Origin of the sequence: Mesorhizobium sp. ORS 3428 (assembly GCF_001854785.1) — a bacterium.
Taxonomy (GTDB): domain Bacteria; phylum Pseudomonadota; class Alphaproteobacteria; order Rhizobiales; family Rhizobiaceae; genus Mesorhizobium.
Map to the genome: position 1 here is coordinate 284,422 of NZ_MDFL01000115.1, position 56,254 is coordinate 340,675.

Here is a 56,254-nt window from a genome sequence, read left to right on the forward strand (position 1 = left end):
GGTCAGCGCGAATGCCTCGTTGCATGGCTCCGGCGGCAGACTGGAGAGGTGCCCGAGTGGTTAAAGGGGACGGACTGTAAATCCGTTGGCTTAGCCTACGTTGGTTCGAATCCAACCCTCTCCACCACTGCCGGCCTGGAAGCCCTGAAACGAAAAGCATCGGAAGTGTTTAGCTGTTTTCCGGATGCTTCCGCAGGCGGGTATAGCTCAGTGGTAGAGCAGCAGCCTTCCAAGCTGAATATGCGGGTTCGATTCCCGCTACCCGCTCCAGATTTTCCATCCGCATCGTCGTCCGCACGAAAACGGCTGCGCGCCGTAGCGCGCAGCGCATTCCGTTCGATCCGGCCTCTAGCTGTTGAAGGCCGAGGCGACCTGATGATGCTGCGGGATCTGGCCGTTCGGCGTCAGCTTGTCGACGATGCCGGGCAGCGCCGTGGAGAGCTGCTGCAGCAGTTCCTGCTCGTCCATGCCCGTCCGCTGCGCGATCTCGTGGATCACCTGCGGCCCGAGGGCTGAGCCGAGGTCGTTGGCGTTGATGGGTTGGTTCTGGCCGGTGCCGACCCAGGAATCGGCGACATTGCCGTGCCCGGCGTCTCTCAGCCTGTCGAGCAGGCCGCCCAGGCCACCGAGCAGACCGCCATCGGCGGAGGCGGGGGTCGGGGCAGGTGCCTGAGGCTCCGCCGGCTGTTCCTCGCTCCTGCCGCTCAGCATCTTGCCGACCAGCAGCGCGCCGAGCGCGATCATCAGGGGTTTGGTGATGTTGCCGCCGGGGACGGCATTGTCAAAAAGGCCCATCGTGGATCTCCATCTCAACCAGGTCCGCCCGGCGCCAGAATGGCGCAACCGGTCGGAAGATCAAGCTGTCTTGAGCTTTTGACAATCATATGAAAATGATTGGTGCGGCGGGGCATGGAGGGAAAAATGGGCATCATCAGCTGGATCATTCTCGGCGTCATCGCCGGCTTCATCGGCAGCAAGATCGTCAACAAGACCGGCCAGGGCATGATCATGGACATCGTGCTCGGCATCGTCGGCGCCATCGTGGGCGGAGTGATCTTCAGCGCTTTCGGTGCATCGGGCGTCACCGGCCTCAACATCTACAGCCTGATCGTCGCCGTGATCGGCTCGGTGGTCGTGCTCTGGGCTTACCACCAGATTTCCGGCAAGCGCACGCTCTAGAGGCGAGGCGAACGCTTCGGGGCGTTCGGCAGGGTCGGCTTGACGCGGTCGACGATGGCGGAGCGTTGCGTGGTCTGCCAAGGCAAGGCGATGGGCTGACCGGCATTAAAGGGRCGCGGGGCAGATCGGGTATGGCGGTTCGAATAGACGGGCTTGCCGTCACCTACTATCCGATCCCGAAAAGYGGCACCAGCAGCGTCAAATACGCGCTCATGGCGCTCGGCGAAAAGCACGGTGCGGTTTCAGCCGATCCGGACAACGCTGTCCATATCCACCTGTCGACGGACTGGGTCGATCCGTTCGTGCCGGTCTATGATGGATTTGGGGGCAAGTTCACGATTGTGCGCGACCCGCTGGAGCGGCTTCTTTCCGCCTATTCCAGCAGGATATTGGACACCGACGTCCTGCGCACCCGCTCTCCGAACATCGAAAAGCTCAAGAGCTTCGGACTGCCGACGAATCCTGACCTCGATACGTTCATCCTCAACGTCGAAAAATACTGCGCGTGCTCAGGGGAAATCCATTTCCACGTTGCCTCGCCGCGCCATTTCGTCGGCTCGAGCCTTTTCCTGTTCGAGCACGTCTTCAAATTCGAGGAGATGGACAAGGTCGGGGCATTCCTGTCCWCGGTCAGCGGCAGGCAAGTCACCATGCCCCGGCTGCAGGCGGCCAGGGCCAGGGTCAGTCCATCGGACCTTTCGCCGGCGGCGCTGGCCAAGGCGATGCGCTTCTGCCGTTACGATTACGGCTTCCTGGTCGATTACTATGATCCGGAAAGATGGGGAGGTATTCCGAAGGGCAACCCGACGAAACATCGTCGCTGCACGTCGCTTGCGATTTCGCCGTGCCCCGCGACGGCCGCCTGATCTATCCGCGAACGCTGCGCAACCTGCTTGATTTCTTCGCCAAGCGGCCATTGGCAAGAAAGGTAGGGATTTAGGCAGCGTTTCAGGCAACCACAGCCAGGCGCCGCCGCCTTTCGTCGAGCGAGACGATGACGAGGCCGCTGCCGATCACCAGCAGGATGCCGCAGACCGCAAGCGCGTTCGGGAATTGCCCGAACACCAGCAGGCCGGAAATGACCGCCCAGACGGTGAAGCAGTAGTAGAAGGGCGCCACCGCGCTCGTTGGTCCGACGCGATAGGCCATGAAGATGAAGAAATGGCCGAAGATCAGGAACAGGCCGGCACCGGCGATCAAAAGCAGATGGCGGCCCTCCGGCATCACCCATTCTTCCGAGACGAGATGCGCGATGCCTGAGCCGATCAGCACCACCACGACTGCCGAGATGGCGACGATCATGCCTGGCACGTCGGCGCCGACCTGGCGACCGGCGAGGTCACGCGCCGCGGCAAGGGCCGCGTTGCCGAGCGCCAGCAAGGCATAGATGGAGATGCCTTGCATCGTCGGCTGCGCGACCATGAGTGCGCCGACAAAGCCGAGGCCGATCAGCGCCATGCGCGCGGCGCCGATCTTTTCGCTGAACAGGATCGAGGAGCCGACCAGCACGATAAGCGGCGTGATCTGCCCGAGCGCCGTCGAATCGGCGATCTGCATGTTGGCCAAGGCCACGACGTAGCAGAGGATCGCCGAGAGCTCGAACAGGTTCCGGCGCAGCACCTTGCGCTCGAAAAGCAGCGGGATCTGCCGGCCATAACCCAGCATCAGGAGCAGCGGCATGCCCCAGAGCGTCGCCGCCGCGCCGCGCAGCAAGAGCACCTCATAGGGCGGCAGTCCTGCGGTCGCGAGCTTCATCATCGTGTCGTTGACGAGGTAGGAGCCCGTCGAGACGATCATGAACAGCGGACCGCGGATATTTGCCGGAATGAACTGCATTWGCCGAAGAAATCAAAGGCCTGTCGCGGCGGCAATGGGCCAGTTGTACATAACGACTTGCATGCGCACGAAGCTGTTGATGAGGGCATCGAGCCGTGGAGCCGGGCCCTTTTGAATTCCTCTCCGGCAACCCTATATCTGCGCCATATCCCCTGAAATCGGATCATTGGTTCGGGTCGAGTGCGAGACCGCTCAGCCACAAGGTACTTGTGTTTTTCGGCCGTAGTCGCTAATCGCCCCGCATTCGACTGAACTGAAGGTCAAGGCCGCCTAAGGAAAGAGACTATGGCAAAAGGTAAATTCGAGCGCACCAAGCCGCATGTGAACATTGGCACGATCGGTCACGTCGATCATGGCAAGACGTCGCTGACGGCGGCGATCACGAAGTATTTTGGCGAATACAAGCGCTATGACCAGATCGACGCGGCGCCGGAAGAGAAGGCGCGCGGCATCACGATCTCGACGGCGCATGTCGAGTATGAGACGGCCAACCGTCACTATGCCCACGTCGACTGCCCCGGCCACGCCGACTATGTGAAGAACATGATCACCCGGTGCCGCGCAGATGGACGGCGCGATCCTGGTGGTTTCGGCCGCCGACGGCCCGATGCCGCAGACCCGCGAGCACATCCTTTTGGCCCGTCAGGTCGGCGTGCCCTCGATCGTGGTGTTCCTCAACAAGGTCGACCAGGTCGACGACGCCGAGCTTCTGGAGCTGGTCGAGCTCGAGGTTCGCGAGCTGCTGACCAAGAACGAGTTCCCGGGCGACGAGATCCCGATCGTCAAGGGCTCGGCGCTGGCCGCGCTTGAGGACTCCAACAAGACCATCGGCGAGGACGCCATCCGCGATCTGATGGCGCAGGTCGACGCCTACATCCCGACGCCGGTCCGTCCGCTGGACAAGCCGTTCCTGATGCCGATCGAGGATGTGTTCTCGATCTCGGGCCGCGGCACGGTGGTGACCGGCCGCGTCGAGCGCGGCGTGGTCAAGGTCGGCGAGGAGCTGGAGATCGTCGGCATCCGTCCGACCGCCAAGACCACCTGCACGGGCGTGGAGATGTTCCGCAAGCTGCTCGACCAGGGCCAGGCCGGCGACAACATCGGCGCGCTCCTGCGCGGCATCGACCGTGACGGCGTCGAGCGCGGCCAGGTTCTGGCCAAGCCGGGCTCGGTGAAGCCGCACAAGAAGTTCACGGCCGAGGCCTACATCCTGACCAAGGACGAAGGTGGCCGTCACACGCCGTTCTTCACCAACTACCGTCCGCAGTTCTACTTCCGCACCACCGACGTGACGGGCATCGTGACGCTGCCGGCCGGCACCGAGATGGTGATGCCTGGCGACAACATCACCGTCGACGTCGAGCTGATCGTGCCGATCGCGATGGAAGAGAAGCTGCGCTTCGCCATCCGCGAGGGCGGCCGCACCGTCGGCGCCGGCATCGTCGTCACCATCAAGGAATAATCGATCCGGCATTCGCCGGCTTGAAACGAAAGGGCGGTCTTCGGGCCGCCCTTTTTCGTTCCGGTTCGTTCCGGTGCTCCGCTGGCCAAGCATTGCGGCGCATTTTCAAAGCTGTTGCAAGCAGCGTCGCCGCAACTAGTATGGTTTGCACGCAGGGGTTTGCAGGCTTGGTTCCGGAACGGCGTTCAGACGGCATTCGATGGTGGCGCGGGCTGTTCCGTCTCGGACTGCTCGCCGCGATCGGCTTGGCGAGCTTCGCCGCGCTTGCGAAGGACGATGCGCCAGATCTCGGCCCGACCATGACCTTTTCCGTTGTGCGCGGCAGCGCGCCGGATTGCGAGCCCAACTGTCCCGAATGGATTGCGGCGAATGGCACCATCGAGGCCGGCACGCCGGCCTTGTTCAAGCGCCTGCTGAAAACGCTCGGCGGCCGGCCATTGCCGATCATCGTCAATTCGCCGGGCGGCAATGTCGATGCGGCTCTGCAGCTCGGCCGCATGATCCGCAAGAACAAGCTCGACATCGCCGTCGGTGTGACAGAGTTTTCCGGCTGCAGCCCGGGCATGAAGAATTGCCTCGACGATGGCCGTGCGCCTTATCTCGGCATTGCCTATGACAGCGGCGCCATGTGCAACTCGGCCTGTCCGCTGATGTTTGCCGGAGGCATTCGCCGCGTGGTCGGCGAGTGGGCGTTTCTCGGCGTCCACCAGATCACCACGACATATCATCGGGAAAGGCTGCTCTACCGCACCACGTACAAGATCGTGAACGGAAGGAAGAAGGTCGTCAGCACCAGGATCGTCAGCCGCACGAACGCCGGCAGCTACAAGACCTACGAGATGAGCAAGGCGGTCGAGAAGCGGCTTTCGGCCTATCTCAAGGAGATGGGTGTCGAACAGGGCGTTCTGGAAGCGATGAAGGCGACGCCTGCGAGCGGCATCCACCAGATCGAGCCCGACGACATGCTAGAGATGAAGCTCGTCACCAGCCTCGATTCTCTCGACCTGCTGACCGGGAAAACCATCTGCCGCCGCAATCCTGTTCCGGCGAACTGCCGCGATATGCCGAACGCCAAGCCCGCCGTGGTTGCGACCATCGAGGCCAAGCCGACTTCGCCTCGACCGGTTGATGCTGCCCCTCAAACGGCAGAGGCTGCACCGCCGCAAAAGCAGGAACAGGAGATGCGCTTCGTGCTGGTTCGCGGCAGCAATCCGCTCTGCGATCCCGATTGCCCGGAATGGATTTCCGCGGAAGGCACGATTGCCACGGGCACGCCCGACCGGCTGCGCGAACTACTTGACAATATCGGCGGGCGCAGGCTGCCCATCGTGATCAGTTCGCCGGGCGGCGATGTGCAAGGCGCGCTTGCCGCCGGCCGACTCATCCGCGAGCGCAGGCTGGATGTCGCGGTCGCCCGCACGGATTTTCTCGATTGCGACCCCGATGCCGCGGGATGCGCCGCCAAGGATGCACCCCATGCCGGCCTCACGGTCGACGCCGGCGCCGAATGCGCCTCGGCCTGCGCGGTGATGATCGCAGGCGGGGCCAGGCGCCTTGTCGGCGCCGCCGCGCATCTCAGCCTGCACTCCCTGGGAATGGCGGACAAGGTCAAGGCGTATCTCGACGAGATGGCGGTTGGTCCAGCCCTGTTCCCGGCCATGCAGTCGGTGCTCTATGCCAGCCATAGGGAACTCAGCCAGGACGAGATGGAGAAGTTTGGACTGACGACGGGTCGCCAGTCGGCGGATGCACTGACGGGCGCAACCGTCTGCAAATCGTCGCCCCGGCCCGACAATTGCAGGGTTCTGCCGGCTGCCAATGCCGAGGCCGAGACGCCGGCGAAGCTGTAGAGCGTCCCCGAACTGGCCATGGAGGCAGGTTGAGCAGGGTTCGAGCTTGCCTCTATTCTTCTGCGTCAGCCCGCGTGGAGAGAGGATCGGCGATGAGCGAGAATATCCCGACTYTGTTCGAATGGGCCGGCGGCGCCGAGGCGCTCAACCGGCTGACACGGACCTTCTACGACAAGGTGGCTCTGGATCCGATCGTCGGTCCGGTGTTCAGGCACATGTCGCCGGATCACCCGGCGCATGTCGCCGCTTTCATCGGCGAGGTTTTCGGCGGGCCGAAGACATACAGCGAGAAGCATGGCGGGCACCGTGAGATGGTCATGCACCATCTTGGTAAGCACCTGACCGAGGAGCAGCGCCGGCGTTGGATCAATCTTCTCACCGATGCGGCCGACGAGGTCGGCCTGCCCGACGATCCCGAGTTCCGTTCCGCCTTCATGGGCTATGTCGAATGGGGATCGCGGCTGGCGAAGATGAACTCCAATCTCGGAGAGACCTGCGATCCCGAGACCGAGCCGATGCCCGCCTGGGGCTGGGGCGTGCCGGGCGGTCCGTACAAGCCGAAAGCCGGGAAATCGTGAGCGCAATACGCTGAATTTCTGCAAAATTCCGGGAAGATGACGCCACAGAGAAGCGTCACCGTCGTTGCATCAACGTTTGACGGCCGTCCATGCTGGTTGCCCTTCTCCCGTCAGGTTACATTCTGGGAAGGTTCGCGCGAAAGCGGTGGGAGAAGGCGTCGGGCGCTGTGACTGCCGCAATGATCGGCAGCGTCATTCCCGATATCGACATGCTCTATTTTCACCTCGTCGACGCTGGTCGCATCCACCATCATGCATACATTACGCATTGGCCATTGTTCTGGGCGTCGATCGGGGCGGCAGGCCTTATCGTCTGTTCGGTGCTCCGCATACGGCATCTGCCATCGGTTGCCGTCTTCTTTGCCGGAGCCATGCTGCACATGGTGCTCGACACGATAGCGTCGCCGATCATGTGGYTGGCGCCATTCGATCGTCATCCCTTTGAGCTCGTGGCGGTTCCGGCCAGGTATGGAAGCTGGGTTTTGAGCTTCATCCTGCACTGGACGTTTGCGCTTGAACTCCTGATTTGCCTTTGGGCTTTGCGGCTTGCTTGGCTGCGACGGCCGCTTCCGGTCGACACGCCTCAAAAGGGCACTTGAGTTCTCGTCGGCTTTGTGAAATAGCAGCGCCCGTATACGGGCATAGCTCAGTTGGTAGAGCGGCGGTCTCCAAAACCGCAGGTCGTAGGTTCGAGCCCTGCTGCCCGTGCCATTCCTCCAAGCGGCGAACTGAGGAGCAGGATGCTCCGCCGTTGAAAACCGGCGGATGGCTTGCCATATAGCGGAAATTGGGGCATAAGCCCCGTATAGCCGGGACGGAACGACTGGATGGTTCCGATGCGGCGCTCGAACATAAAGCGGAACACTTGCCACTTGCGTGGACCAAGAATCGGTTTTATGTAGACTGAACAGACACGCGACGCGTGGAGCTGGGAAGCCGGCTTTACGCGTCTGATTTGCGTGGGCGAAATGGTGGCGCTGATTCGGCGCCGGCACGAAGCCCAAGCGGCACGTCCCGGCCAGCGGGATCATCCAGGAGACCCGGCCAACGGGTCTCGAAGACAGAGCGGCACATGGCTTCGAAAACCACTAACCCTTTCACCTTTCTCCAGCAGGTTCGTGCGGAGACGGCCAAGGTGACATGGCCCTCGCGCCGCGAGACCATGATCTCGACGGTGATGGTCCTGGTGTTCGCGGTCATCGCGATGATCTTCTTTTTCGCCGCCGACATAGCCATGGGCTATGCCATCGAGTGGATTCTGGGCCTCGGACATTAAGTTCGGCGATTACGGAGACGTCGTGAAATGACTGCGCGGTGGTACATCGTCCACGCTTATTCGAACTTCGAGAAGAAGGTCGCCGAGGATATCGAGAACAAGGCCAAGCAGAAGGGCCTGTCCGGCGAAATCGAGCAGATCGTCGTGCCGACCGAAAAGGTCGTCGAGATCCGCCGCGGCCGCAAGGTCGACGCCGAGCGGAAGTTCTTCCCGGGGTACGTGCTCTTGAAGGCCAACCTGACGGACGCCGTGTTCTCGCTGGTCAAGAATACGCCGAAGGTTACCGGTTTCCTCGGCGACTCCAAGCCGGTGCCGATCACCGAAACCGAGGCGCAGCGCATCCTGAACCAGGTTCAGGAAGGTGTCGAGCGGCCGAAGCCATCGGTCACCTTCGAGGTCGGCGAGGCGATCCGCGTTTCGGACGGTCCGTTCRCCTCCTTCAACGGCTTCGTCCAGGAAGTGGACGAGGAGCGGGCGCGGCTCAAGGTRGAAGTTTCGATCTTCGGGCGCGCGGTGCCCGTCGATCTCGAATTCGGACAGGTCGAAAAAGGCTGATCCGAAGATCCCCCAGCCGACAGGCGTGAGGGGGTCGGCGGCGCGAATGGCTGCGCTGCCATGAACGGGTGGGAGGCGAAAGCGGTTTAGCCGGCCGCTGGAACCGCACCACCAGACTGCAACCGCCGGTGTTGCCCAATAATGGGGCCGGCATGAGAAAAGGCAGGAATAGAGATGGCTAAGAAAGTTGCAGGCCAGCTCAAGCTCCAGGTTGCCGCGGGCTCGGCCACGCCGTCGCCCCCGATCGGCCCGGCGCTTGGTCAGCGCGGCATCAACATCATGGAGTTCTGCAAGGCCTTCAACGCGCAGACCCAGGAGCTGGAGAAGGGTTCGCCGATCCCGGTCGTCATCACCTACTACCAGGACAAGTCGTTCACCTTCGTCATGAAGACGCCGCCGGTGAGCTACTTCCTGAAGAAGGCGGCCAACCTGAAGTCTGGCTCGAAGGAGCCGGRCAAGTCCAAGGTCGGCACGATCTCTCGCGACAAGGTGCGCCAGATCGCCGAGCAGAAGATGAAGGACCTGAACGCAAACGACGTCGAGGCGGCCATGCGCATGGTCGAGGGTTCCGCCCGCTCGATGGGCCTGGAAGTGGTGGGCTAAGATCATGGCAAAGATTGCAAAGCGTGTTGCCAAGAGCCGTGAAGGCATCGATCCGAACAAGGTCTATGCGCTCGCTGAGGCGCTGCAGCTGCTCAAGGACCGGTCTTCGGTGAAGTTCGACGAGACCGTCGAGATCGCGATGAACCTTGGCGTCGATCCGCGCCATGCCGACCAGATGGTCCGCGGCGTGGTCAATCTGCCGAACGGCACCGGCCGCTCGGTGCGTGTGGCCGTGTTCGCGCGCGGCGACAAGGCCGAGGAGGCCAAGGCCGCCGGCGCCGATGTCGTTGGCGCCGAGGACCTGGTCGACATCGTCCAGAAGGGCACGATCGATTTCGATCGTTGCATCGCCACCCCGGACATGATGCCGCTGGTCGGCCGTCTGGGTAAGGTGCTCGGCCCGCGCGGCATGATGCCGAACCCGAAGGTCGGCACCGTGACCGCCGATGTCGCCGCCGCCGTCAAGGCTTCGAAGGGCGGCGCCGTCGAGTTCCGCGTCGAGAAGGCCGGCATCGTCCAGGCCGGCGTCGGCAAGGTGTCTTTCGACGTAAAGGCGCTGGAAGAGAATGTGCGGGCCTTCGCCGATGCGGTGAACAAGGCCAAGCCTGCCGGCGCCAAGGGCAACTACGTCAAGAAGGTGTCGGTCACCTCGACGATGGGCCCTGGCCTCAAGCTCGACATCGCGACGCTCGCCGCGTCGTAAGTGTCGTCTGACCGGCTTGCGCCGGTCGTCAAGAAGAATTCCGGACCGCCGACCCGTCGGCGGCCCGGTAACCCGGAGGCCGAAAGGCTTCCGGATATCCTGTCCGAGATTGCAGGCGGCCCAAAAGCCTTAATTCGCATGGGCCTGCATGAGACGGGTGAAGACCCGACAAAGGAGCGCAAGCTCCAATGAAAGGTTCGAACCGTGTTTGCCTTTTGTCAGCACATCACCCGGCTTGCCGGCAGGTGTGGCGAAAGGGGGCAGGATCCTCGAGCGCCGTTCGGGAGATCCAAAATTGGATGTCCCGGCCGGCAAAAGGCAACCCGACTTCTGACCTCGTGAATGGGGCAGGGGTCAACTGGAGATAGGCAGTGGACAGAGCGGAAAAACGCGAACTCGTCACGGGCCTGAACGAAGCGTTCACGAACGCGGGTTCAGTCGTCGTGGCCCACTACGCCGGTATCACCGTCGCGCAAATGAACGACCTCCGGTCGAAGATGCGCGCCGCCGGTGGCACCGTCAAAGTCGCGAAGAACCGTCTCGCCAAGATCGCTCTTCAGGGCACGGACTCCGCTGCGATCGTCGATCTGTTCAAGGGACAGACGCTGATCGCTTATTCGGAGGATCCGGTTGCGGCGCCGAAGGTCGCGTCCGAATTCGCCAAGGGGAATGACAAGTTGATCATTCTCGGCGGCGCCATGGGCTCGACCTCGCTCAACGCCGACGGTGTGAAGGCACTCGCCACACTGCCGTCGCTCGACGAGCTGCGCGCCAAGCTGGTTGGCATGATCGCCACGCCGGCAACCCGGATCGCCCAGATCGTCAATGCGCCCGCGGCTTCGGTTGCGCGCGTCATCGGCGCTTACGCCCGGAAGGACGAGGCGGCATGAGGCCGTTCCTCGCTGTCAACAACACACGTTCGAACCTAGTGAAGGAATACACAAATGGCTGATCTCGCGAAGATCGTAGACGACCTTTCGAAGCTGACCGTCCTCGAGGCGGCTGAGCTCTCGAAGCTCCTGGAAGAGAAGTGGGGCGTTTCGGCCGCTGCTCCGGTGGCGGTTGCCGCTGCCGCTGGCGGCGCTGCTGGCGGCGCTGCCGCTCCGGCTGAAGAGAAGACGGAATTCGACGTCGTTCTCGCCGATGCCGGCGCCCAGAAGATCAACGTCATCAAGGAAGTCCGCGCCATCACCGGCCTTGGCCTCAAGGAAGCCAAGGACCTGGTCGAGGCGGCTCCGAAGACCGTCAAGGAAGGCGTTTCCAAGGCCGACGCCGACAAGTTCAAGGCTCAGCTGGAAGCAGCTGGCGCCAAGGTCGACCTGAAGTAAGCCTTATGGCTGAGGGCGGGCGGCCTCGCGCCGTCCGCCCCCTCCCTTGGACTGAGGGAGGCTTCGTGAACGCGAGACGTTTGAAAACCTCTTTCCTGAGGGCCGGAAGCGGCCTTCAGGAAACGGGTTTTCTCCCGTTTTAGCCGGGTACCGCCAAGCAATTGGAGGCGGCCGGAGAACAGATTGGGGCAGCCCGCCAAGGCGGCCCGTAGGTGCAAGGCGAGCCGCGGCGAGGTTCGCCCCGAGTTTAGAGCTAAGGAGCGACGATGGCCCAGACCCAGACTTTCAATGGCCRCAGACGCGTACGCAAGTTCTTCGGAAAGATCCCGGAAGTTGCGGAGATGCCGAACCTGATCGAGGTTCAGAAGGCATCCTATGACCAGTTCCTGATGGTGGACGAGCCCAAGGGCGGCCGTCCGGATGAAGGACTGCAGGCCGTTTTCAAGTCGGTCTTCCCGATCTCCGATTTTTCCGGCTCCTCGATGCTGGAATTCGTGAAGTATGAGTTCGAAGGACCGAAATTCGACGTTGACGAATGCCGTCAGCGCGACCTGACCTATGCTGCGCCGCTGAAGGTGACGCTGCGCCTCATCGTGTTCGATATCGACGAGGATACCGGCGCGAAGTCGATCAAGGACATCAAGGAGCAGGACGTCTACATGGGCGACATGCCGCTCATGACGTCGAACGGCACCTTCATCGTCAACGGCACCGAGCGCGTCATCGTTTCGCAGATGCACCGGTCGCCGGGCGTCTTCTTCGACCACGACAAGGGCAAGTCGCACTYGTCGGGCAAGCTTCTGTTCGCCGCGCGCGTCATCCCCTATCGCGGCTCGTGGCTCGACATCGAGTTCGACTCCAAGGACATCGTGCACGCCCGCATCGACCGCCGCCGCAAGATTCCGGTGACGTCGCTGCTGATGGCGCTCGGCATGGATGGCGAGGAGATCCTGTCGACCTTCTACAACAAGATCGCCTACAAGCGCGCCGGCGACCACTGGCGCATCCCGTTCAACGTCGAGCGTTTCCGCGGCCTCAAGGCCGTCAGCGATCTGGTCGATGCTGACACCGGCGAGATCGTCGTCGAGGCCGGCAAGAAGATCACCGCCCGCCAGGCCCGTCAGCTTGCCGAAAAGGGCCTCAAGGCCATCAAGGCGACCGATGAGGAGCTGCTCGGCAACTATCTGGCCGAGGACATTGTCAACTACGCCACCGGCGAGATCTTCCTCGAGGCCGGCGACGAGATCGACGACAAGACACTGAAAGTGCTGCTCGGTACCGGCGAGGAGGAAATCCAGATCCTCGACATCGATCATGTCAATGTCGGCGCCTACATCCGCAATACGCTCGCCGTCGACAAGAACGAGAGCCGCCAGGACGCGCTGTTCGACATCTACCGCGTCATGCGTCCGGGCGAGCCGCCGACGCTCGAGACCGCCGAAGCCATGTTCAACTCGCTGTTCTTCGACAGCGAGCGCTACGACCTGTCGGCCGTCGGCCGCGTCAAGATGAACATGCGCCTCGAGCTCAAGGCCGAGGACACGGTACGCGTGCTGCGCAAGGAAGACATCCTGGCCGTGGTCAAGACGCTGGTGGAGCTGCGTGACGGCAAGGGCGAGATCGACGACATCGACAATCTCGGCAACCGCCGCGTGCGCTCGGTCGGCGAGCTCATGGAGAACCAGTATCGCGTCGGCCTGCTGCGCATGGAGCGCGCGATCAAGGAGCGCATGTCCTCGATCGAGATCGACACGGTCATGCCGCAGGACCTGATCAACGCCAAGCCGGCGGCCGCCGCCGTGCGCGAGTTCTTCGGGTCTTCGCAGCTGTCGCAGTTCATGGACCAGACCAACCCGCTGTCGGAGATCACCCACAAGCGCCGCCTGTCGGCGCTCGGACCGGGCGGTCTGACCCGCGAGCGCGCCGGCTTCGAGGTGCGCGACGTGCACCCGACGCATTACGGCCGCATCTGCCCGATCGAGACGCCGGAAGGCCCGAATATCGGCCTGATCAACTCGCTCGCCACCTTCGCGCGGGTCAACAAGTACGGCTTCATCGAGAGCCCGTACCGCAAGATTGTCAACGGCAAGCTGACCAATGAGGTCGTCTATCTGTCGGCGATGGAAGAGGCCAAGCACCACGTCGCGCAGGCCAACGCCGAGCTCGACAAGAACGGAAGCTTCGTCGACGAGTTCGTCATCTGCCGCAACGCCGGCGAGGTGATGATGGCGCCGCGGGAGAATGTCGACCTGATGGACGTGTCGCCGAAGCAGATGGTTTCGGTGGCGGCGGCGCTCATCCCGTTCCTCGAGAACGACGACGCCAACCGCGCGCTGATGGGCTCGAACATGCAGCGTCAGGCCGTGCCGCTGGTGCGCGCCGAGGCGCCGTTCGTCGGYACCGGCATGGAGCCGATCGTCGCCCGTGACTCCGGCGCCGCCATCGGCGCCCGCCGCGGCGGCGTGGTCGACCAGGTGGACGCCACCCGTATCGTCATCCGCGCCACGGAAGAGCTCGATCCGGCCAAGTCCGGCGTCGACATCTACCGGCTGATGAAGTTCCAGCGTTCGAACCAGAACACCTGCATCAACCAGCGTCCGCTGGTGCGTGTGGGCGACCGGGTGAACAAGGGCGACATCATTGCCGACGGTCCCTCGACCGAGCTCGGCGATCTGGCGCTCGGCCGCAACGTGCTGGTCGCGTTCATGCCGTGGAACGGCTACAACTACGAGGACTCGATCCTGCTCTCCGAGCGCATCGTGGCCGACGACGTCTTCACCTCGATCCATATCGAGGAGTTCGAGGTCATGGCCCGCGACACCAAGCTCGGACCGGAGGAAATCACGCGCGACATTCCGAACGTCTCGGAAGAAGCGCTGAAGAACCTCGACGAGGCCGGTATCGTCTATATCGGCGCGGAAGTGCAGCCGGGCGACATCCTGGTTGGCAAGATCACGCCGAAGGGCGAAAGCCCGATGACGCCGGAAGAAAAGCTGCTGCGCGCCATCTTCGGCGAGAAGGCCTCGGACGTTCGCGACACCTCGATGCGCATGCCTCCGGGCACCTTCGGCACGGTCGTCGAGGTGCGCGTCTTCAACCGCCACGGCGTGGAGAAGGACGAGCGCGCCATGGCGATCGAGCGCGAGGAGATCGAGCGCCTGGCCAAGGACCGCGATGACGAGCAGGCGATCCTTGATCGCAACGTCTATTCGCGCCTTTCCGACGTGCTTGTCRGCAAGGATGCGATCGCCGGACCGAAGGGCTTCAAGAAGGGCTCGAAGCTGACGAAGGACACGCTTGACGAGTATCCGCGCTCGCAGTGGTGGCAGTTCGCGGTGGAGAACGAAAAGCTCCAGAGCGAGCTGGAAGCGCTGCGCGGCCAGTATGACGACTCCAAGAAGGCGCTCGAACAGCGCTTCATGGACAAGGTCGAGAAGGTGCAGCGCGGCGACGAGATGCCTCCGGGCGTCATGAAGATGGTCAAGGTCTTCGTGGCGGTGAAGCGCAAGATGYAGCCGGGCGACAAGATGGCCGGCCGTCACGGCAACAAGGGCGTCGTGTCGCGCATCGTTCCGGTCGAGGACATGCCTTTCCTCGAGGACGGCACGCATGCCGACATCGTGCTCAACCCGCTGGGTGTGCCGAGCCGCATGAATGTCGGCCAGATCCTGGAAACGCATCTGGGCTGGGCCTGCGCCGGCATGGGCAGGAAGATCGGCGAACTGATCGATGCGTATAAGGCCGGCGGCGACATCAAGCCGCTGCGCAAGACGCTGGAAAGCTTCATGCCTTCCAACGACCGCAACGAGCCGATCCGCGACTATGACGACGAAAGCATCATTCGCCTTGGCGAGCAGATGCGCCGCGGCGTCTCCATCGCGACCCCGGTGTTCGACGGCGCGCACGAGGCTGACATCAACACCATGCTGGAGCAGGCTGGCCTGCACACCAGCGGTCAGTCGCAGCTCTATGACGGCCGCACCGGCGAGCCGTTCGATCGCAAGGTGACGATGGGCTACATCTACATGCTGAAGCTGCATCACCTGGTGGACGACAAGATCCACGCGCGCTCGATCGGTCCGTACTCGCTCGTCACCCAGCAGCCGCTGGGCGGCAAGGCGCAGTTCGGCGGCCAGCGCTTCGGCGAAATGGAGGTCTGGGCACTCGAGGCCTATGGCGCCGCCTACACGCTACAGGAAATGCTGACGGTGAAGTCGGACGACGTCGCCGGCCGCACCAAGGTCTACGAGGCGATCGTGCGCGGCGACGACACGTTCGAGGCCGGCATCCCCGAGAGCTTCAATGTTCTCGTCAAGGAAATGCGGTCCCTCGGCCTCAATGTCGAGCTGGAGAACACCAAGTTCGACGAGGGACCTGTTCGGCTGCCGGACGCAGCCGAATAGGCGCGGCCCGAGTAAGGCAATGGCGCGCCGCTGCCAAAGACGCGGCGCGCCTCTCAAATTCTTCGGCCGGCTAGGCCGGCCAGTTTGCGGGCATTTGGCCCGCGCTCGATGCAAGGGTTTTCGAGGACCCCGAAAAGGAGAACGGCATGAACCAAGAGGTCATGAATCTCTTCAACCCCCAGGCGCCAGCGCAGGTGTTCGATTCCATCCGGATCTCGCTTGCCAGCCCTGAGAAGATTCTGTCCTGGTCGTTCGGCGAGATCAAAAAGCCGGAGACCATCAACTACCGCACCTTCAAGCCGGAGCGTGACGGTCTGTTCTGCGCGCGCATTTTCGGCCCGATCAAGGACTACGAGTGCCTGTGCGGCAAGTACAAGCGCATGAAGTACAAGGGCGTCATCTGCGAGAAGTGCGGCGTCGAAGTCACGCTGTCGCGCGTCCGCCGCGAGCGCATGGGCCATATCGAGCTCGCCGCGCCCGTCGCCCACATCTGGTTCTTGAAGTCGCTGCCTTCGCGCATCGGCACGCTGCTCGACATGACGCTGAAGGATATCGAGCGCGTCCTCTACTTCGAAAACTACATCGTCACCGAGCCCGGCCTCACCGCGCTGAAGGAGCACCAGCTGCTCAGCGAGGAAGAGTACATGATGGCCGTCGACGAGTATGGCGAGGATTCCTTCACCGCCATGATCGGCGCCGAGGCCATTCATGACCTGCTCGCCGGCATGGATCTGGAGAAGATCGCTGGCGACCTGCGCTCGGAGCTGGCTTCGACCTCGTCCGAGCTCAAGCAGAAGAAGCTCTTGAAGCGGCTCAAGGTCGTCGAGAACTTCATGGAATCCGGCAACCGTCCGGAATGGATGATCATGAAGGTGATCCCGGTGATCCCGCCGGATCTGCGCCCGCTCGTCCCGCTGGACGGCGGCCGCTTCGCGACGTCCGACCTCAACGACCTCTATCGTCGCGTCATCAACCGCAACAACCGCCTGAAGCGGCTGATCGAGCTGCGCGCGCCGGGCATCATCGTGCGCAACGAAAAGCGCATGCTGCAGGAAGCCGTCGATGCGCTCTTCGACAACGGCCGCCGCGGCCGCGTCATCACCGGCGCCAACAAGCGTCCGCTGAAGTCRCTGTCCGACATGCTGAAGGGTAAGCAGGGCCGGTTCCGCCAGAACCTGCTCGGCAAGCGCGTCGACTATTCCGGCCGCTCGGTCATCGTGACCGGTCCGGAGCTCAAGCTGCACCAGTGCGGCCTGCCGAAGAAGATGGCGCTGGAGCTGTTCAAGCCCTTCATCTACGCCCGCCTCGACGCCAAGGGCTTCTCCTCGACCGTCAAGYAGGCGAAGAAGCTGGTCGAGAAGGAGCGTCCGGAGGTGTGGGACATCCTCGACGAGGTGATCCSCGAGCATCCGGTGCTGTTGAACCGCGCGCCGACGCTGCACCGCCTCGGCATCCAGGCGTTCGAGCCGATCCTCATCGAAGGCAAGGCGATCCAGCTGCATCCGCTGGTCTGCACGGCCTTCAACGCCGACTTCGACGGCGACCAGATGGCGGTCCACGTGCCGCTGTCGCTGGAGGCGCAGCTCGAAGCCCGCGTGCTGATGATGTCGACCAACAACATCCTGCACCCGGCCTCCGGCGCGCCGATCATCGTGCCGTCGCAGGACATGGTTCTCGGTCTCTACTATCTGTCGATCGTCAACCAGAACGAGCCGGGCGAAGGCATGGTGTTCGCCGATATGGGCGAGCTCCAGCATGCGCTGGAGACCAAGGCCGTGACGCTGCACGCCAAGATCAAGGGCCGCTTCCGCACCGTCGATGCCGAAGGCAAGACGGTGTCGAAGATCTACGACACCACGCCTGGCCGCATGATCATCGGCGAGCTTCTGCCGAAGAACGCCAATGTGCCGTACGACATCGCCAACCAGGAGATGACCAAGAAGAACATCTCCAAGATGATCGACACCGTCTACCGCCACTGCGGCCAGAAGGAGACGGTCATCTTCTGCGACCGCATCATGGCTCTCGGCTTCGCGCACGCCTGCCGCGCCGGCATTTCGTTCGGCAAGGACGACATGGTGATCCCGGACACCAAGCTGAAGCTGGTGTCCGACACCGAGGCTTTGGCCAAGGAGTACGAGCAGCAGTACAATGACGGCCTGATCACGCAGGGCGAGAAGTACAACAAGGTGGTCGACGCCTGGGCCAAGTGCTCGGAAAAGGTCGCCGACGAGATGATGGCCCGCATCAAGGCGGTCGAGTTCGAGGAAAACGGTCGTCAGAAGCCGATGAACTCGATCTACATGATGTCRCATTCGGGTGCGCGCGGTTCGCCCACCCAGATGCGCCAGCTCGCCGGCATGCGCGGCCTGATGGCCAAGCCTTCGGGCGAGATCATCGAGACGCCGATCATCTCGAACTTCAAGGAAGGCCTGACCGTGCTCGAGTACTTCAACTCGACCCACGGCGCCCGCAAGGGTCTGGCCGACACCGCGCTCAAGACGGCGAACTCGGGTTACCTCACCCGCCGTCTGGTCGACGTGGCGCAGGACTGCATCGTCAATTCGCTGGATTGCGGCACCGACAAGGGCCTCACCATGCAGCCGATCGTCGATGCCGGCCAAGTCGTCGCCTCGGTCGGTCAGCGTGTGCTGGGCCGCACGTCTCTCGACGACATCACCCACCCGGCTACCGGCGAAGTGCTGGTCAAGGCCGGCAAGCTGATGGACGAGCGCGATGTGGAGCAGATCGAGAAGGCCGGCGTGCAGTCGGTGCGCATCCGCTCGGCGTTGACCTGCGAAGTCAGGACCGGTGTCTGCGCGGTCTGCTACGGTCGCGATCTGGCCCGCGGCACACCCGTCAACCAGGGCGAAGCCGTCGGCGTCATCGCGGCGCAGTCGATCGGCGAGCCGGGCACCCAGCTCACCATGCGCACCTTCCACATGGGCGGCACCGCGCAGGTTGTGGACTCTTCGTTCCTTGAGGCCTCCTATGAGGGCAAGGTGCAGATCCGCAACCGCAACGTGGTGCGCAACTCCGAAGGCCAGCAGATGGTCATGGGCCGCAACATGGCGGTCCTGATCCTCGACGAGGCCGGCAAGGAACGCGCCACGCACCGCGTCGCCTACGGCTCGCGCATCTTCGTGGACGAYGGCGACAAGGTAAAGCGCGGCCAGCGCATCGCCGAGTGGGATCCTTACACCCGCCCGATCCTCACCGAAATCGAGGGCAAGGTGGCGTTCGAGGATCTGGTGGACGGCATCTCCGTTCAGGAAACGGCCGACGAGTCGACCGGCATCACCAAGCGTGAGGTCATCGACTGGCGTTCGACGCCGCGCGGCAGCGACCTGAAGCCGGCGATCGTCGTTCACGACGCCAAGGGCAAGGTGGGCAAGCTGTCGAAGGGCGGCGATGCACGCTTCCTGCTATCGGTCGAGGCTATCCTCTCGGTCGAGCCGGGCGCACATGTCCGTCCGGGCGACGTGCTGGCGCGTATCCCGATGGAAAGCGCCAAGACCAAGGACATCACCGGTGGTCTGCCGCGCGTGGCCGAACTGTTCGAGGCTCGCCGTCCGAAGGACCACGCCATCATCGCCGAGATCGATGGCACGGTCCGCTTCGGCCGCGACTACAAGAACAAGCGCCGCATCATCATCGAGCCGCATGACTCGACGATCGAGCCGGTGGAGTACCTGATCCCGAAGGGCAAGCCGTTCCATCTCCAGGACGGTGACGTCATCGAGAAGGGCGACTACATCCTCGACGGCAATCCGGCGCCGCACGACATCCTGGCGATCAAGGGCGTGGAGGCGCTTGCGTCCTACCTCGTCAACGAGATCCAGGAGGTCTACCGCCTGCAGGGCGTGTCGATCAACGACAAGCACATCGAGGTGATCGTTCGCCAGATGCTGCAGAAGGTCGAGATCACCGCTCAGGGCGACTCGACCTACATTCCGGGCGACCATGTCGACGTGATCGAGCTGGAAGAGGTCAACGAGCGCCTGATCGAGGACGGCAAGAAGCCGGCCGAAGGCCAGCCGGTGCTGCTCGGCATCACCAAGGCCTCGCTGCAGACGCCGTCCTTCATCTCGGCCGCCTCCTTCCAGGAGACGACCAGGGTGCTGACCGAAGCTGCGGTTGCCGGCAAGACCGACATGCTGCAGGGTCTGAAGGAGAACGTCATCGTCGGCCRCCTGATCCCGGCCGGCACCGGCGGTACGATGAGCCAGATCCGGCGCATCGCCACCTCGCGCGACGAGCTCATCATCGACGAGCGCCGCAAGGCGTCTGGCGTCGAGGTCGCCGAGCCGATGCTGACCAACATGGCCAATGCCGCRCAGTAAGTGCGGCTTGGAATGACGGAAAAGAAAGGGGCCCCAGCGCGGGCCCCTTTTTGCATTCTGGCCACCAATGAGGGCGAACCATGAGCGGCAAGACCTGGACAGCTGTCGACGACTACATTGTTGCTTCTCTTTTCGAGCCGGATCCCGCGCTTGACGCGGTGCTGGCCGCCAACCGCGGGCAGGGGCTGCCGGCAATCGACGTCTCGGCCGCGCAAGGCAAATTGCTGTCGCTATTGGTGCGCATTCGCGGTGCGAAGAAGGTGCTGGAGATCGGGACGCTCGGCGGCTACTCGACCATCTGGATGGCAAGGGGCCTGCCTGCCGACGGCAAGGTCGTGACGCTGGAGCTCGACCCGCACCATGCCAAGGTCGCGCTCTCCAACTTCGAGCGGGCAGGGGTTTCCGACAGGGTGGAACTGCGTCTCGGTCCGGCGCTTCAGTCGCTGTCCGAGTTGGAGCGCGAAAATGCCGGCCCCTTCGACCTGGTTTTCATCGACGCCGACAAGCCGAACAACCCGAATTACCTGACCTGGGTCATGCGGCTTGCGCGCTCGGGAACGGTCATCGTCTGCGACAACGTCATCCGCGACGGCGCCGTGCTCAACAAGGATGGCAGCGATGCCAATGTCGAAGGCGCACGCGCGGCATTTTCCTTCATCGGCGGCGAGAAGCGGCTGACCGGCACAGCCATCCAGACCGTCGGCGCCAAGGGCTATGACGGCTTCGCGATCGCCATTGTGGACTGACTCGGGCGCCGCGCCAGTCCCGCCAACTCAATCGAAGAACGGCTCGACCACGTTGCGCTTGCCGAGCATGAAAGCGTCGGCAACATGCTGCAGCGGCGCGAGGTCGACGTCGCAGACGCCAGCCCTCACGATCTCGGCGAAACGCTTGTAGAGCATCGGATATTCGGCTTCCGGCTCGTCGTGGATGACCTTGCCGTCGACGGCGAGCTTCGCGCCGCCGCCCGAAAGCACCATCTTGCCCTTGTCGGTCTCGGCCAGGATGTCCCAGCTCTGCGGGCCGGTCTGCAACCAGTCGAGTTCCATCGTCACCGGCAGCCCGTTCGAGGTGCGGAAGGCGACATGCGCCGCGACCGGAGAGGCGCGGTTTTCGGGGAAGTCGAGCACGGCCGAGGTGATGAACATCGGCGGCAGGATATGGGTGGCGATCGAAAGCGCGTTGATGCCGGGATCGAACACGCCGAAGCCGCCCGGCGCCCAGATCCATTCCTGGTTCGGGTGCCAGCGGCGCACGTCTTCCTTCCAGTTGATGGCGGCCGAGCTGATCCTGGCCGAAGCCAGGAAGGCGCGCGCGGCCTCGACCGCCGGCGCATAGCGCGAATGCCAGCTGGCGAACAGCGAGACGCCGTTCCTCGCGGCAAGCGCCTTCAGGTCCTCGACCTCGCTGACCGTGGCGCCCGGCGGCTTCTCCATGAAGACATGCTTCCTTGCCTCGAGCGCGGCGCGCGCGGCGTCGTAGCGGAACTGCGGCGGCATGCAGAGCGAGACGGCTTCCAGGCCGGGCTCGGCCTCGAGCATCGCTTCGATCGTCGGATAGTTCGGAATGCCGTCGACCTTGCCGTGGCGGCTGGCTGCGGCGACAAGTTGGTAGCTCTTGTCTTTGGCGAGCGCCGGAAGGTGCTGGTCGCGGACGATCTTTCCCACGCCGACTATGCCGAGTTTGATGGGGCCGAGCCTGGTGGGATTGCTGGTCATGGAAACTCCGGGGATTTGGAAGAGGTGAATGTTTCTAAAGCATGTCTCTCGAAATTGGGAACCGGTTTCGAAGACATGCGCCGCGAATCTGAAAGAGCGCGATCCGCTTTAGGCAGGACAAAGGTGCCCGGCAAGCCAGGACGATATTGCGACTTCGCAATTGCCTTCCAGGGTCAGCTTGGCGCGTCGAAGGTGACGATCGAGACCTCGCCTTCCAGCGCGCCCTGATAGGCCGACAGATGCGGCTCCTCGTCGGGCACGCCGTCCATGTCGCCGATCTGGTCCAGCTCGGCTTCGGCGAATCCTTCGGCCGCGAGCGATTCGAGAGCGCGGCGCACGGCAGAATCATCGTCGGGCGCAACCAGCATCACATGCACGCCTTCCGGCTTGCCGCCTTTCCGCCGCCAAACCCGGCCGGTGATGATGGTGACCGGGCGCTCTTCATTGTCGTWCACGGGCTGATTCCTCTGGAAGAGGGGGCTTTTGCCATTCATGCCGCCCTTTTCGCACGAAGCCGGCTCAGAAGACAGCCGCCAGCCGGTCACTTTCTTCCTCGCGCTTGAAAAAAGGCGCAAGAAAATTACATGCGCTTTCCGCATGGCTGCCAAGCTTCGGATCGGGCGCAATATTTGCCGTTCCGGGGTTGACGGAMAGCAGCCTTGCGAGTAGAAGCCGCCCCGTCAGAACCGATGTGAGGCTTGCCTTTCCGAGGCGACGCGCTTTGGAGTACGCCTCAAACAGGGTTCGTTTTACGAGCGAAAAGACATTTCCGGCGCGCATGAAGCGGTTTCCGCTTCCTCTGCAATTTGTTCGGGCAGGACCGCGAAACGCGGTGTTTTGCCCGAATTTGCGTTTGGAGAGCACGCTTTGAGCGGCCCTGACAGGGCAGACACGGAATTGAGAGACAAGAGGGTTTAATGCCTACCGTCAACCAGCTGATCCGCAAGCCGCGCCTGGCGCCGGTGAAGCGCAACAAGGTCCCGGCCATGCAGCAGAACCCGCAGAAGCGGGGCGTCTGCACGCGCGTCTACACCACGACGCCGAAGAAGCCGAACTCGGCGCTGCGCAAGGTGGCCAAGATCCGCCTGACCAATGGTTTCGAAGTGATCGGCTACATCCCGGGCGAAGGCCATAACCTTCAGGAGCACTCGGTGGTGATGATCCGTGGCGGCCGCGTCAAGGATCTGCCGGGCGTTCGCTATCACATCATCCGCGGCGTGCTCGACACGCAGGGTGTGAAGAACCGCAAGCAGCGCCGTTCGAAATACGGTGCGAAGCGTCCGAAGTAAGGTTTCCGGCTTCGGCGCTTTTTTTGACTGCGCCGTGCCACGAGATTGAGAGACAAAAGCCATGTCCCGTCGTCACAGTGCAGAAAAGCGTGAGATCAACCCGGACCCCAAGTTCGGCGACCTGGTCGTCACCAAGTTCATGAACGCCGTCATGTATGACGGCAAGAAGTCGGTTGCCGAGACCATCGTCTACGGCGCGCTGGACCAGGTCCAGGCCAAGACCAAGCAGGAGCCGGTCGCCGTCTTCCATCAGGCGCTCGACAATGTCGCGCCGCATGTGGAAGTGCGTTCGCGTCGCGTCGGCGGCGCCACCTACCAGGTTCCGGTCGATGTGCGTCCCGAGCGCCGTCAGGCGCTGGCCATTCGCTGGCTGATCTCCGCTGCGCGCAATCGCAACGAGACCACCATGATCGACCGCCTCTCGGGCGAGCTGATGGACGCGGCCAACAACCGCGGCACGGCCGTCAAGAAGCGTGAAGACACCCACAAGATGGCGGAAGCCAACCGCGCCTTCGCGCACTACCGCTGGTAAAGCGCGGACGAGACTGAGAGGCACCTACCATGGCCCGCGAATACAAAATCGAAGACTACCGCAATTTCGGTATCATGGCGCATATCGACGCCGGCAAGACGACGACGACCGAGCGCGTCCTGTACTACACGGGCAAGTCGCACAAGATCGGCGAAGTCCATGACGGCGCTGCCACCATGGACTGGATGGAGCAGGAGCAGGAACGCGGCATCACCATCACCTCGGCCGCGACCACGACCTTCTGGAAGGGTCGTGACGGCAAGATGCGCCGCTTCAACATCATCGACACCCCCGGACACGTCGACTTCACCATCGAGGTCGAGCGTTCGCTGCGCGTGCTCGACGGCGCCATCGCGCTGCTCGATGCCAACGCCGGCGTCGAGCCGCAGACCGAGACCGTGTGGCGCCAGGCCGACAAGTACCACGTGCCGCGCATGATCTTCTGCAACAAGATGGACAAGATCGGCGCCGACTTCTACCGCTCGGTCGACATGATCGGTTCGCGCCTCGGCGCGCAGGCCGTCGTCATGCAGTTGCCGATCGGCGCCGAGACCGAGTTCAAGGGCATCGTCGACCTCATCGAGATGAAGGCGCTTGTCTGGCGCGACGAGACCCTCGGCGCTGCCTGGGACGTCGTCGAGATTCCGGCCGACCTCAAGGAGAAGGCCGAGCAGTATCGCGAGAAGCTGATCGAGGCCGCCGTCGAAATGGACGACGACGCCATGAACGCCTATCTCGAAGGCAACCTGCCCGACAACGACACCATCCGCGCGCTGATCCGCAAGGGCACCATCGCGGTCAAGTTCTTCCCGATGTTCTGCGGCTCGGCCTTCAAGAACAAGGGCGTGCAGCCGTTGCTCGACGCCGTGGTGGACTTCCTGCCGTCGCCGATTGACGTGCCGGCCATCAAGGGCGTGGACGCCAAGACGGATGCCGAGATCGAGCGTCATGCCGACGACAACGAGCCGCTGTCGATGCTGGCGTTCAAGATCATGAACGACCCGTTCGTCGGCTCGCTGACCTTCGCCCGCATCTACTCGGGCAAGCTCACCAAGGGCGCGTCTCTCGACAACACCGTGAAGGGCAAGAAGGAGCGCATCGGCCGCATGCTGCAGATGCATGCGAACTCGCGCGCCGACATCGAGGAAGCCTTTGCCGGCGACATCGTGGCGCTTGCCGGCCTCAAGGACACGACCACCGGCGACACGCTCTGCGACCCGCTGCATCCGGTCATCCTGGAGCGCATGGAGTTCCCCGATCCGGTCATCCAGATCGCCATCGAGCCGAAGACCAAGAACGACCAGGAAAAGATGGGCCTCGCGCTACATCGCCTGGCGGCTGAGGATCCGTCCTTCCGCGTCAAGACCGACGAGGAAAGCGGCCAGACCATCATCGCCGGCATGGGCGAGCTGCATCTCGACATCATCGTCGACCGCATGCGCCGCGAGTTCAAGGTGGAGGCCAATGTCGGCGCGCCRCAGGTGGCCTATCGCGAGACGATCACCCGCACCCACGAGCAGGACTACACGCACAAGAAGCAGACCGGCGGTACCGGCCAGTTCGCCCGCGTCAAGCTGGTGTTCGAGCCGAACACCGAGAGCGAAGAGTTCGTGTTCGAGTCCAAGATCGTCGGCGGCGCGGTGCCGAAGGAGTACATCCCGGGCGTCGAGAAGGGCATCCAGAGCGTCATGGGCTCCGGTCCGTTCGCCGGCTTCCCGATGATCGGCGTCAAGGCGACGCTGATCGACGGCGCCTTCCACGATGTCGACTCCTCGGTGCTGGCGTTCGAAATCGCTTCCCGCGCCTGCTTCAAGGAAGCGGCTCCGAAGCTCGGCGTCCAGCTGCTGGAGCCGATCATGAAGGTCGAGGTCGTGACGCCGGAAGACTATGTCGGCGGCGTCATCGGCGACCTCAACGGCCGCCGTGGCCAGATCCAGGGCCAGGAAGCGCGCGGCGTGGCGGTTGTCATCAACGCCATGGTGCCGCTCGCCAACATGTTCAAGTACGTCGACAATCTGCGCTCGATGTCGCAGGGCCGCGCCCAGTACACGATGCAGTTCGACCACTACGAGCCGGTCCCCACGGCGGTGGCCCAGGAAGTCCAGAAGAAATACGCGTGAGAATGCCTGTGCCACCGGAACCGCGCCTGTTGCGCGTTTCCGGGTCGGCTGGAGCAAACATCAATTTCCCCGAGCGGGATGAGTAAAGACGGAGAACTACAGTGGCAAAAGGTAAATTCGAGCGCACCAAGCCGCATGTGAACATTGGCACGATCGGTCACGTCGATCATGGCAAGACGTCGCTGACGGCGGCGATCACGAAGTATTTTGGCGAATACAAGCGCTATGACCAGATCGACGCGGCGCCGGAAGAGAAGGCGCGCGGCATCACGATCTCGACGGCGCATGTCGAGTATGAGACGGCCAACCGTCACTATGCCCACGTCGACTGCCCCGGCCACGCCGACTATGTGAAGAACATGATCACCGGTGCCGCGCAGATGGACGGCGCGATCCTGGTGGTTTCGGCCGCCGACGGCCCGATGCCGCAGACCCGCGAGCACATCCTTTTGGCCCGTCAGGTCGGCGTGCCCTCGATCGTGGTGTTCTTGAACAAGGTCGACCAGGTCGACGACGCCGAGCTTCTGGAGCTGGTCGAGCTCGAGGTTCGCGAGTTGCTGACCAAGAACGAGTTCCCGGGCGACGAGATCCCGATCGTCAAGGGCTCGGCGCTGGCCGCGCTTGAGGACTCCAACAAGACCATCGGCGAGGACGCCATCCGCGAGCTGATGGCGCAGGTCGACGCCTACATCCCGACGCCGGTGCGTCCGCTGGACAAGCCGTTCCTGATGCCGATCGAGGACGTGTTCTCGATCTCGGGCCGCGGCACGGTGGTGACCGGCCGCGTCGAGCGCGGCGTGGTCAAGGTCGGCGAGGAGCTGGAGATCGTCGGCATCCGTCCGACCGCCAAGACCACCTGCACGGGCGTGGAGATGTTCCGCAAGCTGCTCGACCAGGGCCAGGCCGGCGACAACATCGGCGCGCTCCTGCGCGGCATCGACCGTGACGGCGTCGAGCGCGGCCAGGTTCTGGCCAAGCCGGGCTCGGTGAAGCCGCACAAGAAGTTCACGGCCGAGGCCTACATCCTGACCAAGGACGAGGGTGGCCGTCACACGCCGTTCTTCACCAACTACCGTCCGCAGTTCTACTTCCGCACCACCGACGTGACGGGCATCGTGACGCTGCCGGCCGGCACCGAGATGGTGATGCCTGGCGACAACATCACCGTCGACGTCGAACTGATCGTGCCGATCGCGATGGAAGAGAAGCTGCGCTTCGCCATCCGTGAAGGCGGCCGCACCGTCGGCGCCGGCATCGTCGTCACCATCAAAGAGTAATCGGACTGAAACGGATCTGTCGCGGGCGCGGGGGCTGCCCGCGCCGCGCCAGAACAAGGAATTGACGCATGAACGGACAGAATATCCGCATCCGCCTTAAGGCGTTTGATCACCGGGTGCTCGACGCCTCGACGCGCGAAATCGTGTCGACCGCCAAGCGCACCGGCGCCAACGTCCGCGGCCCCATTCCGCTGCCGACGCGGATCGAAAAGTTCACGGTCAACCGGTCGCCGCACGTCGACAAGAAGAGCCGCGAGCAGTTCGAGATGCGCACCCACAAGCGGCTGCTCGACATCGTCGATCCGACCCCGCAGACGGTCGATGCTCTGATGAAGCTCGATCTGGCCGCCGGCGTCGACGTCGAGATCAAGCTCTAAGGAACAAGAGGGCGGGGCGACCCGGAACTCTGAAGGAACAAGAGGCGTGGAGGGGCGCAAGCCCCGACAGGGAACTCTAAAGGAATTGAACCGATGCGTTCAGGTGTGATTGCAAAGAAGGTGGGAATGACCCGCATCTACAACGATGCCGGGGAACACGTTCCCGTTACCGTTCTCCAGATGGAGAACTGCCAGGTCGTGGCGCAGCGCACGCAGGAGAAGAACGGCTACACCGCCGTCCAGCTCGGCGTTGGCCTCGCCAAGGTGAAGAACACGTCGAAGGCGATGCGCGGCCATTTCGCTGCCGCCTCCGTCGAGCCGAAGGCGAAGCTCGCCGAGTTTCGCGTCTCCGCCGAGAACATGATCGACGTCGGCGCCGAGCTCACGGTCGAGCATTTCGTCGCCGGCCAGAAGGTCGACGTGACCGGCACCTCGACCGGCAAGGGTTTCCAGGGCGTGATCAAGCGGCACAACATGGGTGGTGGCCGCGCCTCGCACGGTAACTCGGTCTCGCACCGCACGCACGGCTCGACCGGCCAGCGCCAGGACCCCGGTAAGGTGTTCAAGGGCAAGAAGATGGCCGGCCACATGGGTGACGTTCGCGTCACCACCCAGAATGTCGAGGTCGTCTCGACCGATGCCGACCGCGGCCTGATCCTGATCCGTGGCGCCGTTCCCGGCGTCAAGGGCGGCTGGATCCTGGTCCGCGACGCGGCGAAGGTCGCGCTGCCGGCCAACGCACCGAAGCCCGCCGCGATCCGTGCGGCCAAGAACGATGCCCCGGCCAAAGAGGGAGCGGAATAATGGACCTCAAGATCACAACGCTCGGCGGCAAGGACGCCGGCAAGGTGAAACTCTCCGAGGAGATTTTCGGCCTTGATCCGCGCGAGGACATCCTGCAGCGCGTCGTGCGCTGGCAGCTCGCCAAGAAGCAGCAGGGCACGCACAAGTCCAAGGGCCGCTCGGAGATCGCCCGCACCGGCGCCAAGATGTACAAGCAGAAGGGTACGGGCCGCGCCCGTCACCATTCGGCTCGCGCCCCGCAGTTCCGCGGCGGCGGCAAGGCGCACGGCCCGGTCGTGCGCAGCCACGAGCACGAGCTGCCGAAGAAAGTGCGCGCGCTGGGCCTCAAGCATGCTCTCTCGGCCAAGGCCAAGAGCGCTTCGCTCATCATCGTCGACGAGCTGAAGCTGGCCGAGGCCAAGACCAAGGCGCTTGCCGCGAGCCTCGCGACGCTGGGGCTCACCAACGCCCTGGTGATCGGCGGCGCCGAGCTCGACCAGAACTTCAAGCTGGCAGCGACCAACATTCCCAACATCGACGTGCTGCCGATCCAGGGCATCAACGTCTACGACATTCTGCGCCGCGGCACGCTGGTCCTTTCCAAGGCCGCCGTCGAGGCTCTCGAGGAGCGCTTCAAATGACCGACCTTCGTCACTACGATGTGATCGTCTCGCCGGCGATCACCGAAAAGTCGACCATGGCTTCCGAGCAGAACCAGGTCGTCTTCAATGTCGCCAAGAAGGCGTCGAAGCCCGAAATCAAGGCCGCCGTTGAGGCTCTCTTCGGCGTCAAGGTGACGGCTGTGAACACGCTCGTCCGCAAGGGCAAGATCAAGCGCTTCCGCGGCACGGTTGGCCGCCAGGGCGACGTCAAGAAGGCGGTTGTGACGCTGGCCGACGGCCAGTCGATCGACGTCGCGACGGGTCTCTGAGYAAGGCCGCGAGGACAGGACAATGGCACTCAAGAAATTCAACCCGGTAACGCCGAGCACCCGCCAGCTGGTCATCGTCGACCGCTCGGGCCTCTACAAGGGCAAGCCCGTCAAGGGCCTGACCGAAGGCCTGACCAAGTCGGGCGGCCGCAACAACTACGGCCGCATCACGGCCCGCTTCATCGGCGGCGGTCACAAGCGTTCGTACCGCATCATCGACTTCAAGCGTAAGAAGTACGACGTCGTCGGCACGGTGGAGCGTATCGAATACGATCCGAACCGCACCGCTTTCATCGCGCTGATCAAGTATGACGACGGCGAGCTGTCCTACATCCTGGCGCCGCAGCGCCTGGCCGCTGGCGACAAGATCGTGGCCGGCGAAGCCGTCGACGTGAAGCCGGGCAACGCGATGCCGCTGGCCTCGATGCCGGTCGGCACGATCGTCCACAACATCGAGCTGAAGCCGGGCAAGGGCGGCCAGGTCGCCCGTTCGGCGGGCGGTTACGCCCAGCTCGTCGGCCGCGACCAGGGCATGGCGATCCTGCGCCTGAACTCGGGTGAGCAGCGCGTCGTGCACGGTTCCTGCATGGCCACCGTCGGCGCCGTGTCGAATCCCGACCACGGCAACATCAACGACGGCAAGGCCGGCCGCACGGTGTGGCGCGGCAAGCGCCCGCACAATCGCGGCGTGGCCATGAACCCGGTCGATCATCCGCACGGCGGTGGTGAAGGCCGCACCTCGGGTGGCCGTCATCCGGTTTCGCCCTGGGGCAAGCCGACCAAGGGCAAGAAGACGCGGTCCAACAAGGCGACCGACAAGTTCATCGTGCGCTCGCGCCATCAGCGCAAGAGCTAAGAAGAGGTAACGCCAAGTGACTCGTTCGATTTGGAAAGGCCCCTTCATCGACGGCTACCTTCTCAAGAAGGTGGACAAGGTTCGTGAAGGCGGTCGCAATGAGGTGATCAAGATGTGGAGCCGTCGCTCCACCATCCTGCCGCAGTTCGTCGGCTTCACCTTCGGTGTCTACAACGGCCAGAAGCATGTCCCGGTCTCCGTGAACGAGGACATGGTCGGTCACAAGTTCGGTGAATTCGCTCCGACCCGGACCTACTACGGTCACGGCGCGGATAAGAAGGCGAAGAGGAAGTAATCATGGGCAAGGCCAAAGCTCCGCGCAGGCTTGCTGACAACGAGGCGCGCGCCGTTCTGCGCACGATCCGTATCAGCCCGCAGAAGCTGAACCTGGTTGCCGCGCTGATCCGCGGCAAGAAGGTCGCGACAGCGCTTTCCGACCTCGAATTCTCGGCCAAGCGGATTTCCGGCACGGTCAAGAAGACGCTGGAGTCGGCGATCGCCAACGCGGAAAACAACCACGACCTCGACGTCGACTCGCTGATCGTGTCGGAAGCCTATGTCGGCAAGTCGATCGTCATGAAGCGGTTCCACGCTCGTGGCCGTGGTCGCGCCAGCCGTATCGAAAAGCCGTTCTCGCACCTCACGATCGTCGTTCGTGAAGTCGAGGAAACAGGGGAGGCCGCATAATGGGCCAGAAAGTCAATCCGATCGGGCTGCGTCTCGGCATCAACCGTACCTGGGATTCGCGTTGGTTCGCGAACACCGGCGAGTACGGCCAGCTGCTGCACGAGGACATCAAGATCCGTAAGTATCTTGAGAAGGAGCTCAAGCAGGCAGCGATCTCCAAGGTCGTGATCGAGCGTCCGCACAAGAAGTGCCGCGTCACCATCCATGCGGCCCGTCCGGGCCTCATCATCGGCAAGAAGGGCGCCGACATCGAGAAGCTTCGCAGGAAGCTGATGGAGATGACGAAGTCCGAGACGCACCTCAACATCGTTGAAGTGCGCAAGCCGGAAATCGACGCCACGCTGATCGCCCAGTCGATCGCGCAGCAGCTCGAGCGCCGCATCGCGTTCCGCCGCGCCATGAAGCGCGCGGTTCAATCGGCCATGCGTCTCGGCGCCGAAGGCATCCGCATCAACTGCTCCGGCCGTCTCGGCGGCGCCGAAATCGCGCGCATGGAGTGGTACCGCGAAGGCCGCGTGCCGCTGCACACGCTGCGCGCCGACGTCGACTACGGCGTTGCCGAGGCCAACACGGCTTACGGCATCTGCGGCGTCAAGGTGTGGGTGTTCAAGGGCGAGATCCTCGAGCACGACCCGATGGCCTCGGAACGTCGCGCCACGGAAGGCGATCATGCAGGTGCCGCCGGCGAGCGCGAGCGCGGTCGTCGTCGCGAGAACGCCTGAGACATTTGAGAATTTGGAGTTAGAACGATGCTGCAGCCGAAGCGCACAAAGTTCCGCAAGCAGTTCAAGGGCCGTATCCACGGTACCGCCAAGGGCGGCACAAACCTGGATTTCGGCGGTTTCGGGCTGAAGGCGCTTGAGCCGAACCGCGTCACCGCGCGCGAGATCGAGGCGGCCCGCCGCGCGATCACCCGCGAGATGAAGCGCGCCGGCCGCGTCTGGATCCGGGTGTTCCCGGATCTGCCGGTCACCTCGAAGCCGACCGAAGTGCGTATGGGTAAGGGCAAGGGCGGCGTCGACTATTGGGCGGCGCGCGTGAAGCCCGGCCGCATCATGTTCGAGATCGACGGCGTCAGCGAGGAGACCGCGCGTGAAGCGCTGCGTCTCGGCGCCGCCAAGCTCTCGGTCAAGACGCGCTTCGTGCAGCGCATCGCAGAATAAGGACGGGCTGAATCATGAAAGCCGAAGACATCCGGACCAAGACCCAGGATCAGCTGGCCGACGACCTGGCCGCCCTCAAGAAGGAGCAGTTCAACCTGCGCTTCCAGAAGGCCACCGGTCAGCTCGAAAAGACCGCACGCGTGAAGCAGGTCCGCAGGGACATCGCGCRCATCAAGACCATCGCCGCGGAAAAAGCCGCGGCCAAGAAGGCTTAAGGACGAGAACCATGCCAAAGCGCATCCTGCAGGGCACCGTCGTCAGCGACAAGAACGAGAAGACGGTCGTCGTCAAGGTCGAGCGGCGCTTCACGCATCCCGTGATGAAGAAGACCGTGCGCCTGACCAAGAAGTACAAGGCGCATGACGAGAACAACGCCCACAAGGTCGGCGACCTGGTGTTCATCCAGGAATCGAAGCCGATCTCCAAGGACAAGCGCTGGGTCGTCATCACCGCGGATCAGGCTTGATCCGGGCGAACGAAACGAATTTTGGACAGACCGGGGAGGGGTGTTGAACCCGTCCCGTTAGAAAAGAAGAAGGCGGCCAGTCATGATTCAGATGCAAACAAACCTCGACGTCGCGGACAATTCCGGCGCCCGTCGTGTCATGTGCATCAAGGTGCTGGGCGGCTCGAAGCGGAAGTATGCCTCCGTCGGCGACATCATCGTTGTGTCGATCAAGGAAGCCATCCCGCGCGGCCGCGTGAAGAAGGGCGATGTGATGAAGGCGGTCGTGGTTCRCACGGCCAAGGACATCCGCCGTCCGGACGGCAGCGTGATCCGTTTCGACAAGAACGCGGCCGTTCTCGTCGACAACAAGAAAGAGCCGATCGGCACGCGTATCTTCGGGCCGGTTCCGCGCGAGCTTCGCGCCAAGAACCACATGAAGATCATCTCGCTCGCGCCTGAAGTGCTGTAAGGAGCCGGACCAATGCAAAAGATCAAAAAARGCGACAAGGTTGTCGTGCTTGCCGGCAAGGACAAGGGCCGTTCGGGCGAAGTCCTGTCGGTGCAGCCGAAGGAAGACACCGCGGTCGTTCGCGGCGTAAACCTCATTCGCCGTCACCAGAAGCAAACCCAGTCCCAAGAGGGCGGGATCATCACCAAGGAAGCGCCGATCCACCTGTCGAACATCGCGCTGGCCGACCCCAAGGACGGTAAGCCGACCCGCGTCGGCTTCGCCATCCAGAAGGACGGCAAGAAGGTGCGCGTCGCCAAGCGTTCGGGAGAAGTCATCAATGGCTAAGGCTGAAACCAAGCAGGCGGCTGCCAAGAATGAGCCGCGCCTCAAGAAGGTCTACAACGAGACCATCCGCAAGGCGCTGCAGGAGCAGTTCGGCTACGAGAACGACATGCAGGTTCCGCGCATCGACAAGATCGTGCTGAACATGGGCGTCGGCGAGGCGACCGCAGACTCCAAGAAGCCCTCGGTCGCGGCCGAGGATCTCGCGCTGATTGCCGGCCAGAAGGCCGTCGTCACCCGCTCGCGCAAGTCGATCGCGGGCTTCAAGGTGCGCGAGAACATGCCGATCGGCGCCAAGGTCACGCTGCGCAAGGAACGCATGTACGAGTTCCTCGACCGCCTCGTGAACATCGCGCTGCCCCGCGTCCGCGACTTCCGCGGGCTGAACCCGAAGAGCTTTGACGGCCGTGGCAACTACGCCATGGGAATCAAGGAACACATCGTGTTCCCGGAGATCAACTACGACAAGGTTGATCAGGTCTGGGGCATGGACGTCATCGTTTGTACGACGGCGAAGACGGACGACGAGGCCAGGGCGCTGCTCAAGGCCTTCAACTTCCCCTTCCGCCAGTAACGGCAGCGAAAAAGGAAAAATCTGAAATGGCAAAGACCAGCTCAGTCGAGAAGAACAACCGGCGCCGTAAGCTTGCCGGCCAGTACGCCGCCAAGCGCAAGGCGCTCAAGGACATCGTCATGGATCAGTCCAAGCCGATGGAAGAGCGTTTCCGCGCCCAGTTGAAGCTTTCGGCGCTGCCGCGCAACTCGGCCAAGATCCGTATCCGCAACCGTTGCGAAGTCACCGGCCGTCCGCGCGCCTACTATCGCAAGCTGAAGCTTTCGCGTATCGCGCTTCGCGATCTGGGCAACAACGGCCAGATCCCGGGCCTGGTCAAGTCGAGCTGGTAAGGAGGGCATTTAGATGTCATTGAGCGATCCTCTCGGCGATATGCTGACCCGCATCCGCAACGCCTATGGCCGCAAGAAGTCGAGCGTCTCGACCCCGGCCTCGCGTCTGCGTGCCCGTGTTCTCGACGTGCTGAAGGCGGAAGGCTATATCCGCGACTACAGCCAGACCGACTTCGGCAACGGCAAGTCGGAAATCGAGATCGAGCTGAAGTATTTCGACGGCGCTCCGGTCGTGCGCGACATCGAGCGCATCTCGAAGCCCGGCCGCCGCGTCTATGTCTCGGCCAAGTCGATCCCGCATGTAGCCAACGGCCTCGGCATCGCGATTCTTTCGACGCCGAAGGGCGTCATGGCCGATCACGAAGCCCGCGAGCAGAACGTCGGCGGCGAGATCCTCTGCCAGATCTTCTGATCCGGCGCGAGATTGATGAATGGGCTTCGGTTCTCGGGATCGCGCCCGGGAACTGGAACCTGAAACGAAAGAAGTGACGAGGACAACAAAATGTCTCGTATCGGAAAGAAACCCGTTTCGCTGCCCCAGGGCGTGACCGCGACCGTCAACGRCCAGACCGTGACGGCGAAGGGCCCGAAGGGCGAGCTGAAATTCGTGGTGAACGACGAAGTGCTGGTCAAGATGGAGAACAACGAGATCTCCGTCCAGCCGCGCGATCAGACCAAGACCGCCCGCGCCAAGTGGGGYATGTCGCGCACCCAGATCGTCAACATCCTGCAGGGCGTCAAGGATGGCTTCGAGAAGAAGCTCGAGATCACCGGCGTCGGCTATCGTGCAGCCATGCAGGGCAAGAATCTGCAGCTGGCGCTCGGCTTCAGCCACGACGTGATCTATGAGACGCCGCAGGGCRTCACGATCGCGGTGCCGAAGCCGACCGAAATCACGGTATCGGGTATCGACAAGCAGCAGGTCGGCCAGGTCGCCGCCGAGATCCGCGAATATCGCGGTCCGGAGCCCTACAAGGGCAAGGGCGTGCGCTACGCCGACGAGCGCATCGTGCGCAAGGAAGGCAAGAAGAAGTAATCGGCTTGGCCCCGAAAAGTTGCAGACTTTTCGGAAAAGGCCACGCCAGAGAAGTGTAACGCCGCGGGGAGCGGCCGCGGGAGGCTTGGCCTACCGCACAGGGTTGCCCCCGTTTTCTGAAGGCAAGGAATTGACATTATGGGCAGCTCGAAAGAATCCATCCAGCGCCGCGCGCAGCGCATCCGCCGCCAGATCAAGAAGGTCGCCGGCGATCGTCCGCGGCTTTCGGTGCACCGCACGTCGAAGAACATTTACGTCCAGGTGATCGACGACGCCAAGGGCCACACGCTGGCCGCGGCATCGACGCTTGAGAAGGATCTCAAGGGCTCGCTCAAGACCGGCGCAGACACCGCTGCGGCCGCCGCCGTCGGCAAGCTGATCGCCGAGCGCGCCGCCAAGGCCGGGGTCAAGGAAGTCGTCTTCGACCGTGGCCCGTACATCTATCACGGCCGCGTCAAGGCGCTGGCCGAGGCTGCCCGCGAGGGTGGGCTCAGCTTCTAATTTTTAACCGCCGGCATCCAATAAGAGGCGCCGGCAATTCAGCAACCGTGCTTCCGGAAAAGAACAAGGACTAGGATATGGCACAGGAACGTAGGGAAGGCGGCCGCGGCCGCGAGCGTGAGCGCGAAGAGCGCGACGACGGCTTCGTGGACAAGCTCGTCCACATCAACCGCGTCGCCAAGGTGGTGAAGGGCGGCCGTCGCTTCGGCTTTGCCGCGCTCGTCGTCGTCGGCGACCAGAAGGGCCGCGTCGGCTTCGGCCACGGCAAGGCCCGCGAAGTGCCGGAGGCGATCCGCAAGGCGACCGAATCGGCCAAGCGCGACATGATCTTCGTGCCGCTGCGTTCGGGCCGCACGCTGCATCACGACGTCGAGGGCCGCTGGGGCGCCGGACGCGTTCTGCTGCGCGCCGCCAAGCAGGGTACCGGCATCATCGCCGGCGGCCCGATGCGCGCCGTCTTCGAGACGCTCGGCATGCATGACGTGGTCGCCAAGTCGATGGGTTCGTCGAACCCCTACAACATGGTTCGCGCCACCTTCGACGCGCTGAAGAGCCAGATGCATCCGAAGGATGTGGCTGCCGCGCGCGRCATCAAGTACTCGACCCTTCAGGCCCGCCGCGGCACCGCCGTTGCGACTGAAGAATAGTCGACGCTGACCAGGGATTTCGACCATGGCCAAGAAAGCTACCAAGACCATCACCGTCGAGCAGATCGGCTCGCCGATCCGCCGGCCGAAGGAGCAGCGCGCGACGCTGGTCGGCCTCGGCCTGAACAAGATGCACAAGCGGCGCACGCTGGAAGACACCCCTTCCGTGCGCGGCATGATCGCTGCTGTCCAGCATCTCGTCCGCGTCGTGGACGAGGCCTGAACGGAAGCGCAGGAGAAGAAACATGAAACTCAACGATCTGCGTGACAAGGACGGCGCCACGCATTCCAAGAAGCGCCTCGGTCGTGGCATCGGCTCCGGCTCCGGCAAGACCGCGGGTCGCGGCGTCAAGGGCCAGAAGGCCCGCTCCGGCGTCGCCATCAACGGCTTCGAGGGCGGCCAGATGCCGCTCTACAGGCGGCTGCCGAAGCGCGGCTTCAACAACCTGTTCGGCAAGAGCTTCACCATCGTGTCGCTYGCCCGCATCCAGGCTGCCGTCGACGCCAAGAAGCTCGACGCCAAGGAGACCGTGACCGCCGAGACCCTGATTGCTGCCGGCGTCATCCGCCGTGCCAAGGACGGCGTGCGCGTGCTCTCCGACGGCGAGCTCAAGGCCAAGCTCACCTTCGAAGTCGCCGGCGCCTCCAAGGCAGCGATCGAGAAGATCGAGAAGGCCGGCGGTTCGGTGAAGCTGCCGGAAGCGGCCGCCGCCGAGTAACGGCGATTTGAAGCGCGCCTAGCGGGAATGACTTCGCTTTTTTCCGCCCATCCGCGCTTTGATCTGATCAATTAGGCGGCCGCGTCAACGCGGCCGCTTGCATGTTGACGGTCCGGAGCTTATCTCGTGAGTTTCGGTGACACGCGCCGCCTGAGCTGCGGGCATCGAGCGTGACCTAGCGGAGAAAATCAGGCATGGCTTCGGCTGCTGAACAACTAGCCTCCAATCTGAATTTTGCGGCCTTCGCCAAGGCCGAGGATCTGAAGAAGCGCATCTGGTTCACCATCGGCGCGCTGCTCGTCTATCGCCTAGGCACCTACATTCCGCTTCCCGGCATCAATCCCGACGCTTTTGCGCATGCCTTCTCCTCGCAGAGCAAGGGCGTGCTCGGCATGTTCAACATGTTTGCCGGCGGCGCCGTGCAGCGCATGGCGATTTTTGCGCTCGGCATCATGCCCTACATCTCCGCCTCCATCATCATGCAGCTGATGACTTCGGTCATTCCGTCGCTGGAATCGCTGAAGAAGGAAGGCGAGCAGGGCCGCAAGATCATCAACCAATACACGCGCTACGGCACCGTGCTGCTCGCCTTGGTGCAGGCCTATGGCATCTCGATCGGCCTCGAGGGCGGCAACGGCATCGTCAACGACCCGGGCATGTTCTTCCGCCTCTCGACGGTCGTCACCCTGGTCGGCGGCACCATGTTCCTGATGTGGCTCGGCGAGCAGATCACCGCGCGCGGCATCGGCAACGGCATCTCGCTGATCATCTTCTCGGGCATCGTCGCGGGCCTGCCGCGCGCCATTTCCGGCACGCTGGAACTCGGCCGCACCGGCGCGCTGTCCACGAGCCTTATTCTCGCGATCATCGTGCTCGCGGTCGTCGTCATCGGCGTCATCGTGTTCTTCGAGCGCGCGCAGCGCCGCCTGCTCATCCAGTATCCGAAGCGGCAGGTCGGCAACCGCATGTTCCAGGGCGATACCTCGCACCTGCCGCTGAAGCTCAACACGTCGGGCGTCATCCCGCCGATCTTCGCCTCCTCGCTGCTGCTTTTGCCGGCAACGGTCGCGGGCTTCTCGCAGACGACCAATCTGCCGGCCTGGGCCAGCACGGTTCTGGCCTCCCTCGGCCACGGCCAGCCGCTCTACATGGCGTTCTACGCCGCGATGATCATCTTCTTCGCCTTCTTCTACACGGCGATCGTCTTCAATCCGAAGGACACGGCTGATCAGCTCAAGAAGCATTCGGGCTTCATCCCCGGCTATCGGCCGGGCGAGCGCACCGCCGATTATATCGACTATGTTCTGACGCGTATCACCGTCATCGGCGCCATCTATCTGGTGCTGGTATGCCTGCTGCCCGAGTTCCTGATTTCAGCGACTGGCGTACCTTTCTACCTCGGTGGCACATCGCTTCTGATCGTGGTCAGTGTCACGCTCGATACGGTGGCGCAGATTCAGGGTCACCTGATCGCGCACCAGTATGAGGGCCTGATCAAGAAGTCGAAGTTGCGCGGGGGTAAGAGGAGCAGATGAGGCTGATATTGCTTGGGCCGCCGGGAGCGGGCAAGGGGACGCAAGCACAGAGACTGGTAGACAAACACGGCATACCCCAGCTTTCGACGGGTGACATGCTGCGTGCCGCTGTCCAGGCTGGAACCGAAGTCGGCAAGCGGGCCAAGGCGGTGATGGACGCCGGCGAACTGGTGTCGGACGCGATCGTCAACGCGATCGTCGCCGAACGGATCGACCAGCCCGATTGCGCCAGGGGCTTCATCCTCGATGGATATCCGCGCACGCTGGTGCAGGCCGACGCCGTCGAAGCCATGCTCGCCGAGCGCAACATTGCGCTGGACAGCGTCATCGAGCTCGTCGTCGACGACAAGGCTCTGGTCGGGCGAATCGTCAAGCGGGCCGAGGACGCCAAGGCGGCGGGACAGCCGGTGCGCAAGGACGACAACCCGGCCGTGTTCGAGGAACGCCTGCGCGAATATTACAAGAAGACGGCGCCGCTGACCGGCTATTATTACGCTAAGGGCAGGCTGAAGACCGTCGACGGCATGGCCAGCATCGACGCGGTGACCGCCGAGATCGAGAGGGTGCTTGGGGCGACGGCGAAGTAGGCCGTTTCGACAAGCAAAGATTGCGCTTGACTGGAAGGGGCCATTGGGGTATGGCGGCCCGTCTTCCTGTCAGGCATGGACTTTGCTTGCCCGCAAGGGCAAGGCAGCTGCATTGAACTGGGAAACTCCCGCAAGGGCCGGCCTCCACCGGACGCGGGGCAACATCAAGCGCCGGCTCGTCCGGCCCAAATGGAGATGAGAAGAACATGGCTCGTATAGCCGGCGTCAACATTCCGACCAACAAGCGCGTCGTCATCGCGCTTCAATACATTCACGGCATCGGCAAGAAGTTTGCCCAGGAGATCGTCGACAAGGTCGGCATCCCGGCAGACCGCCGCGTCAACCAGCTGACCGACGCGGAAGTGCTGCAGATCCGCGAGACGATCGACCGCGACTACCAGGTCGAAGGCGACCTGCGTCGCGAAGTCTCGATGAACATCAAGCGGCTCATGGACCTCGGCTGCTATCGCGGCCTGCGTCACCGCCGCTCGCTGCCGGTTCGCGGCCAGCGCACGCACACCAATGCGCGCACCCGCAAGGGCCCGGCCAAGGCGATCGCCGGCAAGAAGAAGTAATTGAGCGAATAGCGAGTAGCCATTAGCGAGTAGATTTCCATTCGCTATTGGCTACTCACTGCTCGCTTTAACGGTGGAGCCGCTGGCATTACGGCGGTGTAGAGATCAACTGAAAGGACTGTCATGGCCAAGGAAGCCGCTCGTGTTCGCCGCCGCGAACGCAAGAACATCTCGTCGGGCGTTGCCCACGTCAATTCGACCTTCAACAACACGATGATCACCATCACCGACGCGCAGGGCAACTCGATTGCCTGGTCGTCGGCCGGCGCCCAGGGCTTCAAGGGTTCGCGCAAGTCGACCCCGTTTGCCGCCCAGATGGCTGCCGAGGACGTTGCCAAGAAGGCCCAGGAACACGGCATGCGCATGCTCGAGGTCGAGGTCTGCGGACCCGGCTCCGGCCGCGAATCGGCGTTGCGCGCCCTGCAGGCGGCGGGCTTCACCATCACCTCGATCCGTGATGTGACGCCGATCCCGCACAATGGCTGCCGCCCGCGCAAGAAGCGCCGCGTCTAATTAGAACGCCGCGCGCGAGCGCCGAGGCGCACCTGCGCGGCAATTCCAGGCTGCCCGCCACGATTGGATGGTGGCGGGTCAAAGGAAGGAAGACACCATGATCCAGAAAAATTGGCAGGAACTGATCAAGYCGAACAAGATCGAGTTCTCGTCGAAGAAGAAGACACTGACCACGCTGGTGGCCGAGCCGCTCGAACGCGGCTTCGGCCTCACCCTCGGCAACGCGCTGCGGCGCGTGCTTCTGTCTTCGCTGCGCGGCGCGGCCGTCACCGCCGTGCAGATCGACGGCGTGCTGCATGAATTCTCGTCCATCGCCGGCGTGCGCGAGGACGTGACCGACATCGTGCTCAACATCAAGGAAATCGCCATCCGCATGGAAGGCGATGGTCCCAAGCGCATGGTCGTGCGCAAGCAGGGCCCGGGCGCCGTGCTCGCCGGCGACATCCAGACCGTCGGCGACGTCGAGATCCTCAACCCCGACCACGTGATCTGCACGCTGGACGAGGGCGCTGAGATCCGCRTGGAGTTCACCGTCGACACCGGCAAGGGTTATGTGCCGGCCGAGCGCAACCGCGCCGAGGACGCTCCGATCGGCCTGATCCCGGTCGACAGCCTCTACTCGCCGGTCAAGAAGGTCTCCTACAAGGTCGAGAACACCCGCGAGGGCCAGGTTCTCGACTACGACAAGCTGACCATGACCATCGAGACCGACGGTTCGATCTCGGGCGAGGACGCGGTGGCTTTCGCCGCCCGCATCCTGCAGGACCAGCTCAGCCTGTTCGTCAACTTCGACGAGCCGCAGAAGGAAGTCGCCACCGAGGCCGTCACCGAGCTCGCCTTCAATCCGGCTCTGCTCAAGAAGGTCGACGAACTCGAGCTTTCGGTGCGTTCGGCTAACTGCCTGAAGAACGACAACATCGTCTATATCGGCGACCTGATCCAGAAGACCGAAGCCGAGATGCTGCGCACCCCGAACTTCGGCCGCAAGTCGCTGAACGAGATCAAGGAAGTGCTGGCGGCGATGGGTCTGCACCTCGGCATGGAAGTGCCGGATTGGCCGCCGGAAAACATCGAAGACCTCGCCAAGCGTTACGAAGATCAATACTGAGCATGATCCCGGGACGTTCTAAGACTTCCCGGACAGGATCATGCGGCTAACCAACGAGAGGCGTATGCCTCTGAACCCGGAATGAAGGAGAAGAGCCATGCGCCATGGATTTAAAGGCCGCCGGTTCGCCCGCAGCGTAAGCCATCGCAAGTCGATGTTTGCCAATCTCGCCGTGTCGCTGATCGAGCACGAGCAGATCGTCACCACCCTGCCGAAGGCGAAGGACCTGCGTCCGATCGTCGAGAAGCTGGTGACGCTCGGCAAGCGCGGCGACCTGCACGCCCGCCGCCAGGTGATCGCGCAGATCGGCAACGAGGGCGTCGTCAAGCGCCTGTTCGAGACCATCGCCCCGCGCTACGCCACCCGCAACGGCGGCTACCTGCGCATCATGAAGGCGGGCTTCCGCCACGGCGACAACGCCGCGATGGCGGTGATCGAGTTCGTCGACCGCGACACCTCCGCCAAGGGTGCGGCCGACCGCGCCCGCCTCGAGGCCGAAGGCACCAATGAGGAAGCCGCGGCCGCTTGAGGCTCGGTTTTCGGAACCAACTGCGAGGGGCCTGCGGGCCCCTTTTGCATTTTGAATGCGCGGACTCGGGGGTGAGCGGATTTTCTCGCTCAAGCTCGTGCTTTTGCGCGACAAACGCCTGATTTCCGTGCATTAGCCTTTCATTCTGCACAATCGTCGGGACAATGGCGCCTGATCTGGAGGATTCGGAATGCACCTCAAACGTCTGTTTCTCATTGCAGTTTGCGCGCTTGCCGCCTTTGCCGCGGCACCTGGCGTGAGACAGGCGCTGGCCGAGGACGCCGCCAAGCCCGCAGACCCCGGTCTCTCCGACGTGCTGACCGATCTGCTGCACGGCGTCGAAGGCCAGAACTCGACCTCCGGCCCGGACAAGCGCGTACCGTTCGGCCGCGAAGAAGTGCAGCTTTCCTTCGCGCCGCTGGTCAAGCAGACGGCGCCCGCCGTGGTCAACGTCTATGCCTCCCAGACAGCCAAGGTGACTTCGCCCTTCGAGGGCGATCCCTTCTTCGAGGAATTCTTCGGCCGCGCGCAGCCGCGTGCGCAGTCTTCGCTCGGCTCCGGCGTGCTGGTCGATCCGAGTGGCGTCATCGTCACCAACTACCACGTCATCAAGAATGCCGACGAGGTGAAGGTCGCGACCGCCGACGGACGCGAGTTCACCAGCAAGGTGATGCTCAAGGACGAGACGCTCGATCTTGCCGTGCTCAAGATCTCGGCCGACAAGCCGTTCCCGGTGATCGCCATCGGCGATTCCGACGCGCTCGAGGTCGGCGATCTGGTGCTGGCCATCGGCAATCCGTTCGGCGTCGGCCAGACAACCACCAGCGGCATTGTCTCCGCGCTCGCCCGCAGCCATATCGGCGTTTCGGATTCCGGCTACTTCATTCAGACCGACGCTGCCATCAATCCCGGCAATTCCGGCGGCGCGTTGATCAACATGGGCGGCCAGCTGGTCGGCATCAACACCGCGATCTACAGCCGCAGTGGCGGCTCGATCGGCATCGGCTTCGCAATTCCGTCGAATATGGTCAGGGCCTTCGCCGATGCCGCCAAGGCCGGCCTCGACTTCTTCGAGCGGCCCTATATCGGCGCCGAATTCGAGGCGGTGACACCACAAATCGCGGAATCGCTAGGCATGGAAAAGCCGACCGGCGCGCTGGTTTCGTCGGTTGACGCCTCGGGGCCTGCCGGCAAAGTCGGTCTCAAGCCGGGCGACGTCGTGCTTTCGCTCAACAACACGCCGGTCGAAAGCATCGAGGCGCTCGACTACCGCATGGCCACGCTCTCGATCGGTTCCAAGGCGACCTTCGCGGTGCTGAGCAAGGGCAAGCAGGCGACGATGGAGATTGCGCTGGAGCGGCCTCCGGAAGGCGCGAAGGCAACCGAAGTGACGCTGCATGGCCGCAGCCCGTTTGCCGGTGCCAAGGTGGCGGAATTGTCGCCGCGGCTTGCACAGCGGCTCGGCCTGCGCACCGATATGAAGGGCGTCACCGTGGTCGACATCAATCACGATTCGCCCGCCGCCGATTTCGGCTTCCAGCCAGGCGATATCGTGCGAGAAGTGAATGGCACGAGCATTGACACCGCGGCAACGCTGGCCCAGGTCGCCCAGCAGGATACCCGCTGGTGGCGTTTTACCGTCGAACGCGGCGGGCAGACACTGCGCCAGGTGTTGCGTTACTGAGCCCGGCCCTGGAGGCCGCGCTCCAAGCTGAAGACAAAGATGGCCGACCTGTTCAGTGCCGATGAACCGGAGAAAGCGCCGCCCGGCCGGCCGCTTGCCGACCGGCTGCGCCCGAAGAACCTTGGCGAGGTTGTCGGCCAGGAGCATCTGACCGGGCCGGACGGCGCGCTGACGCGCCTGATCAATTCCGGCTCGCTCGGCTCGATGATCTTCTGGGGGCCGCCCGGCACCGGCAAGACGACCGTGGCGCGGCTGCTTGCCGGTGAAACGCATCTGACCTTCGAGCAGATCTCGGCGGTGTTTTCCGGCGTCGCCGACCTGAAGAAAGTGTTCGAGGCGGCGAAGCTGCGCCGGTCCAACGGCCGCCAGACGCTGCTCTTCGTCGACGAGATCCATCGCTTCAATCGCGCCCAGCAGGACGGCTTTTTGCCCGTCATGGAAGACGGCACGGTGGTGCTGGTCGGCGCCACGACGGAGAATCCGTCCTTCGAGCTCAACGCCGCGCTTTTGTCCCGCGCGCGGGTACTGGTGTTCCGTTCGCTTGGCGAGGAGAGCATCGAAAAGCTTCTGGCGCGGGCGGAAGAGACAGAGGGCAGGGCGCTGCCCCTCGACGGTGAGGCGCGCACCATGCTCATCCGCATGAGCGACGGCGACGGCCGGGCCTCGCTGACGCTGGCCGAGGAGATCTGGCGCGCCGCCAAGCCCGGCGAGGTGTTTGGACCGGAGGGGCTGCAGCGCGTCATCCAGCGTCGCGCGCCGATCTACGACAAGGGGCAGGACGGCCATTACAACCTGATCTCGGCGCTGCACAAATCGGTGCGCGGGTCCGATCCTGATGCCGCGCTCTACTATCTTGCCCGCATGTTCGATGCCGGCGAGGATCCGCTTTATCTCGGCCGCCGGCTGGTGCGGATGGCGGTGGAGGATATCGGGCTTGCCGATCCGCAGGCGCTCGTCGTCGCCAACGCCGCCAAGGATGCCTATGACTATCTCGGCTCTCCCGAGGGCGAGCTCGCCTTCGCCGAGGCTGCCGTCTATCTTGCCACCGCGCCGAAATCGAACGCCGTCTACACCGMCTTCAAGGCGGCGACGCAGGCAGCCAAGGAGTTCGGCTCGCTGCTGCCGCCCAAGCACATCCTGAACGCGCCGACCAAGCTGATGAAGGACGAGGACTACGGCGCCGGCTACCGCTACGATCATGACGAGCCCGACGCCTTTTCCGGCCAGGACTATTTCCCGGAGAAGATGGGCCGCAGAACCTTCTACGATCCGCCCGAACGCGGCTTCGAGCGCGAGATCAGGAAGCGGCTGGAATACTGGGCAAAGCTGCGCAAGGAGCGCGGGTAGCCGCTTGCGGGACGGCCGCGCAACGCTGGCGCAATCGTAAGCACCAACCTTGCTGTGACCCAGATTGTGCCGCGCCCCGAAAAATCCTATGAAGCAGCACGGCTGGCGGGGGTCGCCGTGATTTGGCTCATGCGAACAGGATCGCGCTCCCGCGCGAAAGACTATGACAAAGCAAACCGTTAAGACCCTTCGTAAGGCTGCGATTGCAGTCGTGCTGCTTGCGCTCGGCTTCTACTTCATCCCGATCCTGACCGCGATCCTCATCGTTTGCGGCCTGATCGACATCATGCGCAACGACAACAAGAGCTGGAAGCTGTTCGATCGCTATTTCCTCGGCAACGGCCTCTTCACCTGGCTGCTTTCRCCCTTCAACCTGATCGTCGACCTCTTGTGCTACCGGAACCCGGGCGTGTGGAAGCCCGAGCAGTTTCCGGAAGACTACCAGCGCGAGATCAACGAAGTGCTGGGCGTCTTCAAGGCGCGCAAGGACGAGATCATCGCTGACATCGACGCCAATTTCGGTGCCGGCCGGCGCGGCATGTATGTCTACCAGTGGTACGGCAAGCACAAGATCGACAACGTTCCCGAATTCAACAAGGACTTCAAATACATCAAGACGATCGCGGTCTCGGTCTTCAGCGGCCGTGAATCGACCTCCTGGCATTTCGGCCCGCTGAGGCTCAGCCTGCGCATCCTCTACAACCTGATTCCGGTGAAGGCCGAGATCTTCGTCCAGTGCGGCAGCAAGAAGAACTACTGGTACGAAAACCCGCTGTTCATCTTCGACGACACGCTCTTCCACCGATCGGTCAACGAATATGACGGCCGGCGCTACTGCGTCTTCGTCGATATCATCCGGCCTTCTCCGTTTCCGGGCCTGATTGCCGGACTTCTGGCGATCGTGTCGGTCAGCGTCGAGCGCATCAATTCGGTCTTCTACAAGAACTGGAAGATGATCGGTTCGGCCAAGCCGAAGAAGGCCGCCGCCAACTGAAACATCCGGCGCCCCGGTTTGGGGTGTGCGCCCTTGGCGTGATCTTTGCCCGAAGTTTGGGTCTTTGGCTCGCAACCCGGCTGCCTTAAGCATGTCGCGCTGAACGATTCGAGGCGACATGCTTCAAGTCTATGTTTCGAGCGTGCCGTTCTCCCAAAACCGCGCCGCACTTTTGGTCGACACGCTTTTAGTGCTATGGCGCCGCTTTCGAATGGAAAAGCATACCGATGGCAGGTGTTGAACAGATCACTGTGGAGGCCGGCGAGGCGGGCATGCGGCTCGATCGCTGGTTCAAGGCCCACTATCCGGGCCTCGGTTTCGGCCATCTGCAGAAGCTATTGCGCTCCGGCCAGATCCGCGTCGATGGCGGCCGGGTGAAGGCCGACACGCGCGTCGAGCCCGGACAGACCGTCCGCATCCCGCCGCTCGATGTCGACAAGAAGGGTGATGCCCCGCTCACCGGCCATTCGATCCGCAACCAGGGCGACGCCGATGTGCTGGCCAAGATGCTGCTGCATGAGGATCCGAAGGTCTTCGTCTTCAATAAGCCGGCGGGTTTGGCCGTCCAGGGCGGCTCCGGCGTCACCCGCAATGTCGACGACATGCTGGAGGCCTGGCGCAACCAGAAGGGCGAGAAGCCGCGCCTCGTCCACCGCCTCGACCGCGACACCTCGGGCGTGCTGGTCGTTGCCCGCACCCGCCTGGCCGCGATGAAGCTGTCTGAGGCATTCCGCGCGCGCGAGACGAAGAAGACCTATTGGGCGCTGGTCAAGGGCGTGCCGCCGAAGCGCGAGGACAAGATCTCGAGCTGGCTGGTCAAGGAGCAGACGCCCGACGGTGATCGCGTCCGCATTGCCAAGCACGGCGACAAGGGCGCCGACCATGCCGTGTCCTACTACCRCATCGTCGAGCAGGCGGCCCAGTCGCTCTCCTGGCTGGAGATGGAGCCCTATACCGGCCGCACCCATCAGTTGCGCGTCCACGCCGCCCATATCGGCTGTCCGATCATCGGCGATCCCAAATATTTCGAGGCCGACACCAACTGGGAATTTCCGGGTGGCATCCAGAACCGGCTGCATCTTCACGCGCGCCGCATTGTCATCCCCCATCCCGACCAAGGCGTCATCGATGTCGTGGCGCCGATGCCGCCGCATATGCGCCAGAGCTGGAACCTGCTCGGCTTCGACGAGCAGAGCGCGGAGGACGACAATTGAGCGGCGCGGCCGGAACACTCGATCGCCGGGATGCGGTCGATATCACGGCAGCCGCCATCATGGTCGGCCTGACCCTGTCCTGGGGGCTGAACTACGTCGCCGCCAAGCTCTCCTATGCCGGCTACGATCCGGTTTTCGTGTCGATCGCGCGCGCCATCCTCGGCGGGCTGTGCGTGTTCGGCTGGTGCCGGCTGCGCGGCATCAAGCTGTTTGAAGCGGACGGCACGCTGATCGCCGGCATCGTTGCGGGCCTGCTCTTCGGCGCCGAATTCCTGTTCCTCTATATCGGGCTGGAGTACACGACCGTTGCCCGCAACACGCTGCTGGTCAACACCATGCCGTTCTGGGTGCTGGTCGGCGGCCATTTCCTGCTGGGCGAGCGCATCAACGCGCGCAAGCTCGGCGGCCTCGTGCTCGCCTTCTGCGGGCTGGTGGCCGTTTTCTCCGATGGGCTGACCGCCGGCAGGGAAGTGACGCTGACAGGCGATCTGCTGAGCCTTGGCGCCGGCATCCTCTGGGCCTTGACCAGCATCGTCATCAAGCGCTCGAAACTGGCGCATACCCGCGCGGAAAAGCTGTTGCTCTATCAGCTCGCAGGCGCGGCCGTCGTCGGTGTCTTGGCGATGCCTTTCGCCGGGCCGCCGATCCGCGAGGTCGCCGCGTTGCCGACTTTGGCCTTGCTGTTCCAGTCTTTCTATATCGTCGCCTTCACCTATGTTTTGTGGTTCTGGCTGCTGACGCGCTATCCGGCGGCTGGCCTGTCGAGCTTCGCCTTCCTGTCGCCCGTGTTCGGCGTGCTGTGCGGCGCGGTGCTGCTGGGCGAGCCGCTGACGATCCGGATTTTCCTGGCGCTCGGCCTGATCGCCGCCGGGCTCATCATCGTCAACCGGCCGGCGCGCAAGCAGCTTCCAGCGTAAGGAGTTCGACATGCGCGACATCCTCAACGACCTCGATGCTGGAAAGCAGCTTTCCGATCCCGATCCGGTGCGCCGCGCCCAGATCCAGATGAAGACGCCGCTGCCGAAGCGCTTCTACAAGACGGTCTCGGTCGTGCCGGTCGGAGGCGGTTTCGCCGTTCATCTCGACGGCAAGCCGGTCCGCACGCCGGGAAAGGCGCTGCTGGCGCTGCCGACCGAGAGAGCGGCGGCTATGGTGGCTGATGAGTTTTCCGCGCAGGGCGAAGTCATCGACCCCGTGACCATGCCGGCCATGCGTCTTGCCAACACGRCCATCGACGGCGTCGCCAGCGACCCGCAAGCGGTGCTGGAGGATGTGCTGCGCTTCGCTTCGTCGGACCTGCTCTGCTACCGTGCCGACGGCCCGCAGGGACTGGTCGAGCGGCAGAACAGGCTCTGGGACCCCGTCCTCGATTGGGCGAGGGGCCGCCTTGGTGCACGCTTCAATCTTGCCGAGGGCGTCATCCATGTCGAGCAGCCGCGCGAGACGATCGCTGTCCTTGGCGCGCATCTTGCCCAGCGCGCCGAGCCGCTGCGTCTTGCTGCCATCCATGTCATGACCACGCTGACGGGATCGGCACTACTGGCACTTGCCGTCGATTGTGGCGAGCTCGACGGCGAGGAAGCGTGGGCCGCCGGTCATGTCGACGAGGACTGGCAGATCGAGCATTGGGGCCAGGATGCCGAGGCCGCCGCGCGCCGCTCGGCCCGCAAGCGCGATATGATGGCCGCCGTCAGCTTGCTCGAAGCGCTGCAAGCCTAAAGCATGTCTCCAGAAAGTAGGAACCGGTTTCGGGACAAAGACATGCGCAAAGTCAAAAACCTGAAGCGCTTGGAGCGAATCTGAAAGATCGCGACGCGCTTTAGAGCAATACCAGGAAAGGGCGCAGCGGTTTCCCTCCGGAATTGCGTAAAACTGACTTGCCCAAAGATGGGCCACTTCAAGTGTCGCGCTCCACTTTCGCATTGCATCTTATACGAAAGTCATAATCCCATCGTCGCGGTGCCTTTCGCCGGCGCTTTCTGTCATTTTTTCTTCGTTGGCTGCGTTTTTTGAGTCCGCGCTCGGAGGAGTGGGCGGTGGCGCGCAGCCGTCGAAGACAGACGGGACCCACGGGAGGACACATCAATGGCAATGGCTACGACCGCCGGCGGAACCAGCCGCGGCATGACGCGGGAGGAGAAGAAGGTCATCTTCGCCTCTTCGCTCGGCACCGTTTTCGAATGGTACGATTTCTATCTTTACGGCTCGCTGGCCGCCTTCATCGGCGCGACCTTCTTCAGCCCGACCATTCCCGAAGCGACGCGCAACATCTTCGCGCTGCTGGCCTTTGCCGCCGGCTTCCTGGTCCGTCCGTTCGGCGCGCTGGTGTTCGGCCGTATCGGCGACCTCGTCGGCCGCAAATACACCTTCCTCGTCACCATGACGATCATGGGCCTGTCGACTTTCCTGGTCGGCCTGCTGCCCGGCTATGCGAGCCTGGGCATTGCGGCACCCGTGATCCTGATTGGGCTGCGCATGCTGCAGGGCCTGGCGCTCGGCGGTGAGTATGGCGGTGCCGCGACCTATGTCGCCGAGCACGCGCCCGACGATCGCCGCGGCTATTACACCTCCTGGATCCAGACGACCGCGACGCTCGGCCTGTTCCTGTCGCTGATCGTCATCCTGATCGTCCAGGGATCGCTCAGCAAGGAAACCTACGCCTCCTGGGGCTGGCGCATTCCCTTCATCGTCTCCTTCCTGCTGCTCGCCATCTCGATCTGGATCCGGCTGTCGCTCTCGGAATCGCCGACGTTCCAGCGCATGAAGGAGGAGGGCAAGGGCTCCAAGGCGCCTCTGTCTGAAGCCTTCGGCCAGTGGAAGAACGCCAAGATTGCGCTGCTCGCCCTCCTTGGCCTCACCGCCGGCCAAGCCGTCATCTGGTACAATGGCCAGTTCTATGCGCTGTTCTTCCTGCAGAACGTGCTGAAGGTCGACGCGCAATCGGTCAACATCATGATTGCGATCGCGCTTGCGGTCGGCTCTATCTTCTTCGTCGTGTTCGGCTGGCTGTCCGACAAGATCGGCCGCAAGCCGATCATCATGGCCGGGCTTGCGCTTGGCATTGTCTGCACCTTCCCGCTGTTCAAGGCGCTGACCTGGGCCGCCAACCCGRCCCTCGCCACCGCACAGCAAAGCACACGCGCGACGGTGACGGCAGCGCCTGGCGACTGCAAGTTCCAGTTCAACCCGGTCGGCACGGCGAAATTCACGACCTCCTGCGATATCGCGACCTCGTTCCTGACCAAGAACTCGGTGCCCTATGACGTCGTGGCGACCGCCGCGCCTGGAACGGCGGCCACCGTCAAGGTCGGCAACGAGACGGTGCAATCCTACGATGCTGTTGCCGCCGGCGATCAGGCCAAGGCCAAGGAGGCCGCCTTCCAGAAGGCAGTCAACATATCCTTGCAGGATGGCGGCTATCCGCTGAAGCGCGCCGCGATCAAGGTGGCCGACCAGAAGCTCGACGCGTTCATCGCGGCCAATCGGGAGCTGAAGCTCGATGCGGCCGCGATCCGCGGCGGCGAGAAGGCAACCGTTCCGACCGAACAGGCCGTCAAGGACAAGCTGCTGACCACCGAGGAGGCCGCGGGCGCGCCCGAGATCACTGTCTACAACATCCCGGGTGGCGGTCCCTTCGCCATGTTTGCCGATCCGGCTGCCATTAACTGGCCGATGACCATCGGCATCCTCTTCATCCTGGTGGTGTTCGTCACCATGGTCTACGGCCCGATCGCCGCGATCCTGGTGGAAATGTTCCCGACCCGGATCCGCTACACCGGCATGTCGCTGCCCTATCACATCGGCAATGGCTGGTTCGGCGGCCTGCTGCCGGCGACGGTGTTCGCGCTGAGCGCCTATAAGGGCGATATCTATTACGGCCTCTGGTACCCGGTGCTGATTGCCGCGATGTCGCTCATCATCGGCCTGATTTTCGTCAGGGACACGCTCGGCACCAACCTGCAGGCCAAGCAGTAAGACGATTGGATCCTCTGCAAATGAAAAGCCCGGCGCGAGCGATCGCGCCGGGCTTCTTCATTACGAACTGGGAGAAGAGTAAAGCTAGCTCTTGCGCTGCTGGTTTTCTTCCTCGATCGCCGCCTCATGGTACCAGCCGTCGAAATCGGCATGCGTAATTCGCAGCGAGGCAAGCTCTGCCGCGAATTTGGCCTTTGCGCCTAAATTTGAGGCAGGCACTCGGCCCGCAAGCGGGAACATCAGAATCTTTGCCGACGGACGGGACGTGGTGACTTCCATTGGCGGTCTCCCTTCTTCTCCAGGAGCTTTCCGATTCAACTTTCTTTCAAGATAGGTTCTGCGATTCATTTAGGCAATATGCTCACAAAAAGATCAGTATTTGCCGATTATTTGTGCAGAAGCTGCATCTGAATGATTGCCGCGCATTGCTGAGACGGCTCAACAAAATCAACGCTTGGCCATGGCCATTTTGCCGCACCCTGGGCTGGCGGAGTGGCACACGAATTGCATTTTTGATGACCGGCAGGCCGGCTCGGTCCGGCCATGCGTTGATGCCCACCAAGGCGCGGCGTCCAAGCAACGAGAGGCACTGGAATGACCAAATACAAGCTCGAGTATATTTGGCTCGACGGCTACACCCCGACCCCCAATCTGCGCGGCAAGACCCAGATCAAGGAGTTTGCCGAGTTCCCGACCCTTGAGCAGCTGCCGCTGTGGGGCTTTGACGGCTCCTCGACGAACCAGGCCGAAGGCCGCAGTTCCGACTGCGTGCTGAAGCCGGTGGCGGTCTACCCGGATCCGGCCCGCACCAACGGCGTTCTGGTCATGTGCGAAGTCATGATGCCGGACGGCGTCACGCCGCACCCGTCGAACAGCCGCGCGACCATCCTCGACGACGAGGACGCCTGGTTCGGCTTCGAGCAGGAGTATTTCTTCTACAAGGACGGCCGTCCGCTCGGCTTCCCCGAGAGCGGCTATCCGGCGCCGCAGGGCCCGTACTACACCGGCGTCGGCTACAAGAATGTCGGCGACGTCGCGCGCCAGGTTGTCGAGGAGCATCTCGACCTCTGCCTTGCGGCCGGCATCAACCATGAAGGCATCAATGCCGAGGTGGCCAAGGGCCAGTGGGAGTTCCAGATTTTCRGCAAGGGCTCCAAGAAGGCCGCCGACCAGATCTGGATGGCGCGCTACCTGCTGCTGCGCCTGACCGAGAAATACGGCATCGACATCGAGTTCCACTGCAAGCCRCTCGGCGACACCGACTGGAACGGCTCGGGCATGCACTGCAACTTCTCGACCAAGTACATGCGCGAAGTCGGCGGCAAGGCCTATTTCGAGGCGCTGATGGCGCAGTTCGAAAAGAACCTGATGGAGCACATCGCCGTCTACGGTCCGGACAACGACAAGCGCTTGACCGGCAAGCATGAGACCGCGCCGTGGAACAAGTTCTCCTACGGCGTTGCCGACCGCGGCGCCTCGATCCGCGTTCCGCACTCCTTCATCAAGAATGACTACAAGGGCTATCTGGAAGACCGCCGCCCGAATTCGCAGGGCGACCCCTACCAGATCGCCTCGCAGGTCCTGAAGACGATCTCGCAGGTCCCGACCGACGCGAAGGTTTCGGCCGCCGCCTGACCGGATTACGGCGCGGGCTGCGGCCCGTGCCGGATACCGATGATGGCAAGAAAGCCCCGACGTTTTTCCGCCGGGGCTTTTTTGTGCGCGCTGGCGGACCGCCGGAGAGGCCCGTTCGGGCGACGCCAGGCTGACGCTACGCAAATGAAAAACCCTTGGAAGGACAACCTTCCAAGGGCTGAATTTTCTGCTCGATCAGTCGTTTAGACCGAATAGTACATGTCGTACTCGACCGGGTGCGGGGTCATTTCGAAGCGCATGACTTCTGCCATCTTCAGCTCGATATAGCTGTCGATCTGGTCGTCGTCGAAAACGCCGCCGGCCTTCAGGAAGCCGCGGTCCTTGTCGAGGTTCTGCAGCGCTTCGCGCAGCGACCCGGAGACGGTCGGGATCCTCTTCAGTTCCTTCGGCGGCAGGTCGTAGAGATCCTTGTCCATCGGCTGTCCAGGATGGATCTTGTTCTTGATGCCGTCGAGGCCGGCCATCAGCATGGCGGCGAAGCCGAGATAGGGGTTCGCGCCCGGATCGGGGAAGCGGACCTCGACGCGCTTCGACTTCGGCGACGAGCCGAATGGAATGCGGCAGGAAGCCGAGCGGTTGCGCGCCGAATAGGCGAGCAGCACCGGCGCCTCATAACCCGGCACCAGACGCTTATAGGAGTTGGTGAGCGGGTTGGTGAAGGCGTTGATCGCCTTGGCGTGCTTGATGATGCCGCCGATGTAGAACAGGCAGGTCTCCGACAGGCCGGCATATTCGTTGCCTGCGAAGGTCGGCTTGCCGTTCTTCCAGATCGACTGGTGGACATGCATGCCCGAGCCGTTGTCGCCGAACACCGGCTTCGGCATGAAGGTTGCCGTCTTGCCATAGGCGTTGGCGACCTGGTGCACGACATACTTGTAGATCAGCATCTTGTCGGCGTTGCGCACCAGAGTGTCGAACTTGATGCCGAGCTCGTGCTGGGCGGCGGCGACCTCGTGGTGATGCTTCTCGACGCGCACGCCCATCTCGGCGAGCACGGTCAGCATCTCCGAGCGCATGTCCTGGCAGGAATCGACCGGCGGCACAGGGAAATAGCCGCCCTTGATGCGCGGGCGGTGGCCGAGGTTGCCGGTCTCGTAGTCTGTGTCGTCATTGGATGGCAGTTCGGTCGAGTCCAGCCGGAAACCGGTGTTGTACGGATCGGCCTTGTACTTAACGTCGTCGAACACGAAGAATTCGGCTTCCGGGCCGACATAGACCGTGTCGCCGATGCCTTCCGACTTCATGTAGGCCTCGGCCTTCTTGGCGGTGCCGCGCGGGTCGCGGTTGTAGGCCTCGCCCGAGATCGGATCGAGAATGTCGCACAGGATGACCATGGTCGACTGGGCGAAGAACGGATCCATATGGACCGTATCGGTGTCCGGCATCAGCACCATGTCGGACTCGTTGATCGCCTTCCAGCCGGCGATGGAGGAGCCGTCGAACATGACGCCGTCGGCGAACATGTCCTCCTCGACCTCGGCGACATCCATCGTCACATGCTGCAGCTTGCCTCGCGGATCTGTGAAGCGAAGGTCGACGAATTTCACGTCGTTGTCCTTGATCTGCTTCATGATGTCTTTGGCTGTCGTCATGTCATTTCTTCCCTGTGTGAAGACGTCTTGAAAGAGGCTGGAATCTGAAGGTCAGACGGCGTCCAGGCCGGTCTCGCCGGTGCGGATGCGGACGACTTCCTCGATGTTGGAGACGAAGATCTTGCCGTCGCCGATGCGGCCGGTCTGCGCCGCCTTACGGATGGCTTCGATGGCGCCTTCGACGGCATCGTCGCCAAGCACCACTTCGATCTTCACCTTGGGCAGGAAATCGACGACATRTTCGGCGCCGCGATAGAGTTCGGTATGGCCCTTCTGGCGGCCGAAGCCCTTGGCCTCGGTGACGGTGATGCCCTGGAGCCCGGCCTCTTGAAGCGCTTCCTTCACTTCGTCCAGCTTGAATGGCTTGATGATCGCTTCGATCTTTTTCATGTAGAAAGTGGCCTCCACTGCCAAAGAGAGGGGTTGTGTGCCCCGCTTGCGCCTCCATCAAGCACGAAGCGTGYCAGTTCCCGCAGGTTGGAGGCGGYATGGGGCGATTCAGATGCCATGCCGCACCCTGACGCAAATTCGCGCCGTCCGCTGCATTGGATGYGTCATCGACGCCCAAAGCGTATACATCGCTCCTCCATCCGTCTGCCCAAAAGTTGGGCAGAAAGCGCAATCTGCAGGCAGATCCCCTCCAGATGCCACCGCTTTTGGGTGGTATTCGGCCGTCGCCGTTTGCTTCGAACCGCAAATCGGACAATGCTTGATTGCATGAAGATCGGCAATCCCATGCGCAATGAACTTCTTTCCCCGGCCGAGATGGCCGAGGCCGACCGGCTGACGATCGCGGAAGGCCCGCTTGACGATTACGGGCTGATGCGCCGCGCCGGCGAGGCGGCCGCTTCCGTGGTACTGGCGCGTTACCCGACAGTCCGACCGGTGCACGTGTTATGCGGCCCCGGCGACAATGGCGGCGACGGTTATGTCGTGGCACGCCTGCTYGAGGAGAGTGGCGTCGACGTCGCGTTGTGGGTATCGGGCGAGCCGCGTGCGGGCAGCGATGCCGCGCTCGCAGCGGCCGACTGCCCGCTCGAGCGCCGGCCGCTGTCCGCCTTCGCCGCCGAGCCCGGTTCGCTCGTCGTCGACRCACTTTATGGGGCGGGGCTTTCCAAGCCGCTGTCGGGCGACGCGGCCAGGGCGGTCCAGGTCGTGACGGATCTCGTCTTGCCGGTCGTCGCCATAGACCTGCCTTCCGGCGTTTCCGGCGAGAGCGGGGCCATTCTCGGCAGTGCATTTCGCGCGGTCACAACCGTCACCTTCGCGCGAAAGAAGCCGGGGCATCTGCTGCAGCCGGGGCGCGAAATGTGCGGCGAGACAGTGGTGGCAGATATCGGCATCGGCGACGGGATCATCGCGCGGATTGCGCCGCAAACATTCGACAACGGCCCGCCACTTTGGCAGTCGACCTTCCCGGTTCCAGCCGTCGATACGCATAAATACAAGCGTGGCCATGCAAACGTCTTTTCCGGCGGACCTTCGGCGACAGGTGCCGCTCGGCTGGCGGCGCTGGCGGCCGCGAGAAGCGGGGCAGGGGCGGTGACGGTGCTTTCGCCGGCGAACGCAATGCAGGTGAATGCCGCGCATCTGACCTCGATCATGCTGCGCAAGGCCGAGACGGTCGCCGATCTCGGCGCGTTTCTCACCGATCGCCRCCCCTCGTCCTTTGTGCTCGGTCCGGGATTCGGCGTGGGTGAAAAGGCACGCGACTTCGTGCTGGCGCTGCTTGACGGGCAAAGGCAGGACACGGGCACTGAAGGACTGGTGCTCGACGCCGACGGCATCACCTCGTTTCGCGACGAGCCCGATGCGCTTTTCCAGGCTGCCGGCGAGGCGGGTGCGCCGGCATTGGTGATGACGCCGCATGCGGGTGAGTTCGGGCGGCTGTTCCCGGATATCGCGGACGACAAGGCGCTTTCCAAGCCGGCCAAGGCGCGCGCGGCCGCGCAGCGCGCCAATGCCGTGATCGTCTACAAAGGCGCCGATAGCGTGATCGCAGCACCGGATGGCCGGGCCGCGATCAACAGCAACGGCGCCCCCTGG

Annotated in this window: 62 protein-coding genes, 3 tRNA genes and 1 pseudogene (1 of these 66 cut by a window edge); 58 read left to right on the plus strand and 8 right to left on the minus strand. The window is 63.2% G+C overall.

Translation table 11 applies throughout. The features are described 5' to 3' along the window. The first annotated feature begins 42 nt into the window (after window positions 1–42). Together ORS3428_RS14505 and ORS3428_RS14510 are read left to right on the plus strand one after the other, a co-directional pair. Window positions 43–127 (plus strand) — tRNA-Tyr (locus tag ORS3428_RS14505). Between the two features lie 69 nt (window positions 128–196). Then, window positions 197–270: transfer RNA gene (locus ORS3428_RS14510), tRNA-Gly, on the plus strand. A 78-nt stretch (window positions 271–348) separates the two neighbouring features. Here the strand turns inward: ORS3428_RS14510 and ORS3428_RS14515 are convergent. Next, window positions 349–795, minus strand: a complete 447-nt coding sequence (locus ORS3428_RS14515) for a YidB family protein (protein ID WP_071098824.1) — start codon at window positions 793–795, stop codon at window positions 349–351. A 126-nt stretch (window positions 796–921) separates the two neighbouring features. Here ORS3428_RS14515 and ORS3428_RS14520 point away from each other — a divergent pair, with 126 nt between their 5' ends. Together ORS3428_RS14520 and ORS3428_RS14525 are read left to right on the plus strand one after the other, a co-directional pair. After that, window positions 922–1,179, plus strand: coding sequence for a GlsB/YeaQ/YmgE family stress response membrane protein (locus ORS3428_RS14520; protein WP_040969302.1), 258 nt, complete (start codon window positions 922–924; stop codon window positions 1,177–1,179). A gap of 131 nt (window positions 1,180–1,310) precedes the next feature. Then, window positions 1,311–2,045 carry a sulfotransferase family 2 domain-containing protein gene (locus ORS3428_RS14525; protein ID WP_071098826.1) on the plus strand — a complete coding sequence of 245 codons (735 nt, stop codon included), beginning with the start codon at window positions 1,311–1,313 and terminating at the stop codon, window positions 2,043–2,045. A gap of 82 nt (window positions 2,046–2,127) precedes the next feature. Here ORS3428_RS14525 and ORS3428_RS14530 read toward each other — a convergent pair whose 3' ends face one another. Further along, window positions 2,128–3,015, minus strand: a complete 888-nt coding sequence (locus ORS3428_RS14530) for a DMT family transporter (RefSeq protein WP_071098829.1) — start codon at window positions 3,013–3,015, stop codon at window positions 2,128–2,130. Window positions 3,016–3,300: 285 nt separating this feature from the next. Between ORS3428_RS14530 and tuf (ORS3428_RS14535) the strand changes: the two are divergent. From tuf (ORS3428_RS14535) to ORS3428_RS14600, 14 genes and pseudogenes are all read left to right on the plus strand, one after another. Beyond that, a pseudogene (gene tuf / locus ORS3428_RS14535) lies at window positions 3,301–4,477 on the plus strand (elongation factor Tu). A 167-nt stretch (window positions 4,478–4,644) separates the two neighbouring features. Continuing rightward, window positions 4,645–6,327 carry a hypothetical protein gene (locus ORS3428_RS14540; protein WP_071099271.1) on the plus strand — a complete coding sequence of 561 codons (1,683 nt, stop codon included), beginning with the start codon at window positions 4,645–4,647 and terminating at the stop codon, window positions 6,325–6,327. 92 nt (window positions 6,328–6,419) lie between these two features. Beyond that, on the plus strand, window positions 6,420–6,905 hold the full coding sequence (locus ORS3428_RS14545; RefSeq protein WP_071098831.1) for a group II truncated hemoglobin: 486 nt from the start codon (window positions 6,420–6,422) through the stop codon (window positions 6,903–6,905). A gap of 89 nt (window positions 6,906–6,994) precedes the next feature. Next, the gene (locus tag ORS3428_RS14550; protein ID WP_071098833.1) at window positions 6,995–7,504 is read left to right on the plus strand and encodes a metal-dependent hydrolase; all 510 of its coding nucleotides are present in this window, start codon (window positions 6,995–6,997) and stop codon (window positions 7,502–7,504) included. Window positions 7,505–7,540: 36 nt separating this feature from the next. Then, window positions 7,541–7,616: transfer RNA gene (locus tag ORS3428_RS14555), tRNA-Trp, on the plus strand. Between the two features lie 361 nt (window positions 7,617–7,977). Continuing rightward, window positions 7,978–8,181 carry a preprotein translocase subunit SecE gene (gene secE / locus ORS3428_RS14560; protein WP_040974128.1) on the plus strand — a complete coding sequence of 68 codons (204 nt, stop codon included), beginning with the start codon at window positions 7,978–7,980 and terminating at the stop codon, window positions 8,179–8,181. Window positions 8,182–8,208: 27 nt separating this feature from the next. After that, on the plus strand, window positions 8,209–8,736 hold the full coding sequence (gene nusG, locus ORS3428_RS14565) for a transcription termination/antitermination protein NusG (RefSeq protein ID WP_071098835.1): 528 nt from the start codon (window positions 8,209–8,211) through the stop codon (window positions 8,734–8,736). A 174-nt stretch (window positions 8,737–8,910) separates the two neighbouring features. Beyond that, window positions 8,911–9,339, plus strand: a complete 429-nt coding sequence (rplK, locus tag ORS3428_RS14570; protein ID WP_071098837.1) for a 50S ribosomal protein L11 — start codon at window positions 8,911–8,913, stop codon at window positions 9,337–9,339. A 4-nt stretch (window positions 9,340–9,343) separates the two neighbouring features. Then, the gene (gene rplA / locus ORS3428_RS14575; RefSeq protein ID WP_071098839.1) at window positions 9,344–10,042 is read left to right on the plus strand and encodes a 50S ribosomal protein L1; all 699 of its coding nucleotides are present in this window, start codon (window positions 9,344–9,346) and stop codon (window positions 10,040–10,042) included. A 371-nt stretch (window positions 10,043–10,413) separates the two neighbouring features. Then, on the plus strand, window positions 10,414–10,932 hold the full coding sequence (gene rplJ / locus ORS3428_RS14580; protein ID WP_071098842.1) for a 50S ribosomal protein L10: 519 nt from the start codon (window positions 10,414–10,416) through the stop codon (window positions 10,930–10,932). A gap of 54 nt (window positions 10,933–10,986) precedes the next feature. After that, window positions 10,987–11,370, plus strand: coding sequence for a 50S ribosomal protein L7/L12 (gene rplL / locus ORS3428_RS14585; RefSeq protein WP_071098844.1), 384 nt, complete (start codon window positions 10,987–10,989; stop codon window positions 11,368–11,370). 266 nt (window positions 11,371–11,636) lie between these two features. Beyond that, entirely contained in the window at window positions 11,637–15,773 is a 4,137-nt protein-coding gene (gene rpoB / locus ORS3428_RS14590; RefSeq protein ID WP_071098846.1) for a DNA-directed RNA polymerase subunit beta, read from the plus strand. Between the two features lie 146 nt (window positions 15,774–15,919). Then, window positions 15,920–20,116 carry a DNA-directed RNA polymerase subunit beta' gene (gene rpoC, locus ORS3428_RS14595; protein WP_071098848.1) on the plus strand — a complete coding sequence of 1,399 codons (4,197 nt, stop codon included), beginning with the start codon at window positions 15,920–15,922 and terminating at the stop codon, window positions 20,114–20,116. 80 nt (window positions 20,117–20,196) lie between these two features. After that, complete coding sequence (locus ORS3428_RS14600) at window positions 20,197–20,862, plus strand: O-methyltransferase (protein WP_071098851.1); 666 nt, start codon at window positions 20,197–20,199, stop codon at window positions 20,860–20,862. A gap of 27 nt (window positions 20,863–20,889) precedes the next feature. Here ORS3428_RS14600 and ORS3428_RS14605 read toward each other — a convergent pair whose 3' ends face one another. The 3 genes from ORS3428_RS14605 to ORS3428_RS33050 form a co-directional block, all read right to left on the minus strand. Next, window positions 20,890–21,834 carry a Gfo/Idh/MocA family protein gene (locus tag ORS3428_RS14605; protein ID WP_071098853.1) on the minus strand — a complete coding sequence of 315 codons (945 nt, stop codon included), beginning with the start codon at window positions 21,832–21,834 and terminating at the stop codon, window positions 20,890–20,892. A gap of 173 nt (window positions 21,835–22,007) precedes the next feature. Then, window positions 22,008–22,289 carry a transcriptional regulator gene (locus ORS3428_RS14610; protein ID WP_071099272.1) on the minus strand — a complete coding sequence of 94 codons (282 nt, stop codon included), beginning with the start codon at window positions 22,287–22,289 and terminating at the stop codon, window positions 22,008–22,010. Between the two features lie 64 nt (window positions 22,290–22,353). After that, entirely contained in the window at window positions 22,354–22,614 is a 261-nt protein-coding gene (locus ORS3428_RS33050; RefSeq protein ID WP_131802901.1) for a hypothetical protein, read from the minus strand. A gap of 137 nt (window positions 22,615–22,751) precedes the next feature. Here ORS3428_RS33050 and rpsL point away from each other — a divergent pair, with 137 nt between their 5' ends. The 38 genes from rpsL to ORS3428_RS14800 all read left to right on the plus strand — a co-directional run bounded on the left by rpsL (window position 22,752) and on the right by ORS3428_RS14800 (window position 50,960). Next, on the plus strand, window positions 22,752–23,123 hold the full coding sequence (rpsL, locus tag ORS3428_RS14615; RefSeq protein ID WP_006202128.1) for a 30S ribosomal protein S12: 372 nt from the start codon (window positions 22,752–22,754) through the stop codon (window positions 23,121–23,123). A 61-nt stretch (window positions 23,124–23,184) separates the two neighbouring features. Next, window positions 23,185–23,655: a 30S ribosomal protein S7 gene (rpsG, locus tag ORS3428_RS14620; RefSeq protein ID WP_040974137.1), complete on the plus strand. Its 471-nt coding sequence runs from the start codon at window positions 23,185–23,187 to the stop codon at window positions 23,653–23,655. Between the two features lie 29 nt (window positions 23,656–23,684). Further along, complete coding sequence (gene fusA / locus ORS3428_RS14625; protein WP_071098855.1) at window positions 23,685–25,775, plus strand: elongation factor G; 2,091 nt, start codon at window positions 23,685–23,687, stop codon at window positions 25,773–25,775. A 101-nt stretch (window positions 25,776–25,876) separates the two neighbouring features. Beyond that, window positions 25,877–27,052 (plus strand): elongation factor Tu, encoded by a 1,176-nt coding sequence (gene tuf / locus ORS3428_RS14630; RefSeq protein ID WP_071098857.1) that lies wholly within the window; start codon window positions 25,877–25,879, stop codon window positions 27,050–27,052. Window positions 27,053–27,120: 68 nt separating this feature from the next. Next, window positions 27,121–27,429: a 30S ribosomal protein S10 gene (gene rpsJ / locus ORS3428_RS14635; protein ID WP_006205468.1), complete on the plus strand. Its 309-nt coding sequence runs from the start codon at window positions 27,121–27,123 to the stop codon at window positions 27,427–27,429. A 93-nt stretch (window positions 27,430–27,522) separates the two neighbouring features. Beyond that, window positions 27,523–28,233: a 50S ribosomal protein L3 gene (gene rplC / locus ORS3428_RS14640; RefSeq protein ID WP_071098860.1), complete on the plus strand. Its 711-nt coding sequence runs from the start codon at window positions 27,523–27,525 to the stop codon at window positions 28,231–28,233. Beyond that, the gene (gene rplD / locus ORS3428_RS14645) at window positions 28,233–28,853 is read left to right on the plus strand and encodes a 50S ribosomal protein L4 (protein ID WP_071098862.1); all 621 of its coding nucleotides are present in this window, start codon (window positions 28,233–28,235) and stop codon (window positions 28,851–28,853) included. Before rplC ends, rplD begins: the two co-directional genes overlap by 1 nt. Then, on the plus strand, window positions 28,850–29,143 hold the full coding sequence (locus tag ORS3428_RS14650; protein ID WP_040983033.1) for a 50S ribosomal protein L23: 294 nt from the start codon (window positions 28,850–28,852) through the stop codon (window positions 29,141–29,143). The genes rplD and ORS3428_RS14650 overlap by 4 nt, the downstream gene beginning before the upstream one ends. Window positions 29,144–29,165: 22 nt before the next feature. Then, entirely contained in the window at window positions 29,166–29,999 is an 834-nt protein-coding gene (gene rplB / locus ORS3428_RS14655; RefSeq protein ID WP_040970375.1) for a 50S ribosomal protein L2, read from the plus strand. A 16-nt stretch (window positions 30,000–30,015) separates the two neighbouring features. After that, window positions 30,016–30,294: a 30S ribosomal protein S19 gene (rpsS, locus tag ORS3428_RS14660; RefSeq protein ID WP_006205463.1), complete on the plus strand. Its 279-nt coding sequence runs from the start codon at window positions 30,016–30,018 to the stop codon at window positions 30,292–30,294. Window positions 30,295–30,296: 2 nt separating this feature from the next. Further along, window positions 30,297–30,686, plus strand: a complete 390-nt coding sequence (gene rplV / locus ORS3428_RS14665; protein WP_040970376.1) for a 50S ribosomal protein L22 — start codon at window positions 30,297–30,299, stop codon at window positions 30,684–30,686. Continuing rightward, a complete protein-coding gene (gene rpsC, locus ORS3428_RS14670; protein ID WP_040970377.1) occupies window positions 30,686–31,408 on the plus strand; it encodes a 30S ribosomal protein S3 in 723 nt (240 codons plus the stop codon). Before rplV ends, rpsC begins: the two co-directional genes overlap by 1 nt. A gap of 27 nt (window positions 31,409–31,435) precedes the next feature. Beyond that, window positions 31,436–31,849, plus strand: a complete 414-nt coding sequence (gene rplP, locus ORS3428_RS14675; RefSeq protein ID WP_040970378.1) for a 50S ribosomal protein L16 — start codon at window positions 31,436–31,438, stop codon at window positions 31,847–31,849. A gap of 14 nt (window positions 31,850–31,863) precedes the next feature. Continuing rightward, window positions 31,864–32,064, plus strand: coding sequence for a 50S ribosomal protein L29 (rpmC, locus tag ORS3428_RS14680; protein WP_071098863.1), 201 nt, complete (start codon window positions 31,864–31,866; stop codon window positions 32,062–32,064). An 11-nt stretch (window positions 32,065–32,075) separates the two neighbouring features. After that, complete coding sequence (gene rpsQ / locus ORS3428_RS14685; RefSeq protein WP_071098865.1) at window positions 32,076–32,315, plus strand: 30S ribosomal protein S17; 240 nt, start codon at window positions 32,076–32,078, stop codon at window positions 32,313–32,315. 82 nt (window positions 32,316–32,397) lie between these two features. Further along, window positions 32,398–32,766 carry a 50S ribosomal protein L14 gene (gene rplN, locus ORS3428_RS14690; RefSeq protein ID WP_071098868.1) on the plus strand — a complete coding sequence of 123 codons (369 nt, stop codon included), beginning with the start codon at window positions 32,398–32,400 and terminating at the stop codon, window positions 32,764–32,766. A 12-nt stretch (window positions 32,767–32,778) separates the two neighbouring features. After that, window positions 32,779–33,093 (plus strand): 50S ribosomal protein L24, encoded by a 315-nt coding sequence (gene rplX / locus ORS3428_RS14695; protein ID WP_071098870.1) that lies wholly within the window; start codon window positions 32,779–32,781, stop codon window positions 33,091–33,093. Then, window positions 33,086–33,664 carry a 50S ribosomal protein L5 gene (gene rplE, locus ORS3428_RS14700; RefSeq protein ID WP_071098872.1) on the plus strand — a complete coding sequence of 193 codons (579 nt, stop codon included), beginning with the start codon at window positions 33,086–33,088 and terminating at the stop codon, window positions 33,662–33,664. Before rplX ends, rplE begins: the two co-directional genes overlap by 8 nt. Window positions 33,665–33,690: 26 nt before the next feature. After that, the gene (rpsN, locus tag ORS3428_RS14705) at window positions 33,691–33,996 is read left to right on the plus strand and encodes a 30S ribosomal protein S14 (RefSeq protein WP_059188495.1); all 306 of its coding nucleotides are present in this window, start codon (window positions 33,691–33,693) and stop codon (window positions 33,994–33,996) included. A gap of 13 nt (window positions 33,997–34,009) precedes the next feature. Continuing rightward, window positions 34,010–34,408: a 30S ribosomal protein S8 gene (rpsH, locus tag ORS3428_RS14710; protein WP_071098875.1), complete on the plus strand. Its 399-nt coding sequence runs from the start codon at window positions 34,010–34,012 to the stop codon at window positions 34,406–34,408. Between the two features lie 90 nt (window positions 34,409–34,498). Beyond that, a complete protein-coding gene (gene rplF / locus ORS3428_RS14715; protein WP_071098877.1) occupies window positions 34,499–35,032 on the plus strand; it encodes a 50S ribosomal protein L6 in 534 nt (177 codons plus the stop codon). Window positions 35,033–35,170: 138 nt separating this feature from the next. Continuing rightward, the gene (gene rplR / locus ORS3428_RS14720) at window positions 35,171–35,533 is read left to right on the plus strand and encodes a 50S ribosomal protein L18 (protein WP_071098879.1); all 363 of its coding nucleotides are present in this window, start codon (window positions 35,171–35,173) and stop codon (window positions 35,531–35,533) included. Window positions 35,534–35,610: 77 nt separating this feature from the next. Beyond that, window positions 35,611–36,180, plus strand: coding sequence for a 30S ribosomal protein S5 (gene rpsE / locus ORS3428_RS14725; RefSeq protein ID WP_071098881.1), 570 nt, complete (start codon window positions 35,611–35,613; stop codon window positions 36,178–36,180). Between the two features lie 25 nt (window positions 36,181–36,205). Then, a complete protein-coding gene (gene rpmD / locus ORS3428_RS14730; RefSeq protein WP_027170355.1) occupies window positions 36,206–36,403 on the plus strand; it encodes a 50S ribosomal protein L30 in 198 nt (65 codons plus the stop codon). Between the two features lie 22 nt (window positions 36,404–36,425). Beyond that, a complete protein-coding gene (gene rplO / locus ORS3428_RS14735; protein ID WP_071098883.1) occupies window positions 36,426–36,899 on the plus strand; it encodes a 50S ribosomal protein L15 in 474 nt (157 codons plus the stop codon). 194 nt (window positions 36,900–37,093) lie between these two features. Next, a complete protein-coding gene (secY, locus tag ORS3428_RS14740; protein ID WP_071098885.1) occupies window positions 37,094–38,434 on the plus strand; it encodes a preprotein translocase subunit SecY in 1,341 nt (446 codons plus the stop codon). Continuing rightward, entirely contained in the window at window positions 38,431–39,021 is a 591-nt protein-coding gene (locus ORS3428_RS14745) for an adenylate kinase (RefSeq protein WP_071098887.1), read from the plus strand. The genes secY and ORS3428_RS14745 overlap by 4 nt, the downstream gene beginning before the upstream one ends. Window positions 39,022–39,227: 206 nt before the next feature. After that, window positions 39,228–39,596 carry a 30S ribosomal protein S13 gene (gene rpsM, locus ORS3428_RS14750; RefSeq protein WP_027170351.1) on the plus strand — a complete coding sequence of 123 codons (369 nt, stop codon included), beginning with the start codon at window positions 39,228–39,230 and terminating at the stop codon, window positions 39,594–39,596. A 123-nt stretch (window positions 39,597–39,719) separates the two neighbouring features. After that, a complete protein-coding gene (rpsK, locus tag ORS3428_RS14755; RefSeq protein WP_006205444.1) occupies window positions 39,720–40,109 on the plus strand; it encodes a 30S ribosomal protein S11 in 390 nt (129 codons plus the stop codon). Window positions 40,110–40,206: 97 nt separating this feature from the next. Next, window positions 40,207–41,217: a DNA-directed RNA polymerase subunit alpha gene (locus ORS3428_RS14760; protein WP_071099273.1), complete on the plus strand. Its 1,011-nt coding sequence runs from the start codon at window positions 40,207–40,209 to the stop codon at window positions 41,215–41,217. Window positions 41,218–41,314: 97 nt separating this feature from the next. Beyond that, window positions 41,315–41,746 (plus strand): 50S ribosomal protein L17, encoded by a 432-nt coding sequence (gene rplQ, locus ORS3428_RS14765; RefSeq protein ID WP_071098889.1) that lies wholly within the window; start codon window positions 41,315–41,317, stop codon window positions 41,744–41,746. Between the two features lie 190 nt (window positions 41,747–41,936). Continuing rightward, on the plus strand, window positions 41,937–43,430 hold the full coding sequence (locus tag ORS3428_RS14770) for a DegQ family serine endoprotease (protein ID WP_071098891.1): 1,494 nt from the start codon (window positions 41,937–41,939) through the stop codon (window positions 43,428–43,430). 39 nt (window positions 43,431–43,469) lie between these two features. Further along, window positions 43,470–44,777 carry a replication-associated recombination protein A gene (locus ORS3428_RS14775; RefSeq protein ID WP_071098893.1) on the plus strand — a complete coding sequence of 436 codons (1,308 nt, stop codon included), beginning with the start codon at window positions 43,470–43,472 and terminating at the stop codon, window positions 44,775–44,777. A 163-nt stretch (window positions 44,778–44,940) separates the two neighbouring features. Then, the gene (locus ORS3428_RS14780) at window positions 44,941–45,771 is read left to right on the plus strand and encodes an aspartyl/asparaginyl beta-hydroxylase domain-containing protein (RefSeq protein WP_071098895.1); all 831 of its coding nucleotides are present in this window, start codon (window positions 44,941–44,943) and stop codon (window positions 45,769–45,771) included. 227 nt (window positions 45,772–45,998) lie between these two features. Beyond that, window positions 45,999–46,985 (plus strand): RluA family pseudouridine synthase, encoded by a 987-nt coding sequence (locus ORS3428_RS14785; RefSeq protein WP_071098897.1) that lies wholly within the window; start codon window positions 45,999–46,001, stop codon window positions 46,983–46,985. Next, a complete protein-coding gene (locus ORS3428_RS14790) occupies window positions 46,982–47,902 on the plus strand; it encodes a DMT family transporter (protein WP_071098900.1) in 921 nt (306 codons plus the stop codon). Before ORS3428_RS14785 ends, ORS3428_RS14790 begins: the two co-directional genes overlap by 4 nt. Window positions 47,903–47,912: 10 nt before the next feature. After that, window positions 47,913–48,704: an ATP12 family chaperone protein gene (locus ORS3428_RS14795; protein ID WP_071098902.1), complete on the plus strand. Its 792-nt coding sequence runs from the start codon at window positions 47,913–47,915 to the stop codon at window positions 48,702–48,704. 366 nt (window positions 48,705–49,070) lie between these two features. Next, window positions 49,071–50,960, plus strand: coding sequence for an MFS transporter (locus ORS3428_RS14800; RefSeq protein ID WP_071098904.1), 1,890 nt, complete (start codon window positions 49,071–49,073; stop codon window positions 50,958–50,960). A gap of 84 nt (window positions 50,961–51,044) precedes the next feature. Here the strand turns inward: ORS3428_RS14800 and ORS3428_RS14805 are convergent, their stop codons facing one another. Then, window positions 51,045–51,308 carry a DUF2735 domain-containing protein gene (locus ORS3428_RS14805; protein WP_244507962.1) on the minus strand — a complete coding sequence of 88 codons (264 nt, stop codon included), beginning with the start codon at window positions 51,306–51,308 and terminating at the stop codon, window positions 51,045–51,047. Between the two features lie 246 nt (window positions 51,309–51,554). On the opposite strand from ORS3428_RS14805, the gene ORS3428_RS14810 reads away from it, so the two are divergent. Then, complete coding sequence (locus ORS3428_RS14810) at window positions 51,555–52,595, plus strand: glutamine synthetase beta-grasp domain-containing protein (RefSeq protein WP_071098909.1); 1,041 nt, start codon at window positions 51,555–51,557, stop codon at window positions 52,593–52,595. A 203-nt stretch (window positions 52,596–52,798) separates the two neighbouring features. Here the strand turns inward: ORS3428_RS14810 and glnA are convergent, their stop codons facing one another. Beyond that, a complete protein-coding gene (gene glnA, locus ORS3428_RS14815) occupies window positions 52,799–54,208 on the minus strand; it encodes a type I glutamate--ammonia ligase (protein WP_071098911.1) in 1,410 nt (469 codons plus the stop codon). Between the two features lie 51 nt (window positions 54,209–54,259). Further along, window positions 54,260–54,598, minus strand: coding sequence for a P-II family nitrogen regulator (locus tag ORS3428_RS14820; RefSeq protein WP_071099274.1), 339 nt, complete (start codon window positions 54,596–54,598; stop codon window positions 54,260–54,262). Between the two features lie 345 nt (window positions 54,599–54,943). Here ORS3428_RS14820 and ORS3428_RS14825 point away from each other — a divergent pair, with 345 nt between their 5' ends. Beyond that, window positions 54,944–56,254, plus strand: partial view of a bifunctional ADP-dependent NAD(P)H-hydrate dehydratase/NAD(P)H-hydrate epimerase gene (locus tag ORS3428_RS14825; RefSeq protein ID WP_071099275.1) — the 5' portion only. Its footprint extends 222 nt past the window's final position; 1,311 of the gene's 1,533 nt are visible here — the first part of the coding sequence; it begins with the start codon at window positions 54,944–54,946; the stop codon falls past the right edge of the window.

Excerpts from the sequence above, each read along its gene's own strand:
- ORS3428_RS14515 (WP_071098824.1), bottom strand. The coding sequence starts at position 795 with ATGGGCCTTTTTGACAATGCCGTCCCCGGCGGCAACATCACCAAACCC.
- ORS3428_RS14520 (WP_040969302.1), top strand. The coding sequence starts at position 922 with ATGGGCATCATCAGCTGGATCATTCTCGGCGTCATCGCCGGCTTCATC.
- ORS3428_RS14530 (WP_071098829.1), bottom strand. The coding sequence starts at position 3,015 with ATGCAGTTCATTCCGGCAAATATCCGCGGTCCGCTGTTCATGATCGTC.
- secE (WP_040974128.1), top strand. The coding sequence starts at position 7,978 with ATGGCTTCGAAAACCACTAACCCTTTCACCTTTCTCCAGCAGGTTCGT.
- rplA (WP_071098839.1), top strand. The coding sequence starts at position 9,344 with ATGGCAAAGATTGCAAAGCGTGTTGCCAAGAGCCGTGAAGGCATCGAT.
- rplL (WP_071098844.1), top strand. The coding sequence starts at position 10,987 with ATGGCTGATCTCGCGAAGATCGTAGACGACCTTTCGAAGCTGACCGTC.
- ORS3428_RS14600 (WP_071098851.1), top strand. The coding sequence starts at position 20,197 with ATGAGCGGCAAGACCTGGACAGCTGTCGACGACTACATTGTTGCTTCT.
- ORS3428_RS14605 (WP_071098853.1), bottom strand. The coding sequence starts at position 21,834 with ATGACCAGCAATCCCACCAGGCTCGGCCCCATCAAACTCGGCATAGTC.
- rpsL (WP_006202128.1), top strand. The coding sequence starts at position 22,752 with ATGCCTACCGTCAACCAGCTGATCCGCAAGCCGCGCCTGGCGCCGGTG.
- rpsG (WP_040974137.1), top strand. The coding sequence starts at position 23,185 with ATGTCCCGTCGTCACAGTGCAGAAAAGCGTGAGATCAACCCGGACCCC.
- rpsJ (WP_006205468.1), top strand. The coding sequence starts at position 27,121 with ATGAACGGACAGAATATCCGCATCCGCCTTAAGGCGTTTGATCACCGG.
- rplC (WP_071098860.1), top strand. The coding sequence starts at position 27,523 with ATGCGTTCAGGTGTGATTGCAAAGAAGGTGGGAATGACCCGCATCTAC.
- rplD (WP_071098862.1), top strand. The coding sequence starts at position 28,233 with ATGGACCTCAAGATCACAACGCTCGGCGGCAAGGACGCCGGCAAGGTG.
- ORS3428_RS14650 (WP_040983033.1), top strand. The coding sequence starts at position 28,850 with ATGACCGACCTTCGTCACTACGATGTGATCGTCTCGCCGGCGATCACC.
- rplB (WP_040970375.1), top strand. The coding sequence starts at position 29,166 with ATGGCACTCAAGAAATTCAACCCGGTAACGCCGAGCACCCGCCAGCTG.
- rplV (WP_040970376.1), top strand. The coding sequence starts at position 30,297 with ATGGGCAAGGCCAAAGCTCCGCGCAGGCTTGCTGACAACGAGGCGCGC.
- rpsC (WP_040970377.1), top strand. The coding sequence starts at position 30,686 with ATGGGCCAGAAAGTCAATCCGATCGGGCTGCGTCTCGGCATCAACCGT.
- rplP (WP_040970378.1), top strand. The coding sequence starts at position 31,436 with ATGCTGCAGCCGAAGCGCACAAAGTTCCGCAAGCAGTTCAAGGGCCGT.
- rpsQ (WP_071098865.1), top strand. The coding sequence starts at position 32,076 with ATGCCAAAGCGCATCCTGCAGGGCACCGTCGTCAGCGACAAGAACGAG.
- rplE (WP_071098872.1), top strand. The coding sequence starts at position 33,086 with ATGGCTAAGGCTGAAACCAAGCAGGCGGCTGCCAAGAATGAGCCGCGC.
- rpsN (WP_059188495.1), top strand. The coding sequence starts at position 33,691 with ATGGCAAAGACCAGCTCAGTCGAGAAGAACAACCGGCGCCGTAAGCTT.
- rpsH (WP_071098875.1), top strand. The coding sequence starts at position 34,010 with ATGTCATTGAGCGATCCTCTCGGCGATATGCTGACCCGCATCCGCAAC.
- rplR (WP_071098879.1), top strand. The coding sequence starts at position 35,171 with ATGGGCAGCTCGAAAGAATCCATCCAGCGCCGCGCGCAGCGCATCCGC.
- rpmD (WP_027170355.1), top strand. The coding sequence starts at position 36,206 with ATGGCCAAGAAAGCTACCAAGACCATCACCGTCGAGCAGATCGGCTCG.
- secY (WP_071098885.1), top strand. The coding sequence starts at position 37,094 with ATGGCTTCGGCTGCTGAACAACTAGCCTCCAATCTGAATTTTGCGGCC.
- ORS3428_RS14745 (WP_071098887.1), top strand. The coding sequence starts at position 38,431 with ATGAGGCTGATATTGCTTGGGCCGCCGGGAGCGGGCAAGGGGACGCAA.
- rpsM (WP_027170351.1), top strand. The coding sequence starts at position 39,228 with ATGGCTCGTATAGCCGGCGTCAACATTCCGACCAACAAGCGCGTCGTC.
- rpsK (WP_006205444.1), top strand. The coding sequence starts at position 39,720 with ATGGCCAAGGAAGCCGCTCGTGTTCGCCGCCGCGAACGCAAGAACATC.
- rplQ (WP_071098889.1), top strand. The coding sequence starts at position 41,315 with ATGCGCCATGGATTTAAAGGCCGCCGGTTCGCCCGCAGCGTAAGCCAT.
- ORS3428_RS14770 (WP_071098891.1), top strand. The coding sequence starts at position 41,937 with ATGCACCTCAAACGTCTGTTTCTCATTGCAGTTTGCGCGCTTGCCGCC.
- ORS3428_RS14805 (WP_244507962.1), bottom strand. The coding sequence starts at position 51,308 with ATGAATCGCAGAACCTATCTTGAAAGAAAGTTGAATCGGAAAGCTCCT.
- glnA (WP_071098911.1), bottom strand. The coding sequence starts at position 54,208 with ATGACGACAGCCAAAGACATCATGAAGCAGATCAAGGACAACGACGTG.